General features: G+C 62.7%; 36 protein-coding genes and 3 pseudogenes (2 of these 39 cut by a window edge). 24 read left to right on the forward strand and 15 right to left on the reverse strand.

The window, feature by feature from the left end; all coding sequences use genetic code 11:
- The 3 genes from ACN22W_RS33460 to ACN22W_RS33470 all read right to left on the reverse strand — a co-directional run.
- Positions 1-2,138, reverse strand: partial view of an efflux RND transporter permease subunit gene (locus tag ACN22W_RS33460; protein WP_419690367.1) — the 5' portion only. Its footprint begins 961 nt before the window's first position; 2,138 of the gene's 3,099 nt are visible here — the first part of the coding sequence; its start codon is at positions 2,136-2,138; its stop codon lies beyond the left edge, outside the window.
- A complete protein-coding gene (locus tag ACN22W_RS33465; RefSeq protein WP_419690368.1) occupies positions 2,135-3,250 on the reverse strand; it encodes an efflux RND transporter periplasmic adaptor subunit in 1,116 nt (371 codons plus the stop codon). The genes ACN22W_RS33460 and ACN22W_RS33465 overlap by 4 nt, the downstream gene beginning before the upstream one ends.
- 76 nt (positions 3,251-3,326) lie before the next feature.
- Positions 3,327-3,944 carry a TetR/AcrR family transcriptional regulator gene (locus tag ACN22W_RS33470; RefSeq protein WP_175906376.1) on the reverse strand — a complete coding sequence of 206 codons (618 nt, stop codon included), beginning with the start codon at positions 3,942-3,944 and terminating at the stop codon, positions 3,327-3,329.
- 97 nt (positions 3,945-4,041) lie between these two features.
- Between ACN22W_RS33470 and ACN22W_RS33475 the strand changes: the two genes are divergently transcribed.
- From ACN22W_RS33475 to ACN22W_RS33525, 11 genes and pseudogenes are all read left to right on the forward strand, one after another.
- Entirely contained in the window at positions 4,042-5,508 is a 1,467-nt protein-coding gene (locus ACN22W_RS33475; protein ID WP_419690369.1) for an efflux transporter outer membrane subunit, read from the forward strand.
- A 236-nt stretch (positions 5,509-5,744) separates the two neighbouring features.
- The gene (locus ACN22W_RS33480; protein ID WP_419690370.1) at positions 5,745-6,677 is read left to right on the forward strand and encodes a helix-turn-helix domain-containing protein; all 933 of its coding nucleotides are present in this window, start codon (positions 5,745-5,747) and stop codon (positions 6,675-6,677) included.
- Positions 6,678-7,053: 376 nt separating this feature from the next.
- Positions 7,054-8,523 (forward strand): catalase, encoded by a 1,470-nt coding sequence (locus ACN22W_RS33485; protein ID WP_419690371.1) that lies wholly within the window; start codon positions 7,054-7,056, stop codon positions 8,521-8,523.
- 66 nt (positions 8,524-8,589) lie between these two features.
- A complete protein-coding gene (locus ACN22W_RS33490) occupies positions 8,590-9,231 on the forward strand; it encodes an HD domain-containing protein (protein WP_419690372.1) in 642 nt (213 codons plus the stop codon).
- Between the two features lie 159 nt (positions 9,232-9,390).
- A complete protein-coding gene (locus ACN22W_RS33495; RefSeq protein ID WP_419690759.1) occupies positions 9,391-10,137 on the forward strand; it encodes an SDR family NAD(P)-dependent oxidoreductase in 747 nt (248 codons plus the stop codon).
- Between the two features lie 314 nt (positions 10,138-10,451).
- Positions 10,452-11,273, forward strand: a complete 822-nt coding sequence (locus ACN22W_RS33500; protein ID WP_419690373.1) for an alpha/beta fold hydrolase — start codon at positions 10,452-10,454, stop codon at positions 11,271-11,273.
- Between the two features lie 116 nt (positions 11,274-11,389).
- Complete coding sequence (locus ACN22W_RS33505) at positions 11,390-11,926, forward strand: DUF3331 domain-containing protein (RefSeq protein WP_419690374.1); 537 nt, start codon at positions 11,390-11,392, stop codon at positions 11,924-11,926.
- A 36-nt stretch (positions 11,927-11,962) separates the two neighbouring features.
- Positions 11,963-12,886 (forward strand): MBL fold metallo-hydrolase, encoded by a 924-nt coding sequence (locus ACN22W_RS33510; protein WP_419690375.1) that lies wholly within the window; start codon positions 11,963-11,965, stop codon positions 12,884-12,886.
- An 821-nt stretch (positions 12,887-13,707) separates the two neighbouring features.
- A pseudogene (locus ACN22W_RS33515) lies at positions 13,708-13,879 on the forward strand (transposase); the annotation flags it as partial.
- Positions 13,837-14,079: an integrase core domain-containing protein gene (locus ACN22W_RS33520; RefSeq protein ID WP_419690760.1), complete on the forward strand. Its 243-nt coding sequence runs from the start codon at positions 13,837-13,839 to the stop codon at positions 14,077-14,079. The pseudogene ACN22W_RS33515 and the gene ACN22W_RS33520, both read left to right, overlap by 43 nt.
- Positions 13,997-14,410: pseudogene (locus tag ACN22W_RS33525) on the forward strand (ATP-binding protein); the annotation flags it as partial. The gene ACN22W_RS33520 and the pseudogene ACN22W_RS33525, both read left to right, overlap by 83 nt.
- A 258-nt stretch (positions 14,411-14,668) precedes the next feature.
- On the opposite strand, the gene ACN22W_RS33530 reads toward ACN22W_RS33525, so the two are convergent.
- On the reverse strand, positions 14,669-15,196 hold the full coding sequence (locus ACN22W_RS33530) for a gamma carbonic anhydrase family protein (RefSeq protein ID WP_048244854.1): 528 nt from the start codon (positions 15,194-15,196) through the stop codon (positions 14,669-14,671).
- Between the two features lie 15 nt (positions 15,197-15,211).
- Complete coding sequence (locus ACN22W_RS33535; RefSeq protein ID WP_419690376.1) at positions 15,212-16,819, reverse strand: 3-keto-5-aminohexanoate cleavage protein; 1,608 nt, start codon at positions 16,817-16,819, stop codon at positions 15,212-15,214.
- Between the two features lie 971 nt (positions 16,820-17,790).
- Here ACN22W_RS33535 and ACN22W_RS33540 point away from each other — a divergent pair.
- From ACN22W_RS33540 to ACN22W_RS33560, 5 genes and pseudogenes are all read left to right on the forward strand, one after another.
- Positions 17,791-18,099: a hypothetical protein gene (locus ACN22W_RS33540; RefSeq protein ID WP_419690377.1), complete on the forward strand. Its 309-nt coding sequence runs from the start codon at positions 17,791-17,793 to the stop codon at positions 18,097-18,099.
- A 44-nt stretch (positions 18,100-18,143) separates the two neighbouring features.
- Positions 18,144-18,500 (forward strand): hypothetical protein, encoded by a 357-nt coding sequence (locus tag ACN22W_RS33545; protein WP_419690378.1) that lies wholly within the window; start codon positions 18,144-18,146, stop codon positions 18,498-18,500.
- A 168-nt stretch (positions 18,501-18,668) separates the two neighbouring features.
- Positions 18,669-19,046: a hypothetical protein gene (locus ACN22W_RS33550; protein WP_419690379.1), complete on the forward strand. Its 378-nt coding sequence runs from the start codon at positions 18,669-18,671 to the stop codon at positions 19,044-19,046.
- A gap of 1,200 nt (positions 19,047-20,246) precedes the next feature.
- A complete protein-coding gene (locus tag ACN22W_RS33555) occupies positions 20,247-21,995 on the forward strand; it encodes a cholesterol oxidase substrate-binding domain-containing protein (RefSeq protein ID WP_419690380.1) in 1,749 nt (582 codons plus the stop codon).
- A 30-nt stretch (positions 21,996-22,025) separates the two neighbouring features.
- Positions 22,026-22,214 (forward strand): annotated as a pseudogene (locus tag ACN22W_RS33560) (cold-shock protein); the annotation flags it as partial.
- Positions 22,215-22,310: 96 nt separating this feature from the next.
- On the opposite strand, the gene rpoD reads toward ACN22W_RS33560, so the two are convergent.
- From rpoD to ACN22W_RS33585, 5 genes are all read right to left on the reverse strand, one after another.
- Positions 22,311-24,338, reverse strand: coding sequence for an RNA polymerase sigma factor RpoD (gene rpoD, locus ACN22W_RS33565; RefSeq protein WP_129518113.1), 2,028 nt, complete (start codon positions 24,336-24,338; stop codon positions 22,311-22,313).
- Positions 24,339-24,650: 312 nt separating this feature from the next.
- Positions 24,651-25,553, reverse strand: a complete 903-nt coding sequence (locus ACN22W_RS33570) for a DUF6817 domain-containing protein (protein WP_419690381.1) — start codon at positions 25,551-25,553, stop codon at positions 24,651-24,653.
- A 14-nt stretch (positions 25,554-25,567) separates the two neighbouring features.
- Positions 25,568-26,455: a JmjC domain-containing protein gene (locus ACN22W_RS33575; RefSeq protein WP_419690382.1), complete on the reverse strand. Its 888-nt coding sequence runs from the start codon at positions 26,453-26,455 to the stop codon at positions 25,568-25,570.
- The gene (locus tag ACN22W_RS33580; protein ID WP_419690383.1) at positions 26,452-27,360 is read right to left on the reverse strand and encodes a transketolase; all 909 of its coding nucleotides are present in this window, start codon (positions 27,358-27,360) and stop codon (positions 26,452-26,454) included. The genes ACN22W_RS33575 and ACN22W_RS33580 overlap by 4 nt, the downstream gene beginning before the upstream one ends.
- A 12-nt stretch (positions 27,361-27,372) precedes the next feature.
- Positions 27,373-28,230: a 1-deoxy-D-xylulose-5-phosphate synthase N-terminal domain-containing protein gene (locus ACN22W_RS33585; RefSeq protein WP_419690384.1), complete on the reverse strand. Its 858-nt coding sequence runs from the start codon at positions 28,228-28,230 to the stop codon at positions 27,373-27,375.
- Positions 28,231-28,302: 72 nt separating this feature from the next.
- Between ACN22W_RS33585 and ACN22W_RS33590 the strand changes: the two genes are divergently transcribed.
- Positions 28,303-29,145 (forward strand): galactosyltransferase-related protein, encoded by an 843-nt coding sequence (locus ACN22W_RS33590; protein ID WP_419690385.1) that lies wholly within the window; start codon positions 28,303-28,305, stop codon positions 29,143-29,145.
- On the opposite strand, the gene ACN22W_RS33595 is transcribed toward ACN22W_RS33590, so the two are convergent.
- From ACN22W_RS33595 to ACN22W_RS33605, 3 genes are read right to left on the reverse strand one after another with little or no spacing between them, the layout of a single operon-like run.
- Positions 29,134-30,222 (reverse strand): hypothetical protein, encoded by a 1,089-nt coding sequence (locus ACN22W_RS33595; protein ID WP_419690386.1) that lies wholly within the window; start codon positions 30,220-30,222, stop codon positions 29,134-29,136. The two genes, ACN22W_RS33590 and ACN22W_RS33595, sit on opposite strands and share 12 nt — an antisense overlap.
- Before the next feature lie 15 nt (positions 30,223-30,237).
- Complete coding sequence (locus ACN22W_RS33600) at positions 30,238-31,893, reverse strand: DUF7411 family protein (RefSeq protein ID WP_419690387.1); 1,656 nt, start codon at positions 31,891-31,893, stop codon at positions 30,238-30,240.
- A 29-nt stretch (positions 31,894-31,922) separates the two neighbouring features.
- The gene (locus tag ACN22W_RS33605; RefSeq protein WP_048244900.1) at positions 31,923-32,213 is read right to left on the reverse strand and encodes a hypothetical protein; all 291 of its coding nucleotides are present in this window, start codon (positions 32,211-32,213) and stop codon (positions 31,923-31,925) included.
- A gap of 145 nt (positions 32,214-32,358) precedes the next feature.
- Here ACN22W_RS33605 and ACN22W_RS33610 point away from each other — a divergent pair, with 145 nt between their 5' ends.
- The 5 genes from ACN22W_RS33610 (at position 32,359) to ACN22W_RS33630 (ending at position 54,501) form a co-directional block, all read left to right on the forward strand.
- Positions 32,359-33,333 (forward strand): glycosyltransferase, encoded by a 975-nt coding sequence (locus tag ACN22W_RS33610; RefSeq protein WP_419690388.1) that lies wholly within the window; start codon positions 32,359-32,361, stop codon positions 33,331-33,333.
- Positions 33,334-33,620: 287 nt separating this feature from the next.
- Positions 33,621-41,579 (forward strand): SpvB/TcaC N-terminal domain-containing protein, encoded by a 7,959-nt coding sequence (locus tag ACN22W_RS33615; RefSeq protein ID WP_419690389.1) that lies wholly within the window; start codon positions 33,621-33,623, stop codon positions 41,577-41,579.
- A 108-nt stretch (positions 41,580-41,687) separates the two neighbouring features.
- The gene (locus ACN22W_RS33620) at positions 41,688-52,109 is read left to right on the forward strand and encodes a neuraminidase-like domain-containing protein (protein ID WP_419690390.1); all 10,422 of its coding nucleotides are present in this window, start codon (positions 41,688-41,690) and stop codon (positions 52,107-52,109) included.
- Complete coding sequence (locus ACN22W_RS33625) at positions 52,096-52,335, forward strand: hypothetical protein (RefSeq protein WP_193102731.1); 240 nt, start codon at positions 52,096-52,098, stop codon at positions 52,333-52,335. The genes ACN22W_RS33620 and ACN22W_RS33625 overlap by 14 nt, the downstream gene beginning before the upstream one ends.
- A 723-nt stretch (positions 52,336-53,058) precedes the next feature.
- Positions 53,059-54,501 (forward strand): ATP-binding protein, encoded by a 1,443-nt coding sequence (locus ACN22W_RS33630; RefSeq protein WP_419690391.1) that lies wholly within the window; start codon positions 53,059-53,061, stop codon positions 54,499-54,501.
- 13 nt (positions 54,502-54,514) lie between these two features.
- Here ACN22W_RS33630 and ACN22W_RS33635 read toward each other — a convergent pair whose 3' ends face one another.
- Positions 54,515-54,988 (reverse strand): acyl-CoA thioesterase, encoded by a 474-nt coding sequence (locus ACN22W_RS33635; RefSeq protein ID WP_343491948.1) that lies wholly within the window; start codon positions 54,986-54,988, stop codon positions 54,515-54,517.
- 243 nt (positions 54,989-55,231) lie between these two features.
- On the opposite strand from ACN22W_RS33635, the gene ACN22W_RS33640 reads away from it, so the two are divergent.
- Both ACN22W_RS33640 and ACN22W_RS33645 read left to right on the forward strand, forming a co-directional pair.
- Positions 55,232-56,170, forward strand: a complete 939-nt coding sequence (locus tag ACN22W_RS33640; protein ID WP_343491947.1) for a response regulator — start codon at positions 55,232-55,234, stop codon at positions 56,168-56,170.
- Between the two features lie 543 nt (positions 56,171-56,713).
- Positions 56,714-57,028, forward strand: a complete 315-nt coding sequence (locus ACN22W_RS33645; protein WP_412026314.1) for a helicase — start codon at positions 56,714-56,716, stop codon at positions 57,026-57,028.
- A 137-nt stretch (positions 57,029-57,165) separates the two neighbouring features.
- Here the strand turns inward: ACN22W_RS33645 and ACN22W_RS33650 are convergent, their stop codons facing one another.
- Positions 57,166-57,671, reverse strand: the 3' portion of a protein-coding gene (locus ACN22W_RS33650) for an IclR family transcriptional regulator (RefSeq protein WP_419690392.1). 304 nt of this gene lie beyond the right edge of the window; the window shows 506 of its 810 coding nt (coding positions 305-810); its start codon lies beyond the right edge, outside the window — the gene reads right to left on this strand; it ends in the stop codon at positions 57,166-57,168.

Consider the following 57,671-nt stretch of genomic DNA (forward strand, 5'->3'; position numbering starts at 1 on the left):
GTGAAATGCACGGTGGGAACGCGCGGCCCCCAGTCGGCGTTCACCGTTCGCATCATCGGGCTGGCGTTCATGGTCCGCTCGACCTGCGCGGCGATGGTGCGCAACGTCCCCGCGTCCGGGCCCATGACCCTGAACGCAACGGGGTAAGGCGAGTAAGGGCCGAACACCAGCTGCGTGACGCGAACCTGCGCCCCGGGCACCAGTCCTTCGGCGATGACCTTGCGCAGACGGAATTTGAGCGCTTCCCGCTGACGCTCATCGTTCGTGCGGATCACGATCTTCGAGAAGGACGAATCCGGCAGCTCCGGGGACATGGCCAGATAGAAGCGCGGAGCGCCCTGCCCGATGTACGAGGTCACGATCTGCGCTTCCGGCTGCTTCGCGAGCCATGCCTCGACCTTTTCCGTTGCCGACGCGGTCTGCTCGATCGAAGTCCCATAGGGCATCTGCACTTCGACGAGCACTTCCGGGCGATCGGACGTCGGGAAGAACTGCTTCTTCACCAGTCCCATGCCCATCACGGCGACGACGAACGACGCCACCACGATCCCGGCGACCATCCACTTGCGGCCGATCACGCGCCCGAGGAAACAGCGAAAACGCTGGTAGTTCCGCGTGTTGTAGATCGCCTCGTGGCCGCCTTCGATCACGGCAATGTCGGGTAACAGCTTGACGCCGAGGTACGGTGTGAAGACGACGGCCACGACCCACGAGGTGATCAACGCGATGCCGACGATCCAGAACATGTTGCTCGTGTATTCGCCGGCCGTCGAGCGCGCGAAGCCGTTCGGCATGAAGCCGACCGCCGTGACCAGCGTGCCCGACAGCATCGGCGCGGCCGTGTGGCTCCAGGCGTAAGCCGACGCCTGGACGCGGTTATAGCCCTCCTCCATTTTCACGACCATCATTTCGATCGCGATGATCGCGTCGTCGACGAGCAGGCCCAGCGCGAGAATCAGCGAACCCAGCGTGATGCGGTCGAAGCTCTTGCCCGTGGCGGCCATCACGACGAAGACCCCCGCGAGCGTCAGCGGCACCGCCGCCGACACGACGATGCCGACGCGCCATCCCATGCTCGCGAAGCTCACGACCATCACCACGAGCAGCGCGACGAAGAACTTGACCATGAATTCGTCGACGGCCGAATGGATATTGACGGCCTGGTCGGTCACCTTCGTGAGGCTCATGCCCAGCGGCATCCCGCCGTTGATCGACGCGACCTCCGCGTCGAGCGCCTTGCCGAGGTTGAGCCCGTTCCAGCCGTCCCGCATCACGACGCCGAGCAGCAACGCCGGTTCGCCGTTGTTGCGAATCTCGAACGTGGCCGGGTCTTCGTAACCGCGCTCGACGGTCGCCACATCGGAGAGCTTCAACGTGCGGCCCTGAACGACGATCGGCGTGTCACGAATGGTCTGCAGCTTGTCGAACGCGCCTTCGACGCGAATGAACACCTGCGCGCCCGCCGTATCGATCGAACCGGCCGGCGTCAGAACGTTCTGGTTGTTCAACGCGGCGAAGATCTCCTGCGGCGTCACGCCGAGCGTCGCGAGCCGGTCGTGCGAAAACGAGACATAGATCCGTTCCGCCTGCTCGCCGATGATGTTCACCTTCTTGACGCCCGGCACATGCAGGAGCCGCTGGCGCAATCCCTCGGCGTCGCGCACCAGCACTCGTTGCGGCTCGCCTTTCGCCTTGAGCGCGAACAGCGCGAACGTTACGTCGGAGTACTCATCGTTGACGAGCGGGCCGATCACGCCGGGCGGCAGGTTGTCCGCCTCGTCATGCAGCTTCTTGCGCGCCTGGTAGAACTCCTCGGGCACGTCCGCGGGCGGCGTACTGTCGAGCAAGGTCACGGTGGTGAAGGCCAGCCCCGGCCGCGTATAGGTCTCGGTCCGGTCGTACCAGCGCAGTTCCTGCATGCGCTTTTCGAGCGGCTCGGCCACCTGGTCCTGCATTTCCTGAGCGGTCGCGCCGGGCCACGCCGTAATGACCGTCATCGACTTGACGGTAAAGGGCGGATCTTCGGCCCGCCCCAGTTTCAGGAAAGCGATCACGCCGGCGATCGAGATCAGGATGATCAGAAACAGCGTGACCGAGCGCTCCCGCACCGCGAGCGCCGACAAGTTGAAGCCGCTCATTGCGCCGCTCCTTGCGCGGAGACGGATGCCGCGATCATCTTGTCGAGACGCACCTGCTCTCCGTCGTGCAACAACTGGGCACCGAGCGCGACGACCTGGTCGCCCTCGCGAAGGTCGCCTGTCACCGTCGCACTGTCGTCGCTCAATGCGGTGACACGCACCTTGCGCCAGGTCACACGCGACTGGGCCCGGTCGACCGTCCAGACCCCGGTGCCCGAGCCCGGATCGAACACGGCGCCGACCGGCACCACCATGCCGGCGGTTGCGTGGCCGGCATCGCCGGCGAGATCGAGCGTCACGGTCGCGCCGAGCGGCGCATTCGACAGCGCGCCCTGGAGGACGTACCGCGCCTCGTAGGTTCGCGTCAGCCGATCCGCGGAATCGGAGAGCTGGCGCAGGACGGCGGGAACGGGCTTCCGGGCCGCGCCGTACAGCGTCGCCTCGGCAATCGAGCCGGATGCGGGACGCAGCGTCTCGGGAAGCTGGACGACGGCCTCGCGGGGGCCGGCATGCGCGAGCCGCACGACGATTTGCCCCGGCGCGACGACCTGGCCAGGCTCCGCCAGCGTCTCGACCACCACGCCGTCGGCGTCCGCCATGACGACGGCGTATCCGGACGCGTTGTTCGCGAGCACCGCCTGCGCCTGCGCCGCGACGAGCTGGGCCTTCGCGGAATCCGCGGCCGCCTTGAGCTGGTCATAGGTCGATGCCGAAACCGCGCCTGCCGCGACGAGATCCCGATAGCGCGCCTCGTCGGCGGCCGTCTGCGTCGCCCGCGCCTGCGCGGCATCCACGAGCTTCTGCTGCGCACGGGCCTGCAGCCCCAGATCGATCGGATCGATGCGCATCAGCGGCTGGCCGCGCTTGACCGCCTGGCCCGCGTCGACCAGCCGCTCGATGACCTTGCCCTGAACCCGGAAACCGAGATCGCTCTGAACGCGGGCGCCCACGACACCCGAAAACGACCGGCTCGCCCCCGCCGCGCCGTGAACGGCGCTCGTACGTACAAGTGGCGCCTCGGTGCGCGGATCGGCAGCCGGATGCTCGCCGCATGCCGCGAGCGCAAGCGAAGCCACGCCCAGTGTGTAGACAAAATGATGGCGCCGGAACATGAGGTCCCCTCTCGCAAAGAACAGGAGCCCTCATTCTGATACCAGTGACCAATTTAGTCAATAGTCACAACAAGATTCATGGTGCGAGACTTCTGAGGACCAGGTTCGCGAGTTGGGTCGTCGCCTGTTCCGCACCGTCGAGGTTGTACTGGAGCAGCAGCGGATTGAAATAGGGCTTCATCACCAGAAAGATCCCGTTCACTGCCTCGTCCTGCGGGGTCTTGCGTTCGAATTCGCCGGTTTCGCGCCCGAGCCGCAGGATCTCGGCGACGAGTTGCCGGATCTGGTCCTCATAACCCTGGACCGATGGCCAGGGCGATGCGGCCGACACGGCGGCGATGTCGTAGAGCTTGCGATCCTGGAAGAAGAGCTCGCTTCCGGATGCCAGCAAGGTCTTGAACATGCAGCGAAATTTTTCCGTCGCGCTGTGCGCTCCTTCGATGTTTTCCTTGACCGCGGCGATCATCGCGGCGAGACGATTCGCGCAGATGACTTGACCGATCGCCTGTTTGGAATCGAAGAATTTGTAGATGTAGGCTTTCGAAAACCCGATTTCCTTCGCGAGGTCGGAAACGGTGGTCTTTTCGAAGCCGTAGCGGCTGAAGTATTCCGTTGCGGCGTCGACGATCTGCGCGCGAACTTCGTGGTCCGAGGGGCCGCGGGACGGGGAGGCGGAGGGAGTCGGTTTGTTCATGTCTCAAGCTTAGCCGCTCAGCCGTGAGTTGACAACTTGTGACCATATTGTATATTGGTCACACCATCCGCTCTCCCTTTGCGCTCCCGAGATGATCATGCCCCTGCACCGTCCACTTGTTCTCCTGGCCAGCGTCGCCGCCCTTTCAGCGTGCGCCGTGGGTCCCGACTACCACCGCCCGGATGCGCCGCTGGCGCAGCACTACATGACCAAGCCGCCCGCCGGCACGGCACAGGCTCCGGTTGCCGATCTGTCCGCCTGGTGGGAAAGCTTCAACGACCCGCTGCTCACGCGCTACGTTTCGCTGGCGCTGGCGCAGAACCTGGATCTGGCCCAGGCCGTCGCGCAAATCACTCAGGCGCGCGCACGCCTCGGCACGGCCAACGCGGCGCTCCTCCCGTCGGCCTCGGTTTCCGCGTCGGCGGCCCGCGCCTATCAGTCCGTCGACACGCCGTTGGGGCAATTGCTCAATGCCACGCCGGGTTACGCGCGCTGGGGCACCGAGTACGAAACCAACCTGGAGGCCGGTTGGGAGATCGACATCTTTGGCGGTCTGCGCCGCCAGCGTGAAGCCGCGCTCGCCGATTACTCGGCGACGCAGGCGGCGGCGGTCGCCACCCGCCTTGCCGTCGCGGCCCAGACCGCGGACATTTACGTCACGATCCGGGGGCTCCAGGCCCGTCTGGACATCGCGACCCGACAGGTGCAGACGCAGCAGGCACTGCTCGCGGACGTGAAACTCCTGTATTCGAAGGGTGCGGCGGCCGACTATCAGGTTCAGCAGGCGCAAGGCGCGCTCGATCAGGTTCAGGCCGGCGTGCCCGTCCTGCTCGCGGCGCTCGATGCAGCGTCGAACGCCCTCGACGTGATGCTCGGCACGCCTCCCGGCACGCACCGCGCGGAGCTGAGCCCGCCCGCCGGGATCCCCGTTGCGCCGTCGCTCGCGGAAATGGGCACGCCGGCCGATCTGCTGCAAAGACGTCCCGACCTGATCGCCGCCGAACGTCACCTCGCCGCGGCCAATGCAAGCATTGGCGCCGCGATCGGCGAGTACTACCCGACGGTTTCGCTGAACGCCTTCCTCGGCAGCGCGACCTCCGCCGCTGCCGGCACGTTGTTCTCGGGCGGCGCCAACCAGGCGGCCGGCCTCGTCGGGCTGCGCTGGCGCCTGTTCGATTTCGTGCGTATCGGCGCCGACGTCGAAGCGGCGAAAGGCGCCGACGCGCAAGCGCTCGCGGCATATCGGCAGGCCGTACTCCGCGCGTCCGAGGACGTCGAAAACTCGCTCTCTTCATTGGTGAATCGACAGGCGCAGGCTGTCACGCTGTCGCATGCCGAGTCGTCGTTTTCCCGCGCCAAGGATGCCTCGATGACCGCGTACCGCAGCGGTGCCGCGAGCTTCATCGACGTATTGCACGCGAACGAGACGCTGCTGCAGGCCGCCGACGCGCGCGCGCAAGCACAGACGGAATCCGCGCGGGCAGCGATCTCGACGTTCAAGGCGCTCGGCGGCGGCTGGGACCCGGCATCGCACGTCGGTCAGACGTCATTGAGTTCACGCTGACGAAGCCGCCCTGCGTTGGCGCGCGCAACGAAGCCCGCGCACCTTCCGGTTCCGCGCGAGTGCGACGCGCACCATTGGCGTGCGCGTCGCACCCGCGATCGGACAGCGTCGCGCGCGTGACTGCACGCATCGCGCGGCCGTCATCGAATTGCGCTAAATTGGGCCTGATTTCATTTGAACCCGCCGTCGGGTAAAGGCACGCCACACCCGAACGGGCGCACTCCAGGGCGCGATGAATGAACGACAAGGATCCTGTCGATTTCGGGCAACCCGTTGCGGACGACACACTCGCCAAACGGTTTCTCCTGCGAGATGCACCGACCGTGCGGGCCGGCGTTTTCTCCCAGGGGCAACCGATTTCGTTCACACGGTTGATCAACCCGCGGCCCCAGCCGGGGCGCTCGCTCACGCCGCAACCGGAGGAAGCCTTCGTCTTCCAGATGCCGCTGATACTGGGCCCCGATCCCGGCCTCCGTTATTCAAGCGGCAATCTCGACGCGTCCGCGTCGTGCAGTCCCGGCAGCTGCTTTCTGCTCGACCTGCGCTCGAGCCCGACGCGCCGTCTCGACATGCCGTTCGATACCATGCGGCTCTATCTGGCCCAGGGCGCGATCGAGGAATTCACCGATCAAAAGCGGCGCCGGCGCATAGGAGGACTCGTGCAGCCGCATCTCGGCGCCAGCGACCCGGTGCTGTTCAGTCTGTCGCATACGCTGCAGACGGTCCTGCGGCAGCCCGACCTGACGAGTGCGCTGTTCATCGATTACCTCGCACTGGCGTTCTGCGAACACGTCGTCACACGCTACGGCCGAGCCGATCCGGCGCTCCGGCCGCGCCGCTCCGGACTCGCTCCCTGGCAGATGCGGCGCATCGAGGATTATTTCGCGTCCCACCTGCACGACAATCCGTCGATCGCCGATCTCGCGCGCGAGTGCAATCTCTCCACCAGCTACTTCGGCGAAGCCTTCAAGCAGACCACCGGCAGCACACCCCATCAGTGGCTGCTCAAGCGCCGTATCGAGCGCGCGAAATCGCTGTTGCGGGAAACCGATGCGAGCCTGGCCAGCATCGCATCGGATTGCGGATTTTTCGACCAGAGCCATTTCTCGCGCGTGTTCTCGCGTCTCGAGGGGTGCGGGCCGAAAGACTGGGCGCAGCGCAACCGATAGCCCCGGACCGGCGCAAACGTCACGGGCGGCGCATGTGTGCCCGCTCGATATGCGCCGACGCACCCCGCACCACCGCCCCCTGATCCGGATTCAGCCCCTGCCCCCGATATTCGACGGTCGTCCGCGAATCGTCCAACGAACCGGTGTTTTATACAAGATCGCGCGGGCACCCCGCGGGTACGCTTCTCTCACATCGACTCGTCGATGCCTCCGTGGCGCGTCACTCGTCGAACGGGTGGCCATCGCGGTCCGGCCGTTTCATGTCGGCGCACCTGCCGAAATAGCACGTTGATTTTCCCGTAAAGCCTCGCGCGGCCGCCCGCCCCGAAACGGCATGGCGCTGCGCCGGTTCGCCCACCCCTCCTGGAGTCGACGCATGAAAACTCGCGATACGTCTACGCGTCTCGATCACGCAACGGGTGCGCCCGTCGCCGACAATCTGAACATCGAAACGGCCGGCCCGCGCGGTCCCGCGCTGCTGCAGGATATCTGGCTGATCGAGAAACTCGCGCACTTCGACCGAGAGGTCATTCCCGAACGACGCATGCACGCCAAAGGATCGGGCGCGCACGGCGTATTCACGGTGACGCACGACATCACGCGCTACACCAAGGCGAAACTCTTTTCGGAAATCGGCAAGGCCACGCCGGTATTCATGCGCTTTTCGACAGTCGCCGGCGAGCGCGGCGCCGCCGATGCCGAACGCGATATCCGGGGCTTCGCGGTGAAGTTCTATACGGAAGAAGGGAACTGGGACATCGTGGGCAACAACACGCCCGTGTTCTTTTTCCGTGACCCGCTGCGTTTTCCCGATCTCAACCACGCGATCAAGCGCGACCCGCGCACCGGACTGCGCAGCGCAAACAACAACTGGGACTTCTGGACGCTGCTGCCGGAGGCGCTTCATCAGGTCACGATCGTCATGAGCGACAGGGGCATCCCGCGCAGCTACCGCCACATGCATGGATTCGGCAGCCATACGTTCAGCCTCGTCGATGCCGACAATCGGCGGACGTGGGTGAAATTCCACTTCCGTACGCAGCAAGGCATCGAGAATCTGACCGACGGCGAAGCCGAACAACTCGTGGGCAAGGACCGCGAAACGCATGGCCGCGATCTTTACGAGAGCATCGAACGGGGCGAGTTCCCGCGCTGGACCCTCTTCATTCAGGTGATGAACGACGACGAGGCCAGGGCGCTCCCGTTCAACCCGTTCGACCTGACCAAGGTCTGGCCGAAAAGCGATTTCCCGCTGATCGAGGTCGGCGTACTCGAATTGAACCGCAACCCGGCCAACTACTTCGCCGAGGTCGAGCAGGCCGCGTTCTCGCCCGCGAACGTCGTGCCCGGCATCGGCTTTTCGCCGGACAAGATGCTGCAGGCGCGGCTCTTCTCTTATGGCGACACGCAACGTTATCGACTGGGCGTGAACTTCAATCACATTCCCGTCAATGCGCCGAAGTGCCCCTTCCACAGCTACCACCGCGATGGCGCCATGCGCACAGACGACAACCTCGGCGGCACGCCGTCCTACTACCCGAACAGTGCCGGCGAGTGGGAAGTGCGGCCCGATCTTCACGAGCCGCCGCTGCGGATCGAGGGCGACGCCGCACATTGGGACCACCGCGTGGACGTCGATCACTTCGCGCAGCCCGGAAATCTGTTTCGCCTGATGAGTCAGGCGCAGCAACAGTTGCTGTTCGATAACACCGCCCGGCAGATGGCCTCCGTCCACGCGCATATCCAGGAACGCCACATCCTCAATTGCGCGAAGGCGGACCCCGAGTATGGCGCGGGCGTTCGCGAGGCCCTCGCAAGAATCGGGGCGACGACTGCGACGAAGTAACCGGCCATTCGCGTGCGGCGTCCACCAGGGCGCCAGCATCCGCTCACATTTCGATGGAGAACCGTCATGTCCCAGGTCATTCAGGATGTCGCCGTGCCCGACAGTCAGCTTGCACGGGAAATTACCGAGTTCGTGCGCGACACGTCCACCCCGCTACTCTTTCATCATTCGAGCCGCGTATATTTGTTCGGCGCCCTGGAGGGCGTACGCCGCGGCCTGAAATTCGATCCGGAACTGTTGTACGCGGGCGCCATGTTTCATGACGTCGGCCTCTCCGGGGCGTACAGCAGCGCCACCGAGCGCTTCGAAGTCGACGGGGCCAATGCGGCCCGCGAATTTCTATCGAGCCGGGGCATCACCGCGGCCGATATCGACCTCGTCTGGACGGCCATTGCGCTGCATACCACGCCCGGCATTCCGCGCCATATGCCCCCGATCGTTGCGCTGGTGACCGCCGGTGTCGAGATGGATGTGCTCGGACTTTCGTACCACGCGTTCTCGCACGAGGAACGCGAAGCCGTGACGCATGCACATCCGCGCCCGCCGCACTTCGAGGAAGAGATCATTCAGGCGTTCTACGACGGCATCAAGCACAAACCGGAAACCACGTTCGGCAACGTGAAAGCCGACGTGATCGCCGACAAGGAGCCTCACTTCCATCGGGGGAATTTCTGTTCCGTCATCCGCAATTCGGCATGGCCGGGTTGAAGATGCCATGTCCCGCGCATCGACGGCCGGCCAGTCGCGCCGCGCCAAGCGATCGCGACCGCATGCAGGTCCGCATTGGCAGAAAACACCGGCGATCGCATCGTGCGAGACGGCAGGCCGGTGTCCATCAACGGAATCATTCACACTGAGGTGAACATCATGGGCAAGCTTGCAGGGAAAGTGGCCGTTGTAACCGGTGCGTCGAAGGGTATCGGCGCCGCCATCGCCAAGGCGCTCGCGGCTGAGGGTGCGTCGGTCGTCGTGAACTACGCCAGCAGCAAGGCCGGCGCGGACGACGTCGTGTCCGCCATCACCACGGCCGGGGGGAAAGCGGTTGCCGTGGGCGGCGACGTGTCGAAGGCCGCCGACGCGAAAGGCATCGTCGACGCGGCGATCGAAACGTATGGGCGCCTCGACGTTCTCGTCAACAACTCGGGCGTCTACGAGTTCGCGCCGATCGAGGCGTTCACGGAAGCGCAATACCGCAGGCAGTTCGACATCAACGTGCTCGGGGTCCTGCTCACGACACAGGCCGCCGTCCAGCACCTGGGCGAAGGCGCCAGCATCATCAATGTCAGCTCGGTCGTCTCGACGCTCACACCGGCGACGACCGCCGTCTACAGCGGCACGAAAGGCGCGGTGGATTCCATCACCGGCGCGCTCGCGCGCGAACTCGGGCCGCGCGGCATTCGCGTGAATACGATCAACCCCGGTGTGATCGTGACCGAAGGCGCGCAAAGCGCCGGCGTGATCGGATCGGAGTTCGAGCATTCGGCGGTCAGCCAGACGCCGCTCGGGCGCGTGGGCAGACCGGACGACGTCGCATCGATTGCGGTTTTCCTCGCTTCCGACGACGCAAAGTGGCTGACGGGCGAGCACATCGTCGCCAGTGGCGGCATGCGCTGACGCAGGTTCGCGAAACCGCGGGCGTACCGTCGGCCTCGACATCGACAAACAGAAACGTGACGGTCGTTCCGGATCGATCGTGGTTCAGTGGGTTGCCGCGTGAAATCGACGCGTGACGACTGCAGCCGCTGAAACGAAACGACGATGCCCGCGCTTCGTGAGTGTGACCCGCATGCGCGGGTCGCTGCTCGCCGCCACGCCGGAAACCAACGGGCGCCGGTGCGACGAGCCGTTCGCGATCGCAAACTCGACTCGATGCTTCGTATTGCCCTGCCAGAGACTTCCCTTCAAATCATCCTGATCAGGAACGTGCCATGAGCTACTTCAATTCCACGGACGGTACCGAAATTTTCTACAAGGACTGGGGGACAGGCACGCCAGTTGTCTTCTCCCATGGGTGGCCGCTCTGTGCCGACGCCTGGGATGCACAAATGCTGTTCCTCGGCACCAAAGGCTATCGTGTCATTGCACACGATCGTCGCGGCCACGGCCGTTCCGGTCAAACATGGGAAGGGAACCACATGGATCAGTATGCCGACGATCTCGCGGCACTCCTGAACCATCTCGATCTGCGGGGCGCGGTGCTGGTTGGGCATTCGACCGGTGGTGGCGAGGTCGCACGCTACATCGGCCGTCACGGAACCGGGCGCGTCGCAAAGGCGGTGCTGATCGGCGCAGTTCCGCCGATCATGCTCAAGACAGCCGAAAACCCTGACGGTTTGCCGATCGACGTATTCGATGGTCTTCGCGCCGGAGTGGTCAACAATCGTTCGCAACTCTACAAGGATCTCGCCGTACCGTTTTACAACTTCAACCGCTCGGGTGCCGACGTGTCACAGGGCACGATCGACGCCTTTCAGGCGCAAGGCCTGATGGGTTCGATAAAGGGGCAATTTGATTGTATTCGTGAATTCTCCGAGGTCGACTATACGGAAGATCTGAAAAGAATCGACGTACCGCTCCTCATTCTGCACGGCGATGACGACCAGATCGTGCCGATCGACGCATCGGCACGACGGTCGGTTGAAATCGCCCCGAATGCACGGCTCAAGATCTATCCCAGCGGCTCGCATGGCATGGCCACGATAAACGCGAGCGCAGTCAACCTCGATCTACTCGATTTCCTTCAAAGCTGAATCGTCTGTCTGTGATGAGCCTGTGCAGCGCTTTGCACAGGCCTCGTGCAAAAACCGTACGCCTGGCAGCACCGTTTCTCCCGCTGCATCCAGCATCCGATGGCGATAATCAAGCTATGGAAAACACTCCAGGTATCGAACATGCCGCAAACGGCATAAGCGACGGGTATCGCTGGGACAGGATCCTCGACGCCCTCCGATGGCCTTCGGCTGCACCGATTTCCCCGGCAATAGACGAGCGTGCGTGCAGAACCGATTCGAACCTCGAGGCGGTCCGCATCGTGATTCTCGAGCGCCCGTCCGCCGATACCGTTCTCGTCTCGTGGAGCAGTTCAACGGCGTGTCGATATGGAGAACAGACCTGGCAGAGAGTGATTGCCCGAAAGGACGGCGTTTGCATTCTGACGGGCGACTTGATTGCACGGGGGGATTCGGTTTTTCGTCCAAAGCGCGCGCGGAACGCGATGTGCAGCAACGCGACGGCGATGATCAAGGCGTCGTCCATCGACCCGCCACCTTGCCGGGGCGGTCAGACATCAGTCGGGTCGGTCGCTGATCCAGGGGCCTCGACGCCAAACCGGCCTGCTGATCGGCACGCAGATGCTTTCCCCGAACTCGAACCGCACTTTGCGCAATTCTTCTCCGAGGCTTGAGTCGGAGACGGACGTGGCAGAAATAGGAGACGTCGCGTGGATCAATCGCTCGAACACGCTATCGCGAGCATCGTTCAAACTCGCGCTGGAAAACATCCGATGCCGGTTGTCCATTCATTTTTTGACGAGGCGACATCAACCGCCAGCTATGTCGTTCATGATCCGATCTCGCTTGCGGCAGCGGTCATCGACCCTGTCCTCGACTTCGACGCACCGACGTGCCGATGTTCGGAGACGTCGGCCCAGGCTATCGTCGCCTATATCGAATCGGAAGGCCTCTCGATCGTATGGTTGCTCGAAACCCATGTACATGCAGACCACCTGACCGCCGCGTCTTTTCTGCAGGCGCGTGTCGGCGGTACGCTCGCAATCGGACGCGCCATAACGACGGTACAGCGAATCTTCGGCGGCTTGTTTAACGCCGGACCGGAGTTTCTGCGAGACGGCTCGCAGTTCGATCACCTGTTCGATGACGGAGAGGGATTCAAGATCGGGGCGATCGAGTGCCGGGTTCTTGACGTTCCCGGACATACGCCGGACGGTGTCGCCTACGTCATTGGCGACTCGGTGTTCTGCGGCAACACGATGCTCATGCCGGACTACGGTACGGCAAGAGCCGACTTGCCGGGCGGAGACGCCAGGCGGCTTTTCCGCTCCATTCGGCGGCTGCTTTGCCTTCCCGACGAAGCAAGACTATTCGTGAGTCACGACTACAAGGCCCCCGGCAGGGACGCATACGCTTGGGAAACAACAATCGGGGTCGAACGCACCACGAACGTACACGCTCGCGACGGGATCACTGAAGACGCGTTTGTCGCGGCACGCACCGCGCGAGATGCGACGCTGACCTTACCGAAGCTGCTTCTTCAAGCGACGCAGGTGAACATGCAGGCCGGTGCCCTTCCACCAGTGGAAAACAACGGTAAACGCTACCTCAGAATCCCGCTGAACACGATCTGAAGCGGTCGACCTCGAACTGCATATTCCGCATATCAAAGTCCTCATATCTCCCGACGCGCTGGAGTTCGATCAATCTGGAAGCACGGTTGACCTGAACCCTGAAGCCGACATGCGAGGACAGAAAGTCATCGATTTTGCTGATTACTGGTTTGGGGATGGACCGCTAAGTCTTGTCGCATCTAGATCGGTGTACTCAGGTAAAACGCAGCAAAATCAAGGAGCCCCCTAGCACAGCCCTCTCGTTTCATGAGAACTTCGCCGACCACAGCCCGTCGGCTACCGTCTCCGGTGGCCGTGACCGAACTTCATTCAATCGGGAGTATCGGGATGACACTACTGCATGCCGATTCCCGCATCATCGGCGATCAATCGGTAAGCCGACTGCTCACGGCTTCGATCGTGCGCATCGCACAAGAAGGTCAATCCTTCAATTGAAATTGTCTGCCATGACCTTGCTGCCGAGCCGCTCGACCATCTCAACAGTCCCGAGTTCGCCGTGGTACGAGGCTCGGAGCCGCTCGCTGGCTCTACTGTATCGCATAGTCAGCGAGTTTATGATTACTTTGACTATTGAATTGGGGCCTTGACGCAAAGCACCGCCAAGCTGAGGTGGGTCTAACCGGGAAATTGCACAGAAATCAAAGGGGCCCCGGTGAGCTGCGAAACGATCCGGCGCTGATGCGAAAAATTTGGCGGGCCCAACGGGTTCATTGCGTTTCTGCGCCATCGAGGATAGAAGTGGCCTCGCAAATTCGGACAGCCAGATAAGTGGATCGGCCGGGGCCTGAGCCGGCGATAATGCTGGCAAAGGAACCGAGGAAATGACGAAGAGAACCCGACGCACGCACTCAGCGGCGTTCAAAGCGAAGGTGGCGCTGGCAGCGGTCAAGGGCGAGCGCACGCTGGCCGAGCTGGCGCAGCAGTTCGATGTGCACCCGAACCAGAACCGAATGGAAGCGGCAATCGCAGGAGCGTGCGGCGGACGTGTTTGGCGCGGCATCAAGTACGAAGAGATTTACCTGCGGGCCTACGAGTCGGTCAGCCATGCCCGGCGCTCCATCGGCGACTACATCGAGTTGTACAACCGGAAAAGGCCCCATTCGAGCCTGGCGGATCAGACTCTCGACCGTCGAGCTGACCAACGCACTGGAGCAGGAGAAGTCCACCGGCAAACAAGGCCAGATCGCCCATAAGCTGATGTACGTCGACCTGGTGATCCTCGACGAACTGGGCTACCTGCCGTTCAGCCAGACCGGTGGCGCATTGCTGTTCCACTTGCTCTCGAAGCTGTATGAACACACGAGTGTCGCGATCACCACCAACCTCAGCTTCGGCGAGCGGGCGACCGTGTTCGGGGACGCAAAGATGACGACGGCGCTGCTGGACCGCGTCACCCATCGCTGCCACATCGTCGAAACGGGCAATGAATCCTGGCGCTTCAAGTCCAGTTCTGCCAAGGCGAAGGCAACGAGAAAGAGAGCAGCAAAAGCAACAGGCAGTGAGGAGCTATCCACATCGGAATAGATGCACTACGCTGTCTCGGGGTGGGTCAGGTTTAGATGAATACGGAGGGTCACGATTCGGTGGAAATCAACAGAGACGGAACAGCTTCTAAAATATTTCGGAGATAAAGCAGGCAGCGGCATTCGTGACCGCCGCCTGCAGTACTACCCTCCGCTGTCGATTTATCGGCATAGCCACGAGTTCTGCTCTGATGGTATGCCTTGCCTACAAATTGACGAACAAGCCAGAATGCCCGAGCTGCCTATTGACGCCCCGAAGTTAGTCGATCCTTAGGAGCTTTTCCCGGAAGTGCGGGCGTCGTTGCTCAGCGTAGAAGTATATATTCGTCTGCAGCTTGATCACTTCTTCGTCCGACAACATTCGCACCACCTTAGCGGGCGAACCGAGAATCAGCGCACGATCCGGAAATTCCTTGCCAGATGTCACGATTGCGCCCGCACCAACCAGAGACTGACGTCCAATCCTGGCTCCGTCCAGGACTACGGCCTGGATGCCAATCAGAGAGCCTCCACCGATTGAGCAACCATGCAGTACGGCTTGATGACCGACCGTGATGTGCGAATCAAGCTCCAACGGGAATCCCTTCTCGGTGTGTAGCACGGCGCCGTCCTGGATGTTGCACCCTTCGCCGATGCTGAGCGGCTCGGTATCACCGCGCAGTACAGCACCGAACCACACGCTCGAATGGGCTGCCAAGTGGACATTGCCGATGACCGCTGCCGTGTCCGCGACAAATACACTGTCGTGAATCGTGGGTGTGCGATCGCTGAGTCGATAGATGGCCATTTCGTCCTCAACACGTCATTGGTGAGCCAGCTTCTGCGACCCCACCGCACCGATCGGCATGCTCAGCATATCCCGTACCTGCGCGGAGGTTTGTACAGCAATGCCCTTTGCATGGAGCGCCTCGCGCAACATTCGGACCTGTTCCCACGTGCCTCGAGCTTTCCGTACGCCACCTGGGGCGCGGCTGTCATATACGTTCAAGCCGTCCTCGAGCCCAACTCGAACCCCATCGAGCCCCAAGCTGAGTGCCACATCGGCCAGCATCACCTGCATCGGCCCGGGCAAGAGGATTGAAATCTTGCCCGTCGGGAAAATATTTCTAAGTCTCTCGACTACCGGTTGCAACTGTTCGGCCGCGATCGAAACGGCCCGCTCCCTGTGGGCGAGGTCGCCGATCGACAAGAGTTTGCCGATTTCCTGGCGACAGGCAGGCTCGATCAGCGAGTCGTCCTCCACTTCTCCGGTAATGGGGTCGCGACGGTACTGATCCACGCCTGCCACCAGCATGAATAGGACCGGCTTGCCCGCGGCATCGAGGTGCTCTCGGTACAATGTCGTCGCGTTGTCAACGATCGTGTGGTTGAATACCTCAACTTCCGGGCGGGTACCGGTACGCCAAAAATGCGTGAACTGTGCGGCCAGGAAATCTGGCGCATTATCGTAACCACCACCACCCTGAAAGATAACCGCCGCTGGGCTGAGCGACGCCATTTCCGGAACATCCGCGTCGCCGTACGATTTCAAATGTGCGCGGCGCAAATCACTGCGAGCACTTTGGCGATCACCGCGTACACTCGTTGACAAATTCAAAATTGCCGATGCGTCACGCGCCTTGACTGCAGGCACGATTTGGTCGTAATGCTCCAGCACGATCTGATTGCGTTGCGAACCCACCGTGATCTGGCCGAGTCCGGGAATCTCGATTTGTCGACGGTCAGCGAGTTCGCGTGTATGCAGGTGAACGACTGCCGCACCTTCTTCCAACGATCGTATGGATTCCTCAATAATATCCATCGGAGAAATTGGCAGAAATGGCGAACGCGCCTTACCCGGTTGCCAGTATCCGGCCCCGCAGACCTGCCAGCCACATCCCTCCATTTTTCTCAACAAGGGCTGACAATTTTCGCGGATTGAATCGATTAAAGCAGGAGGGAAATAGCTATGAAGCTTTGCATGCTCCCAAATGAGATCGCCTCGTTCCGAGACCACCCAGCCATACGTGGTCAATTGCAAAACGATTTGTCGCACCAATGGCATCGACTTAACATCCATCAGCCATTCGCGTGGCAACGTCGTTGCTTCGGCAGCGGAAGTCTGCGGAGCATGCCACGCTTGATCCCGACGCAGCCATCCTTCCGATTCCAACGTCTGTCCGGCAGTGCCCGCATCGGCATGTTGCTCGAGCCAACTATCTGCGATGAAACTGTCGTGTCCGCGTGTAAGCAGCATCCCTCCGTGCGGAACAGCCTCCCAGCCATCAGCCTGCAATTGCGCAAGAATGCGGGCCGACTCCGAACCATCGATCAATTGGAGCAAATAGGACGGAATAAAGGTTGGCTCCAATGGATTGATCCATTTTGGAACGGCCCCGATCGGCGCAGCGGTAATGTACATTGAAGTCATGAATATCCTCCAGAGAATTGGACATTAATGCTTGTAGCGGGTACCACAGGCCAAATTCTACGCGACATAATTTTTAATGCAAGTAAACTGAAAGCATATCATCATGTTGATGAAAGAATTTAGGCTTAAGCGGAATTTTCGTAAATAATCTCGACATCTGTTTCGATAATATGAAACTTTCACCCTATCCTTTGCAGTAATTTCTCGAATTTTTTGGAGGATTATCAGATGAGTACGTGACGCACGTGATTTTTGATAATATAAATTTGTTGAAATTGCATCAAATCCGCGACTCGACGCGCTCATTTCCATATTCACGCGTGTGGTCGCATGATGTGAGAGCGTGTGGAACTCCGTGAGGACCACGTGAGATCACGCGCAAGATCTGTCAGGATCCGTGAACCAGTCTGGCAGTTTAGTGGTCAACCAATCCCGGACACTGTGTTAAGTTTTTCTTCCTCAACAGCCGGCGCCAGCCCATCGGCGAACTGATGCGGCCGCATCCAGTTGTTCCGGTGCATCAGGTGACGGCTGATATCCCAGTGTGCTCCCTGAGCCGACGCATACCACACTGGCGGCAGCCATTCCCTCTTTCCGCTGCGGAATAGTCTGTCGCAAATAAATAGATTCGATCAACCTCACGATCGAGCATTGCGACTACGAACTGGAAAGAGTCCGCGTATTGAGAAAAAGTGTCGACAATGTCAGGCGAGCCTACTTTTTATTTAACATCAGAGTACAAACCAAATGCAGGCGAAAAATCACCCACAAGAGAAAGGCGATAACTGATTCGCAGAGCGTCCGTCTTCTGAATTAGGCCAGATATTGACCTGCTTGGAGATGCCTGCGGAAATTTTCTGTCGATACTCGGGATATAGGTTTTTTCGTAGCGTTCGCTGTCCGCGTTCTTCGCCGCCGATTTCGCCGCGCGCTTCCCCGACTTCATCGCGCAGGTGCCGGATGACTGGCACATGCTGTTTCTCGGTGCGTATCACTTCGCGCCGCCCATTCCCGTCGCGCCGAACGTCGTCAAGACCGTGGAGACGCTGACCGCGCATGCGTACGTCGTCAGGGACTCGCTTTACGACGCGTTCATCGCGATCAACGAACACCCGCCGGCCATCAACGACCGCAACAACCTCGTCCTGCAGAAGACGTTCAACTGCTACTGCTTCGAGCCCAATCTGGTCGGCCAGGAGTCCGGCTACTCCGACATCATGGACGAAGTCATGTCGGAAAAGCCGCTGACCTATTCCATGCCCATTCCGGATGGCTGGTAACGCCTGCGGTCCACGCTCGCCGCAATCCATCACTCGACAGGCCATTGAATCTCATGCAAATCACTACCGTCGACCATGAAGCGGCGTTCGTACAGGCCGCGCTGGATGCGCTTCACCGGGACCGCAAGCTCGGCGAGGCGATTTCGCTGGCTTACGGGAAATGCGAATCGACCGCCGGCGTGATCGACCTGATTTTTCCGTTGATCACGAAGAAACTGCGGATCGATTACATCCTCATGTACAGCATCGAAAGCAATCCCCGCACCCTCCTGAAATTTCTTCGGCTGATCGAGTCGCAGCTGATCCGGAACGACGGCTGGACGGCCGCGTCGGTCGAGGCCGCGCTGCAGGGTGTGGCCGATTCCATGAACGTCGCTGGGACCGTGCGCAGCGCCTGCTGAAGTGCTGCATCCTGTTTTCCGATTCGTCGTTGGAAATCGTCGAAAGCATCACGTTTCTCGGAAGGCACGAGGCCTCGTCGAGATTGAGATCAGCGGCACACGCCATCGAACTCAGTCACCTGGTCAACTGAGCCCTTCCCGTTTTCACGCCTTTCCGAATAGCGACTCATGGACTCCGAGCAAAGCAAATCGCCGCCGTGGCACTCAGCCGTCACCCTGATGTGGCGCAGTCATCCCTGGTTGACCCTGGGCACGGTCCTGACGGGCCTCATCAGCGGCGTGGCGTCGATCGCGGGCGTCGGCCTGATCAGCCGGGTGCTTCGCGACCAGGACGATCGACCGATGCTGTTGATGATCTTCATCGCGGTGAACGTCGTCACGGTGATCTCCCGGAGCGGCGCTGCCGCGATGCCGTCCTACGCGTGCATGAAGATCATGACGCGATTGCGCGTCAACCTGTGCAAGCGCATCCTGGCGACGCCGCTGGAAGACATCGACAGGCGCGGCGCGGCGCGCCGCGCCGCATCAGCGGATCGACGTGAATGAGCTGCCGGTCGCAAGCGGCCACGATCCGGTTCCGCAGTGGATGCGTCTCAGGTTCCCGCTCGCCGTGCACGACCGGTGCGCCTCCGCGTCCGTCGTCGCGCGTCGCGTCGAACGCACCGAGCGATTCCACGTGGACCACTTCGCCCGCCGGCTCGTCGAGCGTCCATTCCGTCATCCTGGTGGTTGCGACCGGAATCGATCCAACCAGCAATGCATGCATGTCGGATGCGAACCGCTCACTGCCGGCACTCGAAATCACCTTTCCGAGCTTCGCGAAGATCGCGACCATCTGACTCTCCTTGTCGTGCGTGCTTGAGGACGGCGGCGCAGGGATTGACGATTGCTGGCGAACCCTGCCATAAGCTGAAACATTTATTTCGATCATTGAGTGTCGCGGGATAAAAGCACTCTTGGCGTGTTTGCCGAAGAAAACGAAACAAAAAATCGAAACGATCCCGTTCATTGATTTGATGCACGAATACCCTAGCTGCGTATGATATCTACGATTTAAGATATTTTGCAGTTAATTGGATATTTTCCTCAGACGCCTCGTCCAACAAAACGGAAATCGATTGATGTACCAGTTTCGAATGAATAGATTCGCCATTATTTGGCACGATATTTTGCAACAATCCAGCCATGCATTGCGCGCGGGATTTTTAGTTTCTATTTCCGTTTTTGTTTCCGTTTGCGAAACATCGTTCGAGAGAAGGCGAGGCGGATTTAATCCAGGATTATTCGTTCTCCACCGTGCTTTTTTGCATTGATCACCGCTTGTCACACATCGAACAGATTGATACCATTTCGGCGATGCAACGAGTAAATCATCAACCGATCATGAATTGCGAGTGATTTTATTTAAAAATGTGAAAAATGAGAATAAATATTCACGCGCAATCGTCCTTTATTGATCGTCGCGGCTAGCGCTTCGTCACGCGATATTCAGTCGAATTCCCCTACTCGCCTGCCGGCAGGACAGGCCGGCGCCAGTTGAATAAGAAACCGGGCGACTTCTGGATTTCCTTCCAGAGGTCCGCGGTGATGCGCGTCCGCGAATCGCGGAACCGGTCGTCTTTTCAATCCTGACCGGCCAACGCTTTAGCTCGCATCGCTGCTGTTCGAATTGCCGCATCCCGGTACCAACGCGTCATCTGTCGTCTTTCCGATCGTCAAAACCATTCCAAAAAACTGGAGCACACCATGAGTCAAGACTTCCAAGACGAACCTGCGTCGCGCCGCGCTTTCCTCGCCGATATGGCGAAGCTCGCGGCCGCGGGCGTCGTCACCGGCTGGACGCCGCTCTACCAGATTGCGGCCAACGCGCGGACCGCTGACGCGACGCCGCCCGGCTTCCCGGCCGATATCCCGCTTTACAAGCAGGCGTTCCAGAACTGGAGCGGCGAAATCGCAGTGCAGGACGTGTGGACCGCCGCGCCGCGCTCTGCCGACGACGTCGTCGCGGCGGTCAACTGGGCGCGCGCGAACGGTTACCGGATCCGCCCGCGCGGGTACATGCACAACTGGTCGCCGCTGACGCTGGATCCGGGCGCCGGTGCCGCGAACCTGGTGCTGCTCGATACGACGAAGTCGCTGATTGCCGTCTCCGTCGACACGTCGGCACGCCCGGCGCGCGTCACCGCCCAAACGGGCATCTCGCTGGAGTCGTTGCTCGCGACGCTCGAGCAGTATGGCCTCGGTGTGATTGCCGCGCCTGCGCCAGGCGACATCACGCTCGGCGGTGCGCTCGCGATCGATGCACATGGCACTGCCGTGCCGGCGGCCGGTGAAACCGTGCAACCGGGCCACACCTACGGCTCGCTGAGCAACCTCGTGGTCGCGCTCACCGCGGTCGTGTACGATCCGGCCCGGCAGCAATACGTGCTGCGCCGGTTCGAGCGCAGCGATCCCGAGATCGGCGCGTTCCTCACGCACATCGGGCGGGCGTTCGTCGTCGAAGTCACGCTGACGGCGGGCCCGAACCAGCGGCTACGCTGCCAGAGCTACGTTGACATTCCGGCATCCGAACTGTTTGCGCCGGCCGGCACATCGGGCCGCACGATCGCGTCGTTTCTCGATCGTGCGGGCCGGGTGGAAGCCATCTGGTTCCCGTTCACGTCCAGCCCGTGGCTTAAGGTCTGGACGCCGACGCCCAGCAAACCGTTCCTGTCGCGCGCCGTCACGCAGCCGTACAACTATCCGTTCTCCGATTCGATCCCGCAGTCCATCTCGGATCTCGTCAAACGGATCGTGATCGGTGGCGAAGGCGCATTGACGCCGCTGTTCGGCCAGACGCAATTGGCCATCACGGCCGCCGGTCTCGCGCTCACGTTCAGCGGGGATATCTGGGGCTGGTCGCGCACCGTGCTGCAGTACATTCGACCGACGACGCTGCGCGTCACCGCGAACGGCTACGCGGTACTGGCGCGGCGCGCCGACGTGCAGCGCGTGATCAGCGAATTCGTGCAGTTCTATCAGAACCGCGTCGACACGTACAAGGCGCGCGGCGAGTATCCGATGAACGGTCCCGTCGAAATCCGTATCACCGGTCTCGACAAGCCGGCCGATGTCGGCGCCGGCGCAGCCGTGCCCACCCTGTCCGCACTCAAGCCGCGCCCCGACCGGCCGGATTGGGACGTCGCCGTGTGGTTCGATATTCTGACGTTACCGGGCACGCCGTCTGCCGATCGCTTCTATCGCGAGATCGAGCAATGGATGCTCTCGAACTACACCGGTTCGTATGCGACGCTTCGCCCCGAATGGTCGAAGGGTTGGGGCTACACCGATACGGCTCCCTGGCAAGACGACACGATGCTCACCCGCACGATTCCGAACCTGCATCGTGAAGGACAGCCGGCGTCGAGCACGTGGGATGCGGCGCGCGCGACCCTCGAACGCTACGACCCGAACCGGATCTTCCGGTCGCCGCTGCTGGATCGGTTGATGCCGTAGCAATCCCGGCGGACGCCGGAGTCGAAATTCGTGGATATTGCCGATGGCGTTCGCTTGAACGCCAATCTTGGCACGCCGGATGACGGTGGCGAAGACCTGCTTGCGCACTTCTCCGAGGTTCAGGGAAGTGGCTTCAGATCGCTTCGGGAGGGCCGGAAGGTCAGCTTCGAGATCAAGCAGGCCCCCAGGGGGAAGCAGGCTGCCTGCATCGAGCCGCTGCAAGTATTCCCCGCAGCGAATACGCCCGTTCAGGACAACGATCAGGCCGACGCCTGATCGCTGCAAGTCTGGAGCCGGGCGCACGCCCGGCTTGCCCTAGCGCTCGAGAAAGGGCCTGAGCTTGTCCGCCCGGCTGGGATGCATCAGTTTGCGCATCGCCTTGCTCTCGATCTGACGGATCCGCTCGCGGGTCACGTCGAACTGCTTGCCGACCTCTTCAAGCGTGTGATCGGAGTTGGTGTCGAGACCGAATCGCATCCGCAGAACCTTGGCCTCGCGCGGCGACAACGCGCTGAGCGCCTCGTCGATCGCCGCGCGCATGTTCGCCTGAATCGCGGCCTCAGCCGGCGAACTCGCCGAGACATCCTCGATCATGTCGCCGAGCGTTGCATCGGCGTCGTCACCCACCGGGGTTTCGAGCGAGACAGGTTGCTTGGCGATCTTGAGGATACCGAGCACTTTTTCCTCGGACATCTCCATGCGCTTTGCCAACACGGCGGGATGCGCTTCCTGCCCTGTCTGTTGCAGGATTTCGCGCGATATCCGGTTCAGCTTGTTGATCGTCTCGATCATGTGGACCGGCACGCGAATGGTCCGCGCCTGATCGGCGAGCGCACGCGTGACAGCCTGCCGGACCCACCAGGTCGCGTAAGTCGAGAACTTCCAGCCGCGCCGGTATTCGAACTTGTCCACGGCCTTCATCAAGCCGATATTGCCCTCCTGGATCAAATCCAGGAACTGCATGCCGCGGTTCACGTACTTCTTTGCGATTGAAATGACAAGACGAAGGTTCGCCTCGATCATCTCGCGCTTGGCCTGCCGCATTTTCAGTTCCGCGGCACTCATCTGGCGGTTGATCTGCTTGAGCTGCTGGAGTGGCAACGAGACCCGGGACTCGATGTCGACGAGTTTCTGCTGCGCCGCCTGAATCGCCGGCTGATGTCGCTCGAGCGCCGCGCCAAACTGCTGCGAGGTCGCCGCCGCGCGGTTCGTCCATTCGAGGTCGGTCTCGTGACCCGGGAACGACTCGACAAACGCGTCGCGCGGCATGCCGCAACGGTCGACAGCAATCGCCAGGATGCTGCGCTCGATCGCGCGGACCTCAGTCACCTGCCCATGCACAATGGCGCACAGGCGGTCGATGGTCTTGGCCGTAAAGCGGATCGGCGCGAGTTCCCGCTGGATCGCCGTGCGCACTTGCGCAACTGCTGCGGAACGTGCATCTCCTGTGACAGGCAGATCCGGCAACTGTTCGAACAGTGCACGCACACGCGCAAAAATCACGAGACTGTCGTTCGTGAGTTCTTCGAGGCGTGCCGCGTTCACCTTCTCCGAATCCCCGGCGTCCGTTTCAATGCCGTCTTCGTCCGACTCATCGTCGGCAGCGAGTGCTTCCGCATCCTCTTCCTGGGACTCCGGCGTCATTTCGCTTTCATCGGCGTCGACACGGATGCCATCGACCAGTTCGTCGATGCGCAGTTCGCCGGCAACGATGCGGTCGACATCGGCAAGAATCGTGGACACGATCGACGGACACGCGGCAATCGCTTGAATCATGTCCTGCAGACCATCTTCGATCCGTTTCGCGACCTCGATTTCACCGGCGCGGGTCAGCAGTTCGCTGGCCCCCATCTCACGCATGTACATCCGAACCGGATCCGTGGTGCGGCCAAATTCGGAATCGACGGTCGACAACGCAGCTTCCGCTTCCTCGTCCGCCTGATCGTCCGATGCCACGGCCGGCGCAGCGTCAGTCAACAGGAGCGCTTCGGCGTCCGGCGCTTGTTCGTATACGGCCACGCCCATGTCGCTGAACGTGCTGACGATGGTGTCCATCGCCGCCGTTTGGGCAAAGTTGTCGGGCAGGTGATCGTTGATGTCCGCGTGGGTGAGATAGCCGCGCTCGCGACCGAGCGCGATCAACGCGCGCATCTGGTGCTGGCGCTCCTCATTCTGGCGTGCCAGGGACGCGATGTCCGTCGGTGTCAGGGCCTGGACCTTTCCCTTTGACACACGGCGGCCGACTTTTGCCGTGGCGGTGATTTCAGGGGATATAGAATCGTTCCGATCAGGAATTGCCAATACATGCTCCTCGACAGATGAGCCGACGATCGTCGTGCACATGACACCAGAAGAATGGGTTGCCTGCCGGGATGCGAACGGAATCGTGTACGCACGGATAGTCGAGGGCGGGACGCCTCGCGCGAAATCCGTGTGTGCAGCTTGTGGGGGGCGTGAATGATACCGGAATGTATTGTGCGGCACAACCTTGACGGCGGACATTCGCAGCCGTGGCGCATCGGATGTCTGGAAAACCGCCTGTAGCGGCCTCAACAAGTGGCTTCCCCGAACGTCCGCCAAGGCCGGCGGATTCAACCGGTCGATGCAACGGCTTGATGGAATCGTTCAGCCGGTGTATCGAAGGCATGCGCTGGCTTATTGACGGATACGGCTCAGGATCTGCTGATAGATCCCGGGCGCATTCCGATGAGTTGCACGTGCAGCCATAGCGAGTTGCTCCCCCAGGAACCGCCACCCTTGACCGGGAATCCGTGCATCCCATGGCGCGCCCCAGCCATCGAGATTGGCGATTCCCGTCGACGCCTCCACATACGCGGCGTGAAAATCGCCGGCCTGCAGCCGCAAGGCGGCCAGCAGGAACCTCGGCTCCGCACATTGGGGCGCGAGCTGGATGCAGGCCCTGAGCGCTTGCGCGGCATGGCTGGAGGGCGCGGCGAGTGCATGCTCATACAACGTGGACAACCGACGTTCCTGTACGTCGCTGATGCTGGGAGCACGGATGAACGACCGCGGCACGAAGCCAATGCTTCGGAATCCTTTGCACATACCGGACAACCACGGCCCGTCGATCCTGAACAGGGTTCTGCGTTGCTCGGCTTCGTTGGCGAGATCGAGCAGTCGCAATGCCCTGCACTGAGCGGCCGTCACATGCAGTTCACCGTCGCCCGCGTGCGTCCGTATGCGCAAAGGCCTGCGCACCGGCGCGAGGTCAAGGCGCTCGGACGCCCGACGAAGGCTGTCCCGATCGACGGCGCAAAATGCATGGGCGAGCGCTTCGATCCGTTGGCCGACCATCATCGCAACCCGCTCGCGTTCGCCCGGCGCCACGACGCGATGGCGGAAGTACTGGGTCGAGTAGATGCTGTGAATCAGGCCTGCGAGACGGGTGTCGGGATCGGCACCCCACCCCGACAGCACCTCGTAGGTCCCCAGCAGGTGATCCCAGAGCGTCGAACCGGAATGCGCGATGCGCATCGCATCCGCGACGAGGGCCAGCGTGGCGTTCAGACGATCCGCGTCGATGGGGGCGTCACGCATCGCAGGCCACGCGCTCAGGTACGTCCGGCCTTGCCCGCGACGCTTGCGAGGCGCGGCGCGATGCGCTTGCCGTCGAACGATGCGAGCGTGTCTCGCAGCGCGGCGATACAGGTTGCGATATGGGGTTCCAGCTCGGCAACGCCGGTAGGGCCCGCGCCGGTCACGAACGGCCGCATGGCGTCCGGCATGCCGGCCAGCGACGCTTTCAGCGCGTCGAGCAGGACGTCGCCGACCGTCGCGCCGCTGTGATTGAATGCCATGTTCAGCGCGAGCGATCCGCCGTCACCCGCCCTCGCCTTGTGCCACAAGCCGGGCGGCAGGCAGAGCAGGTCGCCCGGATAAAGCGTGACCTTGCGGATCGTCTGCCGCGCGACGGCTCGATGCACGGCGGCCATGTCGGTGCGCGTCGAATTCTCGGTCGGAAACAACGTATGAGGCGACATGGCGTACCACCAGGTCTTCTCGCCATCGAGTTGTAACGTGGTGGCGGTCCTCGCGTCATAATGAAAATCGAAGCCCGAGGATGGCGGCGAAAGATACGCGCGGAAATCGACCCGCCCGGCAAAGCCGATTTCCCGCCGGACGTTGCGGGCCGCCGTCCACAGCGAACGGTGCGCAAGCTGCATGTCCGTCACGCAGATCGTGGCCCCGGCTTCGTACATCTCCCGGATATCGGCGGGACCGATGGTCGCCTGCTTCAAGCCGCCGAACACGCAGCGAATCTCGGTGACCTTGTCCAATCCGAAGATCATGCGCGACGGTTTCATCAGGAAATCGAATTTCCCCGGTTGCCCGCGAATCAGGAGCGGGCGCTTGCCGAAAGACTCGCGCAGGAACGCATCGATCGATATCGGATCGAGAATTTTCGCGAGGGTCGCGCGTGGGTTCGCTTGGGCTTTCACGTCATGTTTTCCTTGATGCGGCGCACGAGGGCATCGGTGTCGAGGCCATGCGCGCGTCTGAGGTCGGCGATGGCACCCGATTCGCCATGCCAACCCGACGGCCACGACAGAGCGCGCACGGTGACGCCAGGCGGGGCGATCCTGCGAACGGTGTCGGCCAGGCCGCCGACCGGTCCATGGTCTTCGAGGACCACGATGCCGCGCAGGCGTGGCTGGCTCGTGATCCACCGAGCGAGCACGGTTTCGCCGAGATGCGCGATGTGCCGCCACGGAATCGGCACGCCGTCGGCTGCCAGCGCCTGCACGGCCTCCTGTGCCCAGTGCGATGCGTATCCGCACGACAGCAGCACGGTCTCGCCGGCCACGCCGTTGCCGCGCACGACGCCCGGCGGCAGCCGCAGGTCGCCGACCGGTTCCCGGCTCGTTCTCACGTAGGCCGGCCGCGGCGAAGCGGCCAACGACCCGACGGCCAGTTCGACGTCGGCGGCGTCCGCGGGCGCCCAGAGATCCACGCCGCCGATGGAGGCGAGGACACCGAGGTCCGACAGGCTGGCATGGCTCGCGCCATTGGTGCCGCTCGCCGCGCCCGCATGCGAGCCGATCATCACGACGGGCAGCCCCTGCGACGCGACGCAGGTGCGGATCTGATCCGCACCCCGATGGCACAGGAATGCGCTGAACGAGAACACCCAGGGCCATTGCCCGCTCACGGCCAGCCCGGCCGCGACGCCGATGAGCGCCTGTTCCGCGATGCCGGCCTGAACGAAGCGCGAGAACACGGGCCGCCCCTGCGCGTCGTACAAGCCGTAGGAATCGCCCAGGTCGCCGTCGAGCACCCAGATACGGTCGCTCTGTTCTGCCCTCCTTCGCAACTCGTCGACAATCGATAGCGCCAGTCTTTTCATGCGGCAAACCTCTCATCGATCAGGCGCGTGGCCGGAGCCCGCGATGCGCGCCCACTCGTCGCCGGACAATTGGGTGCAGTGACGTCGAAACCGATCGAGCTGGAGCCCGAGGCCGTGACCCTTGACGGTTCGCGCCAGCAGGACGGTCGGCCCATGCCGGGGCCCTTCGGCATGCGCATGCGCGAAGCCGGTCAATGCGTCGATGTCGTGTCCGTCCACTTCATCCGCGTGCCAGCCGAATGCACGCCACTTGGCGAGGGCGTCGGGCAAGGGCGTGGAATCCAGCCGCGCGTCGTGCGCCCAGCCGCATTCCTGTTCCCCATTGAGATCCACGATCACGTGCAGATTCGGCACGCCGTGGCGGGCCGCCAGCATCGCGGCTTCCCACACCATGCCTTCCTGGCATTCCCCATCACCCAGCACCACCCACACGTGGCGCGCCTCGCGCGCGAGCGCCATGCCCAGCCCGATGGCGACGCCCTGCCCGAGCGCACCCGACGAGAAATCCATGCAGGCCAGCCGGGTGCGATCGGGGTGCCCCTGCAGCGGGGAGCCGGCGGTACCGAACGTGCCGAGCGGCCCCAGGTCGACGCCGGCCTGCTGCAACACCGCATAGAGCGCCATGCTTGCATGGCCTTTCGACAGCAACAGGGCGTCGCCTGTCGCGTCGAGCGCGGACATCGCACGCGCGGCGAACAGCGCGAGCAGGATGTCGACGCAGCTCAAGGTGCCGCCCAGATGGCCGCCGCCGTTGGCGCGCAATCCTGCCAATATCGCATGCCGCACCCGCAGTGCTACACTGGGATCGGCCAGTTCTGGCCGCACCAGCTGTCTGTCGGACGTCGCGCGCTTGCCGGTAGTGTTATTCATCTCGGATGCGATTCCCTTTGCAGGACGGGGATCGATACTGCCCTGACACTAGGATTCTCAAGGAAAGCCAACATGTCAACTCTCGAGCCGCTCAGCCTGGATATCGTCGTCACCTGGAGAGGGCGGCACGAGCTGAAACAGGCGCTTCCCTCCTTGTGGCAACTCGCCGCCCGGCATGACGGCGGCGTTACCGTGGTCAATTACGGCGGCGATGCCGATCAACTTCGCGACCTGATGGCCGGCCACGCGGCGAACGTCAAGGTGGTGCACGTCGACGAATCCGGCTGGTTCAACAAGGCCCGCGCTCAGAATATCGGCGCCGCGCACACGCGTCGTCCGCTCCTTTTCTTCTGCGATTGCGACATCATCATTCCGGACGGGCAACTCGACGCGCTGGTCCGGCAGTTGCAAGCCGAACCCGACGCCTTCGGAACCGTCGCGGGCGTGACGGAGACCGTGCGCAACGCGCGCAAGGCCGGCCAGGTCGCGATGTTCGGCTATCACCTGAAGCTGCGGCTTGCCAACGGACGCGCGCTCGAGATCATCGACAACGAGGAAGACGCGGCGGACGGCACACGCCAGGCGCCCGGCTTGCTGATGGTGCGTCGCGTCGGCTTCGAATGCATCGGCGGCTACAACGGATGCCTGTTGGGCTGGGGCTGGGAGGACCAGGACATGATCGCGCGGCTGACGCTGAGCGCCGGGCTCATGCGGCGCCAGAGCGGCACCGTGCTGCATGTGTCCCACGACGACGACGCGCGCATTCGTCATTATCCACCCGTGCAAGATCGTTGGGAAAGCCGCGACCGCATGTTCCGGCAAGCCCTGGCCAACTACGATCGCGGGGATTGGCTCGGGACCTATGAGGAGGACGCCTTGCGCGCAACGACGCGCCGCCCGGTTTCAGCGAGCTGAGGCGTCCGTCGCATCGATGGTCGCGCGCAAGCGCACCAGCAACGCGATTTGTTCGTCGAGCGCGTCGGCCCGCCACGCGGCAAGCGCCGCCGGCAAGCGGATATCCAGCGCGCGTTCCGCATCGTCAAGCGAGCGGGTCAATACATAGCGCCCGTCCTCGACGGTCACGCCGTCGTGCAACGCATACGATCTGTTCAGTTGCTCGGCCTGCTCCGGCGTCATGCCGCGCGGCAGCGCGAGATGGAGGCCGGCGGCATCCGCGCGCACCGGATAGCCGCCGGGCCGGCCGTGCAGGCCCGGCGCATGACCCTGCCATGCGTCCGCACGGCCCGACAGGGCGCGCAGCATCGGCGCGGCGAGCGCGCCCGTGAGGCTGTTGAGCGTGGCGTCGGCGGGCAGGCGCACGGGCGCGGTCAACGCGGCGGCTTCATGTTCCGGCAGGCGGCGGCCGTCCAGCCACACGGCCGGCGCGGGCAGTCCGTCCCAAGCGCCGCGTATCATCGCGCCGACGTGCGCGTGATGCGCGAGCAACGACAGGGGCACGCAATCGGTGCGACCGTGCAACATCGACGCGACGATGGCGATATTGCCGATCCCTCCCGCGACCGGAATGCCGCGCCCGGCCAGCACGTGGTTGGTCAGGTCCGGATAGCAGCCGTTGACGAGATGGGCGCCGGGATGGACAGCTGTCGCCGCCCGCATGACCCGGTCGGCGAGCGCGGCCTGCAAGGGTAGCGTGCAGCCGTAGCCCAGCCCCGCGATGAGTTTTTGCCACCCGCGCGTCATCGCCCACGGCGACTGCATCGACGCCAGGGTCAACACGATGCGCGGCCGATATGCGTCGAACAAGCGTGCCAACGATGCGGGCGAGTAGTCGCACGCCACGGGGGTCACGGCAATGCGGCCCGCGCTTCCGCCGCCGAGTGCATTGGCGAGCGTCGCCATGTGATGCACGGCCGTCTCGTTGCGCGCCGCGGCAATCACGTCCATCGGCGCGTCGCCGCATCCGGCGAGACCCATCAGCACCGCGTGAGCCAGCGAGCCGGAGCCCACCACGATCAGATCGACGTCGCGCATGACGGATTCACTCCCCTACCTCGACGCAGAATGGCGATTGATCCAGCTACACAGAACCAGGATCACCCATAGCTGTTCGTGCCACCGGCCGTCGTCTTCGACATGGTCATAAGCGCGCAGCCTCGACAACAGAGCGGTCCGGAATCGCGTGGTCAGCGGCGCGATTCTCCACAGGTCGGAATCGGCGACCTCATCGATGACCCGCTTGCGAAACCGTGAGTCCAGCAGCCAATGCGCGATCGGTGCGAGCAGGATTTGCCGCTTGCGCATCACGATCTCCGGCGGCAGGTAACGACCGGCGACCTGACGCAGCAGGCGCTTGGCCCACCATGCATCCGCCTCGTACCAATAGCTCAGGCCGGGATCGATCGCCGACGCCCAGCCGTAGACATCCTGACGCAGGAACGGGAAATCGAGGCGGGCGCCGTGCATGAGCGCATTGTCGGCGAGCGCCGGCAGCAGCAGCTCGCCGATCCGGAACACATACTCGTGCGCGGACATCGCCTCCGTCGGCAGCGCTTTGGGCTTGACCGCGAGCAACTGCCGATAGAACGCGACGTCATCCGCGAGCAACGCGTCGACGGCCTGCGGATCCCGGTTCAGACGCCGCATCTCGTCGACGGAAAAGAATTCCGCGATGCCGAGGAACAGCACGTCGTCGAGACCCAGCAGACGCGCGGCCGGCAGGTCGTACAAGCCGGGAAGGTCGACGCCGAGCCGGCGCTGATGATGCATCTGGGCTGCGAGACACGTCAGGGGCTTGTGGTAGCCACCGAAACATTCGTCCGCGCCCAGGCCGGAGACCGCGATGGCGTGTCCGTCCGCGACGGTCGCCTCGATCAGGGCGGCATGGGTCACGGCGGCGGGCGCCGTGAGCGGAAACGGAGCGTCCAGGATGCGGTCCAGCAGTTGCCGCGCGTGGTCGACGTCGAGGTGGACGATCCGGTGGCGGATGCCGGTGATGCGCGCCACGGTGGCCGCGTAGTCGGTTTCGTTGAGACCGTAGTCGTCGTCGAAGGCGATCGTATAGCCGGTGACGGCGTGGCGCTCGCGCAGGAGCGCGGCCAGCAATCCCGAGTCGACGCCGCCGGAGAGGAACAGGGCGATGTCGCGCGCCGCGTCGGCGACGTGATCGACGGACGCCCGAAGGCGCGACAGCGCCTCTTCCTGAAGGCAGGACGCATCGTGCGATACCGAAGCGGCTTGAAGGGGCCAGGCGAAACGCCGGACGACGGGCGGCGCACCCGGCTCGCATATCAGCGCCTCGCCGACCTGCAGCGACTGGATGCCTTGCAGAAGTGCATGCGCCGCCCGCGGCCGGCCTCGCCACAGCAGATGCAGCAGCGAGCCGACATCGAGTTCGCACTTGATGCCGAGCGTCCGGACCAGCCGCTGCGGATCCTGATCCCATTCGATGCTGTCGCGCCCGATGCGGAAATAAAGCGGACGACGCGCATGCAACCCGCGCCGGATGATCAGCGCATCTTGCTCGTCACGCGAGACGTCGAGGTCGTCGTCATCGTCGTCCGGCGATGTCGCGCCCCAGGCGATGCGTTCGTCGCGCGGGTCGAGACACCAGTCGGTCTGTCCGTGGTCGATCGGCGCGGCGTCCCGCGCACGCTCACGCAGTGCGGCACAGCCCGCGTCGGTTAACGCCGCCGCGCCTTGCATCGACAAGGTCTGCTTGCGCGCGCGGTGGGTCAGGCCTTGGCTTTCGTCGCGCGTTTCTTCGCGGCGGGCTTTTTCGCGGCTGTCCTGGTGCGTCGCTCGGCGGGCCGGATGATGATGCCGCCTTTCGTGTCACCTTCGGCGCGCCGGATCGATCCGCCTTTCGTGTCGCCGCCATCCAGCGTGATTTCATAGCGCCGCTTGTAGAGCTGTTCGAGCGCGTCGAGATCGATGGAAATGGTCAGTGCCTTTTTGCCGCGCTTGGCGGCGGGCTTGGTGGATTTAACGGCGGAAACTTTATTGGATTTCTTTGTGGTTGCCACGTCTGCTCCTTTCCATGACGATGTGAAGGGAACCCCCGTCAACACACGACGCGCCGCAATATCACGGTAATCGTTGCGTGATGACTGCGTGGAACGATTATAGGAGATATAAATTGAAGTTCCGTTATTTCGCATAACTCAAGCAATGCTGACCGCCTGCCTGATCGTCCACAACGAAGCGAGCGTATTGGCGAGATGCCTGACGTCCTTGATGCCGTGGGTCGATGCATGCTGCGTCGTCGATAGCGGCTCCACCGACGGGACCGTCGATCTCGCGCGGCAATTCGGCGCCCGGGTGCAGGTGATGCCGACGCTCGCGGACGCGCGCGGCAGATTGATCGACTTTGCCGCAGCGCGCAATGCGGCGCTGGCGATGGTGCCCGATGGCTGGGTCCTGTCGATCGATGCGGACGAGGTGCTGGCGATACGCGATCGCGCCGAGTGGCGGCGCCTGATCCGCCGGCGCGATTTGCAGGCGATCGAACTGGTGATCCTGTCGGGCGGCACGCGCTGGTATGTGCCGAGAGTGTTCCGGAAGCAGCCGTGGTCGACGTGGCACGGGCGCGTGCACGAATGGATCGCGCTGCGGGAGCCGACGTGCCGGACGGACTGCGCCACGCTCACCAACCAGCCGGACAAGACGGGCAAGGAATCGGCGGTCGAGCGCGATCTGCGTCTTTGCGCGGTGGCATTGCGCGACGATCCCGACGATTTGCGGGCAGTGTTCTATCATGCGCGCGCCCTGAGGCTCGCAAAGCGCCATGCCGAGGCCATTCCCCTCTATCTGCGCTATTGGCGGCAAGCGGAGTTCCAGGCGGGCCGCTACACCGCCATGCTGGGTGCCGCCACCTGCGCGCTGTTGATGCACGACCTCGAGGCGTCCCGCCGCTATGCGATGGTCGCGTATCGCCTCGATCCCGCGCTTGCCGAGGCATGCTGCGTGCTGGGCGACGTCGCGCTCGGCATGGGGCGTGCCGACCTCGCCATCGGCTGGTTCGAAAAAGCGCTGCACAAGCGCCTGCCCGGGATCGCGCAGGCGCTGTTCGTCGACGAGAGCTGTTACGGGCCCTATCCGCGCGAGCGTCTGCGCTGGATTCGCGAACGGATCCAGGCACGGTAGCGTGCGTTCACGCCATCGCGATATCGAGTCGCCCGGCACATTCGATAATGCGGCGGAAAGAAAAATCATGACACACAGGTAAATCTTTCATGTCGCGGTTTCACCCACCCGGATTGCGAGTGCCGGCTCCTTGCTAGAAGCGGTATTCCTCGCCTATAAATGGACAACATTCCTCGAGCACTTTCCGTTGCATATCTGCTTTTGAAAGGTCATAAGCAGGGCGCACGTATCGTTGAAGTCGATGGCCTTGGCGCCATCAAAACGGAGACGACTGAAAGGGTGGGATCTTGGCCAATCTTCAGCGAAGACGTGAAGACGACGAGCATGCGGCGGCCGCCCCACCCGGTGTCAGCGCGCCTGCGCTAACGCTTCCCAAAGGCGGCGGTGCCATTCGCGGTATCGGCGAGAAATTCGCCGCCAATCCGGTGACCGGGACGGGATCGATGACGGTGCCGATCGCTACCAGCCCGGGCCGTTCCGGTTTCGGTCCTCAACTATCACTCTCGTACGACTCCGGCGCCGGGAATGGCCCGTTCGGCTTCGGCTGGAGTCTTTCCCTGCCGTCGGTCACGCGCAAGACCGACAAGGGGTTGCCGCAGTATTGCGACACGGTCGATTCGGACGTTTTCATCGTTTCTGGCGCGGAAGACCTGGTGCCTGTCCTGGTGCAGGATGCCGCCGGCAATTGGGTGCGGGAAGCGCTGCCACCCAGAACGGTAAATGGCCGGATCTTCCGTATCCGTCGCTACCGACCGCGCATCGAGGGCCTGTTTGCGCACATCGAGCGATGGACAAACACGACCGACGCGACCGAGGTGTTCTGGCGGTCCATCACGCATGACAACGTCACCGCCTGGTACGGGAAGACGGCCGATAGCCGTATTGCGGATCCGGCAGACCCAAGCCGCATCTTCAGTTGGCTGATCTGCCAAAGCAATGATGACAAGGGCAACGTCGCCGTTTACGGCTACAAGGCGGAGGACTCGGCAAAAGTTTTCGAGGATTCGGCCGGGACCAACCTGCCCAGGGCCCGCGAACGTAACCGCACCCATCGGTCCCGTTCAGCGCAGCGTTATCTGAAGCGCATTCGTTACGGCAATCGCTCGCCCTACTTTCCGGAATTGAAGGCCGACGCGGCCTGGCCGGAACCTCCCGACGCCCACGCGCCTGACGGCAGCGATGCGTGGCACTTCGAGGTTGTCTTCGACTACGGCGAACACGACGCCAAAGCGCCGGCCCCCCACGACGCCGAGCCCTGGCCCTCACGACCGGATCCGTTCTCGTCCTACCGCGCAGGGTTTGAGGTGCGCACCTATCGGCTCTGCCAGCGCGTCCTGATGTTCCACCATTTTCCAGGCGAAGTCGGCGTCGAGCGGAATTGCCTCGTGCGCTCGACCGACTTCACTTACCCGGACGAAGTCAACCCCACCGATGCCCTCAATCCCGTCTACACTTTTCTGGAAGCCGTCGCGCAGACCGGCTACCGCCGCGACAATGGCGGCTACGACAGTCGCAGCCTGCCTCCGGTACAGTTCGAATACAGCAAGCCCACCGTGCAGGAGACCGTCGAGGAAGTCGATCCGTCGAGTCTCGACAATCTCCCCGTTGGCGTAAACGGCAGCGCCTACCGATGGACTGATCTGCATGGCGAAGGGATCCCCGGCATCCTCACCGAGCAGGCCGATGCCTGGTTTTACAAGCGCAACCTGAGCCCGCTGACCAGCACGGCGGCGTTCGCGCCGCTCGAAAACGTCGCGCTCAAGCCCGATGTGGCCCTGAGCAGCGGGGCGGACTTCATGGATCTCGCGGGCGACGGCCAGCTCGACGTCGTTGTCATGGACGATCCCGTCCCCGGCTCGTACGAGCATGACGACGCAGAGGGCTGGCAGCCCTTCCGCCCGTTCACCTCGCGCGTGAACCTCGACCCGCGCGACCCGAACCTCAAATTCGTCGATCTGGACGGCGATGGCCGCGCCGACGTGCTCATCACCGAAGACGACGCCTTCGTCTGGCATGCGTCACTCGCCGACGAGGGCTTCGGTCCCGCCCGCCGCGTTGCACAGGAACTGGACGAGGAAAGAGGCCCGCGCGTCGTCTTCTCCGATGGTACCGAGTCCATCTACCTGGCCGACCTCTCCGGCGACGGCCTCACCGACATCTGCCGCATTCGCAACGGCGAAACCTGCTACTGGCCCAACCTGGGTTATGGCCGTTTCGGCGCCAAGGTCACGATGGACAACGCGCCCTGTTTCGACAACCCGGACCAGTTCGACCATGCGCGTATCCACCTGGCCGACATCGACGGCAGCGGCACCACCGACCTCATCTATCTCCACCGCGACGGCGTGCGCCTGTACTTCAACCAGTCCGGCAACGGCTGGAGCCAGCCGCACACGCTGAAGGTGTTTCCACGCATCGATGACCTCGCAAGCATCGTCCCGACCGACCTGCTCGGCAACGGCACCGCCTGCCTGGTCTGGTCCTCCCCGTTGCCGGGTGATGCGCGCCGGCCGATGCGCTATGTCAACCTGATGGGGGGCCTCAAAGCCCATCTGCTGGTCAGGACCGTCAACAACCTTGGCGCGGAAACGCGCGTCGCTTACGCCCCCTCGACCAGGTTCTACCTGCAGGACAAGCGCGACGGCAAACCGTGGATCACCCGGCTGCCCTTCCCGGTGCACGTGGTCGAGCGCGTGGAAACCTACGACCACATCAGCCGTAACCGCTTCACCAGCCGCTACGCCTACCACCATGGCTATTTCGACGGCGAGGAGCGCGAGTTCCGCGGCTTCGGCATGGTGGAGCAATGGGACACGGAACAGTTCGCAGCCGTCGCCGACGGCAGCGTCCCGGCAGATAACGTCGCCGCTGCATCGCATGTGCCGCCCGTGCACACCAGGACCTGGTTCCACACGGGCGTCTACCTCGGTTGGGAACGCCTCTCGCGCCACTTCGAAAGCGAGTATTTCCGTGAGCCGGGACTGACCGTCGAAACCGCGCGGCCGCTCTTGCTCGATGACTCCACTGTCCCGGCGGACCTGACGCCGGACGAAGCGCGCGAGGCTTGCCGTGCCCTCAAAGGCGCCATGCTGCGCCAGGAGGTCTATGCCGACGACGCGGATCACCCGGGCGCGACGCCGCAGCAGATCCAGCGCGCCCGCACGCCCTATACCGTCACCGAGCAGAATTTCACCATCCGCGCCCTGCAGAAACGCGGCGCGAACCTCCACGCGGTCTTTTTCAGCCACGTGAACGAGGCACTGAGTTATCACTACGAGCGCAATCCGGCAGATCCGCGCATCCAGCACACGCTGACCCTGGAAGTCGATGACTTCGGCAACGTACTCAAGCAGGCCGCAATCGGCTACGGGCGCCGGCTCTCGTCGCTGTGGACGCAATGGGATCGCGACCGCCAGACAACGGCGCTGCTCACCTATACGGAGAACCGCGTCACCAACGCGATCGGATCGTCCGACGCCCATCGCAATCCGTTGTCCTGCGAGGCGACGACTTTCGAGCTGACGGGCTACACGGCCACGGGCCCGGCCGGTCGCTATCGGGCCTCCGATTTCGTCGAGCCCGATCCCGCCGCTCCCGGCCGCCTGCGTCACAAGTTCTCGGCCCCGGAAGTCGGTTACGAGGCCACTGCCGCCGGGAGCCTGCGCCGTCGCCCCGTCGAAGCGCTACGCACGCTTTATCGGCGCGACGACCTTTGCGACCTCCTCCCGCTTGGTGAGCTGCAACCGCGCGCCTTGCCCGGCGAAAGCTACAAGCTCGCCTTCACTGACGGCTTGCTCGACCAGGTCTTCCAGCGTCCACGCCAGGGGCAGGCCGACGAGCCTCTGCTTCCAGATCCCGACGCGGTGCTGGGTGGCCAGGCCGGCAACCGGGGCGGTTACCTGCGAAGCCGGATTCTCAAGGCGGATGGCCGCTTTCCGGCGAGCGATGCGGATGATCGCTGGTGGGTGCCCTCGGGGCAATCCTTCTACAGCGCGAATCCCGCCGACAGCGCCTCTGCCGAACTGGCGCAGGCCCGGCACCACTTCTTCGTGTCGCGCCGCTACCGCGACCCGTTCGGCCAGCACGCCTTCGTCGACTTCGACGCCCACGACCTGCTGATGACGGAGACCCGCGATGCCCTTGGCAACCGCGTGACCGTCCACGCCAACGACTATCGCGTGCTGCAGCCGCGTCTGGTCGGCGACCCGAACCGGAACCGGACCGAAGTCGCGTTCGATACGCTGGGCATGGTGGTGGGCACCGCGGTCATGGGCAAACCGCTGCCCGCGCCGGTGGAAGGCGACACGCTCGCCGGCTTCGTTGCAGACCTCACGCAAGCTCGGCTCGACGGCTTCTTCGATGCGGACGATCCGCATGCCGCCGCTGTGGGGCTACTGAAAGATGCGACCACGCGCATCGTCTACGACCTGAACCGCTTCCGCCGTACTCGCCAGGCCAACCCCGACCATCCGGACAAGTGGCAGCCGGCCTGTGCCGCCACGCTCGCGCGCGAAACGCATGTCAGCGCGCCGCTGCCACCGCAGGGCCTGAAGATCCAGCTCAGCTTTTCGTACTCCGACGGTTTCGGCCGCGAGATCCAGAAGAAGATCCAGGCCGAACCCGGTCCGGTGCCCCAGCGCGACACGACCGGCAGGATCGTCATCGGCGCGGATGGTCAGCCCGTGACGACACCGGATGACGCGAGCCCGCGCTGGGTCGGCAGTGGCTGGACGATTTTCAACAACAAGGGCAAGCCGGTTCGCGAGTTCGAGCCCTTCTTTACCGACACCCACCGCTTCGAGTTCGCGGTCAGCATCGGCGTCAGCCCGGTGCTGTTCTACGACCCGGCCGAGCGCGTCGTCGCCACGCTGCACCCGAACCACACCTATGAGAAGGTGGTGTTCGACCCGTGGCAGCAGACCACCTACGACGTCAACGACACGTGCGCGCCGCGCAACGCGCAGACCGGCGACCCGCGCACCGACGCCGACATTGACGGCTACGTCGCCGAATACTTCAGGACCCAACCGGCCACTTGGCAGACCTGGCGCGCGCAGCGAATGGGCGGTGCCATGGGCGTGGACGAACGCAACGCCGCCCTGCGCGCCGAAGCGCATGCCGACACACCTGCCACCGCCCATTTCGATGTGCTGGGCCGCCCCTTCCTGACCGTGGCGCGCAACCGCGTCGTTTGCCCCGGCCATGACCTCGACGGCAGCGAAGAAAGTTTCGCCACCCGCATCGAGCTCGACATCGAAGGCAACCAGCGCGCCGTGCGCGATGCCATCCAGCAGGCCGGCGACGCGCTCGGCCGCATCGTCGTGCGCTACGCCTTCGACATGCTGAGCCACCGCATCCACCAGCTCGGCATGGAGGCCGGCGCACGCTGGATGCTCAACGACGTGACCGGCAAACCCATCCGCGCCTGGGACAGCCGCGGCCATGGCTTCACCACCCGCTACGACGCGCTGCGCCGCCCGACCGAACAAACCGTGCACGGCACGACCAGCGAGTCCGACCCACGTACGCTCGACCTCGACATCCTGGTCGACAAGATCGAGTACGGCGAGACACTGCCGAACGCCGAAGTGCTCAACCTGCGCACCCGCATCTATCGGCACTCAGATTCCGCGGGCGTGGCAATCAACGCGCGGCTCGATGCCACAGGCAACCCGACCGAGGCTTTCGACTTCAAGGGCAACCTGCTGCGCAGCACGCGGCAACTGGTCAGCGATTACATCGCCATCCCCAACTGGCTGCTGAATCCCAGGCTGGACGATGAATGCTTCGAGAGCAGCACCCGCTACGACGCACTTGAACGCCCGGTCCAGTCCATCCCGCCGCACAGCAGTCTGGGACGCGGCCAGTTCAACGTCATCCAGCCGGTGTTCAACGAGGCCAACCTGCTGGAACGGGTGGACGTGTGGCTGGAGCGCGCGGCAGAACCCGTCGAGCTGCTGGACACCGCCAACGAAGCCCCATCGCCGGTCGGCGTCGCCAACATCGACTACGACGCCAAAGGCCAGCGCCTGCGCATCGACTACAAGAACGGCGCCAGCACCTTCTATCGCTACGACCCGCTCACCTTCCGACTTGATCGACTGCTGACCAGGCGCAAGGCGGCGGACTTCCCCGCCGACGATCCGCGGCCGCCCGTTGCCGGCTGGCCGGGCAAGCAATTGCAGAAGCTGCACTACACCTACGACCCGGTCGGCAACATCACCCACATCCAGGACGACGCGCAGCAGACGATCTACTTCAGGAACAAGCGCGTCGAACCGAGCAACGACTACGTCTATGACGCCCTGTACCGGCTGATCCAGGCCACTGGCCGCGAACACCTGGGCCGGGGCGGCACGCCCATCGCCCATTCGCCCAATGACGCCGGCCGCGTGGGCCTGGTCAGCGCCGACGCGGCTGGGCGCTTCGCCCCCAACGACGGCAACGCCATGGGTACGTACATCGAGCGCTACGTATACGACGCCGTCGGCAACTTCCTGCAGATGCAGCATCGCGGCAGCGGTCCGGCACATGCGGGCTGGACGCGCGCGTACGACTACCTCGATCCGAGCCTGATCGAAGACGGTAACGGCGGTGCGCTGCTCAAGGCCGGCAACCGCCTGACCCGCACGACGCTGAACCCGGCAGGCACCACGCCGCAGCCGGAAAGTTACATGCACGATGCCCACGGCAACATGCTGCGCATGCCGCACCTGGGCGGTGGCCTGCCCGGGCCGAATATGCACTGGGACTACAAGGACCAGTTGCGGCAGGCCGATCTGGGAGGGGGCGGCACGGCCTGCTACGTGCATGACGCCTCAGGCCAGCGCGTGCGCAAGGTGTGGGCGAAGGCGCCGGGTCTCACCGAGGAGCGCATCTACCTCGGCGGCTTCGAGATCTTCCGCAGGCACGGCGGCTCCATCGGTACCTACTCCGCCAAGCTGGAGCGCACGACGCTGCACGTGATGGACGACAAGCAGCGCATTGCGTTGGTGGAGACGCGCACGCTCGACACGGCGGGCGACGACCCGGCGCCACGACAACTCATCCGCTACCAGTTCGGCAATCACCTTGGGTCGAGTTGCGTGGAACTGGACGAGCAGGCGCAAATCATCTCTTACGAGGAATACGCGCCCTACGGCAGCTCGACTTATCAGGCGGTGCGCAGCCAGATGGAGACGGCGAAGCGGTATCGGTACACGGGGAAGGAGCGGGATGAGGAGAGCGGGTTGTATTACCACGGGACGAGGTACTACGCGCCGTGGCTCGGGCGATGGACGGCCTGCGATCCGGCCGGCGAGGAGGAAGGTCCCAACCTCTACCAATACTGCTTCGACAATCCGGCGGGCTTCGTCGATCCTGACGGCCAGAGCGGCAAGAAACTCGCCATCGTCATGCACAACGAAACCAGGCCGGCTGGAACGGAACTCCCCAAACCCGAGAAGCCCGTCAAGCCTGATAAGACGAAGGTCAAAGCTCCCGGAAAGAATGCTTCAGATAAAGAGAAGGCGGAATACGAGAAGGACAAGAGTAAAGCCGATAAAAAATTCTCGGAAGGCATGAAAAAGTATGAAGCGGAAAAAAAGAAATACGATCAAGATTTGAAAGAATACAAGGCAAACCAGAAGAAATGGAGTGCCTATCATAAGTCGCAAAATGAGTTTGAAGCGTCTGAGAAGGCGCTGAAAGCCGCAGGTTATGACGTCGTGAAAGTCGATTCCGGCAAAGCGTTGCTCGAGGCGCTCCAGAACGCTGGAACGATCAAGGAACTCGTGATCGTGCACCATGGCACGCCCTTTGGCGTGGGCGGTGAAGGGGCTGGCGCCGGTCTGTACACCGACAAGCCGGCCCCCGGCACCCCGCTCGACGCCACGCGCGGGGCCAAACTGTCGGACCTGAAAAAATTGATCGACGAGAAGAAGATCGTGTTCGATGAGGCCGCGACGATTGTCCTGGCAGGGTGCAGAACTGCTGGCGGTAAAGAAGGTTCGCATCCCGGGTCCACGTGGACCGGACCGATCGAGGACACCTTCGCTTATCGGCTCGCAAAAATGACTGGCCTCGAAGTCTTCGGCAGCAAGGGTGTCACATCATACGGCAAGGACCAGCGAAGCTCGACGCCGTTGCGCTATAGCGCCATTAGATGGCATCGATTTACGCAACAGGGAAACTCGATCAAAACAGAAGAGCTGAAAGGGAAATATTTGAATGTCGTGACGCGACAAACAAGCAAGTCCCCGCCTTGATGCGGCGCCGGGAAGGTCAAGGCATGTGAGCCGCTACTGCTGAGCAACGTCGACTTCAACGAAACAAAACGCCGGGCGACAGCTCGATTTGTGCCGAGGAGATAGACCATGCCGCAAATACTCGTGATCCGGCTCCACCCGGACACACCCATCGGTGGCACGCGTTTCAGCGATTTTCTGACCGGCCTGAAAATCTCGGCCTTCGATCTGAGCGTCGGCGATCCCAACGTGGGCCAGCATATCGGTGATGCCGCATTCGTGGCACCGGCCGCGCCACCGATCCCCGACCCGGGCACGACCATCGTCCAGCATTACACGCCGCCGATTCCACCGCTGCCGCTCACGATTTACGCCGAATCCGAAGCAACGGCGGTGATCCCGATCACGCTGCCCGCCGGATACAAGGAATACGTGACGCCCGACGTCCGGCTCGAAATCAGCCGCGGTGGCGCGAAGATCGCGAGCAAACTCGTCTACTATGACGTCAACGTCGTGACCGTCGGCGCGTTGCCCGCGCCGGCAACGTATCCCGCCATTCCGGCCAGCGAGGTCGGGATCTATCTGCCGCTCCCTCGCCCGCTGTCGCCCGGTCTCGCCCAAATCGACTTGAGCCAGGGGCAGGCGCCCGATTTCGAATCGCTCAAAACCGCCGTGCAAACGGTGTTGGCCGCGGATCAGGGGCCGGTGCCCGCCATCACCGACATCACGCCCGTCCAGGCGACGCATATCGCCAATGAAATCATCTGGGGCCCGCAAGATCCGCTACCGGCGGCGCCTGCGAGCGGTACGACCGGGTTCGACGATCTGGGCGCGTTATATACCAATCCCCCGAACGACGGCACGATCGGCAACCAGCTCGAACAGAACCGGCAGCAGTTCGAAGGCAACCTGAACAGCTATTACGCGACGCATAACGCCAACGTCGATCGGCTGGCCCGCTACACGTTTGCACTCGGTTGCGCGATGGCCTGTGAAAAGATGAGCATCGACGCCGAGATGGCGTTGTTGGTCTTTCCGGTCAACCCCGGTGTACCGAGTCCAACCACAACGATCAGCAGCGCCGATGTCGTGCTGGTCCAAAGCGGCGGCGGTACCCTTGCGCCCGCATTCAAGGTGCCTGCCGAGTATTTCTATGCGCTCGGCGTCATGCTGCCCATGCAGATGCCGGCGAAGCAGCGATATCAACTCGCATGCCGCGACAACGAGGAACGTACGCTGCCTGCGCTGACGTCGGCAGTCGATGCCGGCACGATCAGCGATTCGCTTGCCGTCAATCCGGCACAGGCGGCTCGGCGGATTGCGGCACTCGTGCCCGGCGTGCAATACGACGCGACCGCGCCGCACTGCGAAGTCGATGCCACGCTCACGCCGCTCGTCAATGATTGGCTTGCGTATCCGTCTGCCGCCAACTGGCGCGACTATCACCCTGGCGACGATACCGTCGGGTTCTGGACACCGGAAATCGCCGCGCAGCCGAACGCCTATCTCTCGCTCGACCTCGCGGCGGTGACGAACGACCACCAGCCGTTGATTGCTGCGATTCGTGCCATTCCCGTGACGAGCGTGGGCCAACTGTCGCTGATGTCGGTCACGGATTGGAACAATCTGTTTGGCACGCCGCCCAACATCGTGCTGCTGCCGCCCTTCACTGCGCCGGGAACGGCTCAAGCGCGCGTGGCGGCATTCATTCGCCGCGTCCAGAAATTCTTCGCGGTCGGTTTCGGGATCGCGACACTGCCGTCCGCCGCCGCGCCCGCCGCACCGGTACTCGATTTGCCCACGGCCGACGTCATTGCCGACTGGGTCAGCGCTTATCAGGCGCTGGTAGGCGGCACTTTTTCCTTCGGCGCGGGCGCGCTCGTGGATGCAAACGCGACCGCTGCCGCGCAGACGGCGTTGCCCGGCGACCCATCGGCGCAGGCGTGGCTCGTTCAGCGCGTCACGGTGTTGAATGCCTTGTGTCAACTGGCCGGCGTTGCATCGAATGTGATGCCGCCCGTGCCGAGCTTGGCGTTTTCCATCGCCGAAGCGTTGTATGCGCGCGGCTTCACCAGCGCGATGGACATCAACCGGCTGAACCAGGCGGATTTTGCCGATGCGATGCGCGGGACCGTCGCGTTCGATCAGGCCAATGCAATCTGGAGCGCGGCAGGCGGCGTCAATCCTCCCGCGCCGCCGCCACCCGGCCCGTTCCAGCCGGTGAACCCCGGCGGATTGGAGAACTGCGTGCCGCCGTGCTACCTGTCGCCCACGGGCACGGTCGAGTATTTGCATGAACTGCTGCGGCTTTCGGAGAATTCGACCTGCGCGACGCCCGCTGCGCCGCCCGATCAAGGCAGGCCGACGCTCGAAGAGGCAATGGCCGCCCGCCGCAGCGACCCAGGCTTGCTGGACGCGAGCGCGGCAAACGCAATGACGCCGCTGCCGCTCGTCGACATCGTCATCGAGCAACTCGAAAACCTGGTCGCGCCACCGGCTTCCGGCAGCGTCTACAACACGGCCGAACATCACCTGAACGATCACAAGCTGTGCTCCGCGGACGAGTGCGCCGACGTGGTCGAGAATACGGACAAATGCCAACCGCCAGCCAGTGTGTTTCGCGCGTTGTCCGAATTCAATTCGCCGGCCACGCCGGTTGCAAACCGCGCGGCGTATGACGCGCTGAAAGCCGATTTTTCGTCACCCGCGCTACCGTATTCGCAGCCTCTCGACGTCAACCGTGCGTACCTCGACGCGCTTTCATCGTGCCGTTTTGCGGCGATGCGCGGCTTCAGAAAGGAGATCGCCGAATTCGCACTCGACCCGACAGTCGTTGCGCCGACGTTTCAAAGCCATTTGTGGCGATACCCGGTAAAGATCGATATCGGCATCGAGTATCTCGGCATCAATCCCGAAGAGTATGCGCTGCTGTTCACCCACGACATTGCGCTCGTACCGACGCCGGGCCAACTGGTGCTGTATGAGTTGTATGGCTTTCCCGTAGCGAACCCGGGGGGCTTCAATTGGGTCGACGTCGTACTGCGGTTGCCTGAATTCCTGAAGCGCACGGGCCTGACTTATTGCGAACTCGTCGAGCTGCAAAAGTCGAACTGCTTCCGGTTCGCCGTTGTGCAGCAGCAAAGGCAGCGCGATACCAACACGCCCGCCGGCATGGATGCGACGAGTGGAGGCGAGAACTCGGGATTGCTGCCCGTTTGCGAGCCTTGCTGCCCCGAGCATTACCGGATCGTTTTCCAGGACCCCAAGAATCCTCTCGATGCGTTGAGGTTTCTCGCGGTATATCTGCGACTGTGGCGCAAGCTTGGGGCCGTATGCGGAGCGCGCTACACGTTCACCGAGCTTTGCGATATCTGCGAGGTGCTTCAGCTTTTCATCGGCGGCAGTATCAACCCCGATTTCATCCGTCAACTGGCATCGTTCCAGATTCTGCGCGACCAGTTCAGCTTGCGTCTGACCGATGGCACGGCACCGAAAGGTGCACATGGCGCGGACCGGACGCATCTGCTCGCGCTATGGGCGGCGGCCCCACCGGCGGCGAAGTGGAATTGGGCTGTGCGCCAGCTGGTCGATCGAGTCATGCGCTATTCCCAGACACGCATCGACCATTGCCCGAAACGGCCGCCCCATTTCATCAAGCTGCTGGTCGAAAACCTCGATTCACTGTCGGCACTGGCCGGATTCTCGACGACCGTCGCGAAGGACAGTTGGCATGCCGTCCCGACCCATACGCTGCGGTTTGCCGAAGTCCTCGCGAAAATCACCGCCTCGCGTTTCGGCATCGGCGAACTGCTGTACTTGTTTTCGGTAGAGCCGCATCTTGACGGCGACGATCCGTTCCCGCTGCAGGATGCCAACGAATCGCTCGACCATCCCTTCGATCTGCCCGAGGAAGAATCGCGACAGACCCACGCGCGTAACGAAGAAGGTGCGCAGGGCCACAGCCTGGATGCGTTGCGCAAGAAGCTGCTGGCAGTCGCCGTTGACGAAAGCGAGATTCATGACTGGACTTGGCACCGGATCGAAAGCGCATTGAAGATGGAGTTCGGTTATGCCGTGCCGCCCGGCGGCACCGACTACCTGACGTCGCTCGGCAAGCACTTCTTCCCCCGCACGCTGGAGCGCGCCGGTGTTGCCGTTGGGGCGACGGATCGGCAATACCGCACGCCGTTGACGACGGCATCGCCCGACATGTGGAATACGCCGGCGGAAGGTCCGTTCAGATTCGATGCGGCGACCAACGAGCTCTACACGCAGCTTCCGCTGAGCGATCGCGCCGTGATCGAAAAGCTCGTGCACGTCCGCGACCTCACGCTGGACGAGCAACACGCCGTGCAGAACCTGCTTGCGATGCCGCGCGTCGATCTCGCGCCGTTTGCGATGTTGTTCCCCGACTTCGCAGCGGCGGAACAAAATCTGATTGCCGAGCACGACGAAGAAAGGCGCTGGCACTGGTTTCGCGAGCGGTTTGCACTGATGGTCAAGCGCTGCCACGTGATTGCCGCGCATCTGGTCGGCCATGTCAGTGCCGTCGCGAGCGCGTCGCTATGCGGTTGCACCGACGCGCCGTTGCCGCACGAAACGCAAACGGCATGGCTGATTCTGCGGCACCTCTTCGGCGACGAGAACCGCGGTTTGACTTCGTGGGAAAGCGATTCGGGTGCGATACCCGATGTCATGTGGAAGCCGTTGCCGTCTGGCGGGGCGTTTGCGGCGCTGCTAGGACTCGTCGGAACAGGATTGATGGGCGAGTTCCACACCAGCGGCGGTGAGCTCGTCTGGCGCGAGCTCCGCGCGAACATGCGGGCGTTCGATACGGAGAAGAACGAGAAGAACGCGCCATTGCCTACGATCCTGCCGGCGCTCGAGTTGAGCCTTTCTCCCGAGCAACTGAAGCTCTTCGGCGTGCGCAACGGTTTCGCGATTCAGAACCGCCGCGGCACCGAGCTCGGTGGTGCCGCCGGCTTTCATATCAAGTGGCGTGGCGTTCTGATGGTCGACGAGGAAGGCCGCTACCACTTCGAAGCCGACGTACCGCGCGGGAACGCAGGCAAGGAGAACGGCGAAGACGAGCGCGAGTGCAATCCGGAGCGCCGCTGGCGAGTCACCTTGAGCCGCGGGCAGAAGACGTGGGCGGTGCTGTCACATCATTGGAAAGATGAACCCGGCGAAAGCGGTTCGACACTGAATTTGAAGTCGGGCGCATACAACCTCGAAGTCGAATTTTTCCAGAACGAACCGCAGTTTGCGGGCGAAGACGATGTGCGTCCGTTGCATACCGGCTTCGAAGTCAGGTATTCGGGCGCCGATACGCACGGGCAGCTCGTGGTGCTGCCGCTCGACAAGCTCTTTTGCACGAGCAAGGACGAACAGCTCATCGGCAAAATGAGCTTTCCGAAGGGCAGCAGCGTTGCCGAGTACCTGTACCTGAGATACACGAGTACACTGCGCGACATACGTCGTACTTACCAACGCGCGTTCAAGGCGCTGCTTTTCGCGCATCGTTTCGCGCTCACGGGCCATCCGGCGAAGCCGTTCGGGCAGTCCGAGCTGGGTTATATGTTCGCGCATGCGGACTTGTTCGCGGGCGTCAGCTATTACCGCAATCCGGGTTTTGTCAGGCACGCCGCCAATTTCGACATGAACCTGCTGCCACTCCTCGACTACTATCAACCACCGGCAGCGAGTCAGGATCAACGCACCCTTCCGAGCAGCCAGCGCAGGCAGGCGCTGTTCGATTGGTGGGAGCGGATGTTCGATTACTCGCGAATGCGCGGGTCCACGGACGAAAGGGAAGACGAGAGCGGAAAGACGGCGTGGGCGCGCGCAAGACCCGTCTGGCTGTTGTTCGAAGAAGCGGCTGAGAAGCAGCCCGACAACCCGGCTCAACTGCTGCGCCATCTCGACGTCGACCTGGATCACGCGCCCTGCGTGCTGTCGTATTTCTCGACGCAGACGACCCCCGTCTACAAGATCGACAGCGACGACCTGAAGGACGATCGATGGGCCGTCAGGGTCTGGCATGCCGATCACTGGATCGATGAACTTGTCGAACGTTGCCCGCCGAACGACATTCGTCTCGCGCGGCCGGACTTATGGGCGTCGGACGACCCGGGCGCGCTGGTGCCCGGTGAAGCGCAAACCGGCAATGTCAATCTGGTGCGGCTTTTCGAAAACGCGATGATCGAGCCCGACGAACCCGATCTGCGCCGCTACGACGATCTGCAAAAGATCAACGATTGCCTGCGCGTGCATGCACGCGCGCATTTGCTCGCGTATCTGTGCGGAATGAATCGGGTACCGCTGCCGTGGGGTGGCTACGCGAAGTCGCCTGAAGCGTTGAGCGCCCTCCTCCTCATCGACGTCGAAGCCGGCTTCTGCGAAAGGGCCAGCCGGATCGAAGAAGGCATCACGGCGGTGCAGACGTTCGTGCAGCGCGCGCGGCTGGGGTTGGAGGACTGGGCGATCGGACCGTCGTTCCTGAGTCTGTGGAAGAACGTGTTTGCCAGCTACAGGGTCTGGGAGAGCTGCCGCTGCAGGACGCTCTACCGAGAGAACTGGATCGCGTGGGACGAGCTGAGAAAGGCGCGCAGAATCGAAGCATTCCAGTTCCTCGAAGATCAATTGCGCCACTCGACGCTGACGTTGGCCGCACCCGGCGGCCTGGAATACTGGGCGGCGTCGCTGCCGCCAGCGCATCCGGCGGTCGAACTGCTGCAGCAGCGCACGCCTTCCTCGCTGCGCTTGCTGACGCCGCCGAGGGAAGGGCTCGGCGTGCTGGGGACACCCGAGCGCGATGCCCGGCCCTCGTGGCTCGCGCCTGACTCCGGTACGCCTCAAGGGACACCCCAAGGCTCGAACAGTCCCTCATCGCCCACCATCGCCCGCGTCGCGGACACGCGTGCCGCGGGCGCGGTCGTCGCGACGTCGGCCTCGAGCGCGTCACCCGCAGCCGCGTCCGACAAGCCGCCGTTCTGGATCGAGGCGGCCATCCGTCTTGGCGTGCGCTTCATCCGCGTTGCCGCCGGTGGCGTGCCGCCTGCCGCGGCGGCGTTCGTTCCGAGCGACTTTCATGCCGAACCGGGTTGCTGCACCGAATGTGGCTGCGCGCATCCGCCACTCGTCGACGAATACTATTTCTGGCTCGTGCCGGCGCAGACATTCGACGAGCCGTTCCAGGACGAGTATTACGACCCGTCGGAACAGATCTCCCTTTACTGGCACGACCCGCAGCAGATCCCGACGCTTCTCGACTGGAAGCCGGAATCGGCCGTGCGGCTTGCGTGGTGCCGAGTGCATAACGGCGAATTCAAGCAGCCGCGCCATTCCGCTGGACTGGTCAAGCTGTCTACCGGCGCGACGCCTGACCTGACCTACGTCGGGAGGCTGGACGACTCGCTGACTTTCGCAGTGACCGGCGGTATTGCGCCCACGCCCGTCGGTTACAACGGCACGGACGCCCCGGGCTTCCGCTACGACATGGCCGTGGATAGGTGCGTGACGCTGCCGCTCGTGGCGGATCCGACGCCCGTCGCGAGTTCCTGCCCCGCCGGGTTGCCGGCCTACCCGTATTTTGTTTTCGTCGAGCCCGGCGAGCGGCTTTTCGTCGAATCGATGTTCAGCCCGTCGATCGAAATTGCCGATGCGCTGCGCTGCCATTGTCATTTCGAACCGGCACTGAAGTGGTACGAGCTCGTGCGCAATCCTCTGCAATCCGACAATATGTGGGTGCATTGCAGCACGGGCAACCGGCCGGGCGGCGGCACCCTGGGAACGGTCGATGTGGCCGGGCAACCGGCCGACGTTGCGGTGGCGGAGCAGCCGTCGGCGACGCATGGGTCCTCGACCGACGGCGTGGATGTGCCTGGCCCTGGACGTGCGCCGCTCGACATGTGCTGCGATAGCACGAACATCTCGGCACAGACTGCTCGCGATCGTGCGATCGTGCTCGCTTATGCCGAAACGCTCGTCGAGTGGGCGCGCGCGCTGATGCGGAAGAACTCGCGCGAGTCGGCGCAAGAGGCCCGGCTGATTCTCGACACCGCTTCGGCCATTCTCGGTCCCTGTCCACCGACCGTGCACAATCCGTCAAGGCCGCACAAGCAGACCGTCGCGACGTTCGTGCCATTGAACCCGCCGCTCAATCCGCGGCTGATGCAGTTGTATTGCCATGTTCGGGACGGCCTTTCGCTCGTGCATCGTTGCCTGAGCGACAAGCGGCTGCGCAACCCGGATGTGGCGGGTGCGTGCGGCTCGCCGTACTGGGGGCAGGATCCATGCTGCTGCGATCCGGCATCCCACCGGCCGTGCGACGAACCCGTTTGTTGCGAGGATGACGCCTGGTGTCACCCGCTCACGCAGTATCGCTTCGTCGTGTTGATGCAGAAAGCACGAGAAAGCGTGGGGCACCTGCGCGAAATGGGCACGGCGCTCCTGGGTGCATTCGAACGCGGCGACGGCGAGTATCTGGCGCAGATGCACGCGCGGCACGAGACAGAGCTGGCCGACATGACGGTCGATATCCGGCAGCAGCAATGGCGCGAGGCGGACTGGCAGGTGCAGGCGCTGCGCAAGGGCAAGGAGGTGCAGCAGACGAACCGCCGGTACACCAAGCGACTGATCGATGTCGGCCTGATCAATGGTGAGCTCGACTATCAGGACAATATGAACAACGAGATCGGGCTGCGCACCACGGCAACCGATATCGAGGCCGTGGCGGAGGCAATGGAGCTGATTCCAGACCTCTTCGTCGGCTTCCCGTGCGAAGAAACCTGGCTTCCGCTCGGCACCAAGCTCGCCGGTATGTTCAAGACGATCGCTCGCATTACAAACGAGATCGGCGAGATCGCCGGCCTCAATGCGCAGCTCGATCTGACGCAAGCAGGCTGGCAGCGCAGGCTTGACGAGTGGGTGCATCAGGTCGAGGTCCTTGATCTGGAAATCGAACAGATGGAGATCCAGATCCTCGCCGCGGAGAGAAAGGCCCACGAGACCTTGCTCGAATTGAATCTGCACCAGCAGTCGCTCGAGCAATCGCGCGAAAGGCTGAACCTCTTGCGCGACAAGTTTACGAGTCACGAGCTATGGCTATACCTGCAGAAGGAAGGCATGGCCATGTACTGGCAAATGTACGAGCTGGCGCAGCATGTCGTGCGGCAGGCACAACGGGCGTTCAATTTCGAGCTCGGTTTTACCGGTCGCAATTTCCTGCCGTGCGAAAGCTGGAACGGCCTGCAAGAGGGCTTGCTCGCGGGAGACAAGCTGCAACTCGCGCTCGACCGGATGGAAAAGGAATATCTGCAATGCCATCAGCGCGAGTACGAACTCACGAAGCACGTGTCGCTCGCGTTGCATTTTCCATTGCAGTTCCTGCAACTCAGATTGACCGGCTACTGCGAAATCGAAATACCCGAGTGGATGTTCGACATGGACTATCCGGGGCAGTATATGCGGCGCCTCAAAAGTGTCAGCGTGACGATACCGTGTGTAACCGGACCCTATACGGGCGTGCATTGCAAGCTGACGCTCCTGCATAGCTGGACGCGTATCGACCCGTGTCTGCCCTGCCCCGTGACGCATTGCTGCAATGACAAGCCGAAGGGTGCCTGCGGCTGCCGTCATCCCTTGCACGAGCATTACGAGGCGGGATGCTGCGATCCACGCGGCGTGAAGCTGTATGGTGCGCGCGAAGCGATTGCGACGTCGAGCGGCCGCAACGATGCGGGGTTGTTCGAACTGAATTTCCACGACGATCGGCATTTGCCATTCGAATATGCCGGCGCCGTCAGCTGCTGGCGCATCGAACTGCCGCAGGAGAGCAACTACTTCGATCTCGATACGTTGGCCGACACGGTACTGCACCTGAACTATACGTCGCGCGAAGGCGGCACGGCATTGCGCGATGCGGCTCGCGCGGCCATTCGGGAAAGGCTGCCCGGCAATGGATGGATCTATCTCGACGTGCATCGCGACTTTCCCGATGTGTGGGAGCAGCTGCGTCGCTCGCGCAGCGCGATGCAGGACGGCGTGCGGAGGCGCAGCGTCGATGACGCGCATCCGGGAGGCGTCATGACGCTTCCTGTCTCAAGGAGGCTGTTTCCGTACTTGCCAGGTGATCCGTCGATCAAAGTCACCAAGGTGGCCGTGCTCTTCGACAGCAGTCATTGCTGCGAGCAGGAATGTCCGCACATCGACGCGTGCCCTTGCGCGCATGAAGTGAAGCGCGGCAGCCACCTCGTCGAAGTGACCGTCGACCACCCGGACAGCGAATGTTCGCCGGACGAGTTCGAAATCGAATGCAGGAGCAGCGTCGATTGGCCGGGGCTGTATCACGGCAGCGGAGAGCTTCGCATCGCTCCGCTCGACAACTGCCATCCGGGCCATACGATGACGTTGAACTTTGCCGATCGCATTTGCGGGCTGGAGCGGGTTTTCGTGCTGTGCCGTTACGAAGTCATCGAACGTTGTTGCGAGACCGTGCGGCCGGGTTCGTCTTTCGACGTTCATGAGGGAGGCTGCCATGACTGCGCGTAAGCCGACAGTGCAAATCCGGGAGGGGAAGGTGGAGCACCCCGCCCGCGACTCCGCCGAAACGGACCGTCAGAAGAAAGTGAAGTACCAATTTGTCACGGGCGTGACGTTGGTGGCGCTTGAGGACCGGGTCAATCAGCTGATTGACGAACATCCGGATTTGACGCTGAAGCAAGTATTGTTTGCGCAGGGAACCGGGTTCGTGGCCGTGCTCGAGCGGTCGGCGTGAGATCCGCGTCGTACCGCTCCTGTACGCCGTAACCGGTCGAAAAACCAAGCGTCCGATCGGCCTGCGAGCTGTCGCCTTATCCATTCGCGCAGGCTCCGAGGCGCAAGCCAGCGCACGCCGACGGCGGCCGGGGCTCGGCGAAGCGCATTTCATTAATAATCCGTGCAATTCTCGAGTGGCGCGAAGTATTCACGAAGCTCCGTGATAAAGCGTAGTACGCGGTGCTTGACGAAAACATGCATCTGCTATCCGTCCGGCGTCGCTTTTTATGACAGGAAACGCAGGTTCCCGGATAGGTGTATCGGGTCGGTCGATTATTCGAGATTCCGCGCTCTATCGACGTGATTGATTCAAAAATTAATTTTCAAATCGATAACGATTCCCCTCGCCGTCGAGCAATTCGCCGTGGCAGACTGATGTCCCGCTCGAGTTCCCGCTTCACACGATCGACCGAAGCTTGTGTTGCGGCGCGGCTCTTGGCAATCGTGAAGGCAAAACTTGTAGCAGCCAAGTTGCCATCCATGGCCCGTTCCTGATTATGATGTCGTTCGACTATCCTGTTCGGCACCCGTCACCCGCGTAATCGACCATTGTGATGCGCGGACGCATCGTGGACAAACCCGCCGCGCTCGCTCGCCTACCGCTGCGTGCTACTCTCGCAAATGGCACCAGCCAAGACAGTTCCGTGGTGCGCGCCCAGTGAACATTGTGGATTCACGCATCATGTACTCGATCTTGCCCGCGTTTGTATCTGCGTTGTTTCTCGGGTTTGGCCTCTACGTGCTGGCCACCAAGGGTCTCACGCGCGTGTCCGTCCCGTTCGCCTTGATGTGCGCGGCGACCTTCGTCTGGCAGGGAACGTGGGCCTTCCTGTTCCAGACGACCGATGCGAACGTCGCCAACCTGCTGGTCAAGGCAGGCTATCTGTTCATCCTTTTTCTGCCGACGACCTTCTATCATTTCGTGACGGAGATCGTGTCGCGTCGGGACGAGCGGCCGATCATGTTTGCTTCCTACGGACTCTGCGTCCTGCTGGCTGGGCTGCTGGTCACGAGCAATGCGGTCGTCGATGGATTCCGCCTGCATTTCTTCGGCCCGTATCCGAAGGCGGGCCCACTGCATCCGCTGCACGTCGTGCAAACGGTATTGCTGGTCGGCCGCAGCGCTTGGCTCCTGATCGACGCAAGACGACAGGAGCGAGCCCGAGACGTCCGGCAACTGCTCGCGCAATGTCTCGTCAGCCTGGGCCTCTACTCGCTCGCGGCGACCGACTATGCGGTGAACTACGGCGTCGAGTTCTATCCGGTCGGGGTGCTGTTTATCGCGGTCAGTCTCGGGATTCTCGCGACGTCGATCGTCCGTTATGGCCTCATGGGCCCCTACCTTCTGGCCGCGACGGTCGCGCACGAAGTGGCCACGCCGCTGGCGGCGATCGGCCTGCACGCGGACGAGCTGCGCAACGTCCTGCCGGTGCTGCTGCGCGGGTATCGGCTGGCGGTGGAGCACCGGTTGTGCGCCGACGGTTTGTATCCCGGACAGCTGGAGCGGCTGCCGACGCTCGCGTCGTCGATCCGGCGCCAGGTCGACACCACGAGTACGGTGGTCGAAATGTCCCTGGCGTCCTTTACGCTGGACCGACTCGATCGCCGCGGCTTCGCGGCCCATCCGATACGGGCCTGTGTCGACGCCGCGGTGGATCGCTTTCCCTTCCGACCGGGTGAGCGCGACCGTGTATCGGTCGACGCGATCGATCCGGACCTTCGGTTCTCCGGATCCGACTCGCTCGTGATCTTCGTCATCTTCAATCTGCTGAAAAACGCCCTGTACGCGATCCACTCGAACGGCCGTGGGCAGATCGAGATCGACGCCCATCGCAGCAACGGTTACTGCGTGGTGCGTTTCAGCGATACGGGCCCAGGCATCGCCCCCGATGTGCTCCCGCGAATCTTCGACGCCTTCTTCTCGACCAAATCGCACGGTCGCGGCGCCGGCATGGGCTTGAGTTTTTGCCGCCGCGTATGCGAAGCGCTCGGCGGCACCATTGTGTGTGAATCCATCCCTGGCGTCCGGACCACATTCACGATTCGGCTGCCGGAGCCCGGTTCGCCGGCGGACCAGGTATTGCGCGATCCGCCGGCACCCACCCGGCGCTATCGCATCGGGTAAGGCGGTCTCACATTCAGTTCGCGGTGGACGGCAGGATCAGTTCATACGCCTTGACCCGCTCGATGATGCCCGCCGGAAACCGGCGGATCCGCTTGTCGGAACCGGCAAACACGATCTGCTGATACCCCAGCGACACCTGTCGTCCGTCAACGTAGAAGCGAAACAGCAGATAGGCCGAACACTGCCGGACCTCGAACGTATTGAGATAGCAATCGACCCGCTGGAACGGGAACGTCTCGTGGACGTATTCCTGATGCGCGCGCTTCGTCACGAACGACCCGCCAGCCGCCAGCAGGTTGTTGTGGATGCATTCGTGAAACCAGCGTTCACGGCACACGCCCTGCCATTCGAAGTAGCGTGCGAAATAGGTATTCATGAAGGCATTGGAATCCTTGAGGTAAATGTCGATCACGTGGTGGAAGGTTTTCTCGGACAGATGTGCCGTTTCGTTGGAAAGGACGTGAAGAATTGCGTCTCGCGTCAACATGGATAACTCCTTGAATCGCTACTGGCGGTAGCGGCGCATTCCTTCAACGAGAAGGAATGGCCCGATTCTCCCCGTGCAATTCCGTTGAGCCGCGTGGTAAAAAACGCCGAATTCGCAAATAACGAGCAGTTGATATGCGTCCCACTTTCGCCGGATAATTGGCGCGGTCGTGCAACGCGACCGTCATTCGCGGTAACGTGTCTCCGGTACCGCATCTTCTTTTGCTGATTTATCGAGACTCGTATGCAACCCTTCGTTAGCCAGCCGGTGCTCTATCCCGTGTCCGTGGTGTTTGTCGACGACAATCCGGATTTCCTGCAGGCGCTGCGGGGCGCATTTCCGGACGAACACCTGAACCGCTTTTTTACGCAACCGCAGGCGGCGCTCGACTTCGTGTCGTCGCGTGACGCGGAGCTGCCACCAACGGCCGCGGACTATTTCGGTGCGGAGAAAAAAGGCGGAAATGCGGTCGGCCAGGATGCGCTCACCGATCCCGCCCGCTTCGAGGCGGTGGGCGCGGTGGTCGTCGACTATTCCATGCCGGAGGTTGACGGCGTCCAGTTTCTGTCCTCCATCCGCAACGCGAACTGCATGAAAATCCTGCTCACCGGCATCGCCGACGAGCGCGTGGCGGTGGACGCGTTCAACGCGGGACTGATCGATTGCTATCTGAAGAAAACCGACGTCGAGATGGCGCGCAAGCTGGCAACCGTGCTGGACAACGCGAAACGCAAGTACTGCGCGGCCCGCGGGCACATCAGCCTGCATGAAGCAGGGTCGACCTACCGGGATCCGCGGATCGTCAAACTGATCGATGAGGTGGCCGCGCGGGAAGGCATCGTCGAATACTACTGGCGCCCCAATCAGGACGCGGTGCTGATGTTCGACGCGGCCGGCGCGCCAAGCGTATTTCTCGCCTGGAACGAAGAGGACTGGTCGTTCCACTGCGATATCGTGGCCGACGCGGACGGGCCGGCCGAATTGTGCCGCGGCATGGAAGCGCGCCGCATCATGCCGCTGTTCTGGCCATCTCAGGCCTATCGGCCGGGTCTCGCGGACGTTCACTGCGCGGCCCCGCTCCCCGTTCCGGGATGGGACGGCACGTTTTATAGCTGGACCCGTCTGGATGATTCGGCCACCGAGCGCGAGCTGCCGACGTTGGCAAAATGGCGTCACGCGTAAGCGATCATCTGCCTGTCTCCAAACGGAAAGGATAGGCGAGGCGGTGTTGTCGCCGACTCGGTAGCAACTCAAATGGGAGTAATCCCTGTCAATATTGACAGTTATCAGCGGCGCGGACTTTTGTTCTAATAGCACCCTATTCCGAGGGCCACCCACTATTCCAATCAGGTGGCACATCCGTTCAGGGCATGCCGTTGACCAACGGTCTGCATCGCCTCCCGATATCGATCGATTCTCGATCCGATGTTGTCTCACGCTTCCAAAAGCTGCAGCGACACGCATCCGTAAATTTCCGACCGGCGCATCGAGGCTCGTTTTCACGGCGCGTCGACGTCACCGCACGGGCGCGGGTCGCGTCTATGGATGACGCGAAAACGGGCTCACGGTCGTGTGCGAGGGAACGCTTCCGGCGCCGGCCCGCCTCGTCAGAAATCACCCCTGTCAGACCGCCTCGCGGCGACCGCGGCCATCGCACAACATGGCCGATTTTCGGTGGATCCTCGCGCGGCGTTAGAATAGCGCCCCTTCTGATGGGAGACGAAAATGTCCTGGTTCGTTTACGAAGTACCTGAATACCATGAAGACGCTGCGCGCATCGAGCCTTTCAGCGACCTGCGTAGCCGCGTGCTGCAAGTCGGTGGCCCGGCCATGGCCGATGAACTGGAAAGCGTTCGCGAGAACGCCGCGGCGACAGCGGACACGTCCGAGCGCCCCCTGCGGACTCCGGAGAATCCGCATGTCTTTCCGATTCCTTACGCCGACTCCATGATCCTGGTCGGATTCATCTTCGATCTGAAACGCGAATTCCGGCAACTGGTCGTGTCGCCCGTGGAAATGCCCTGGCTGAAAGACGCGTAAAAGGTGGTCGGAACGGAAGCCGACGGGAGCGTTGCTCCTGTTCCGGAGCCCCGGCCGAATGTCCAGCGCACGCTTTCGGATACACGCGCCTCGAGTTGAACCCGCGCGTCGGACTGAATCGGGCTTCCCCGTTCGCTTCAGCGCATGACGCGGTTCGAGATCGCGTGAGAAATCGCAAGCAAGTGTACGCACACAGCATCCGCGCTTGGGCGATCTACCGGCGTCCCGGCTTCCAGAAACGGGCATGTAATGACCGCGATGGCGTTCCCTGCCCTATCCAGCAACGGGAACGACATGTTTTCCAACCCGCTGAAGCTCAAGCTCGATATGCGTGCGTATCCCATTCGACAAATGGCGTCGAGCTGTCCGTGCGGGATTTCCGCGAGCCCGCCTTCGTCAAGCGTCGCACGCTGCGTGGCGCGCAGCATCGCAATCCGGGCCTGGACACCCTGAAAAGCCAGCAGGGCCAAGCCCGGCGCGGTGTCGATCACGCCAAGTTCTGCGCCGATCCTGGGTGTAATCGTGAGTCGGTCCGGCGGCTCATACGTTGCGACGACGCGCACCTGGCCGTCGTGAAAGACGCCCAGGAAAGCGGATTGAGATACTGCCCGGACGAAATTCGTCATCTCCGGATACAGGGTGT

This window comes from Burkholderia theae (assembly GCF_048565265.1).
GTDB classification, from domain to species: Bacteria; Pseudomonadota; Gammaproteobacteria; order Burkholderiales; family Burkholderiaceae; genus Burkholderia; species Burkholderia theae.

Bases quoted from the DNA above. Each gene is read 5' to 3' on its own strand.
- ACN22W_RS33520 (WP_419690760.1), top strand. From the start codon at position 13,837: ATGGAAGCGGCAATCGCAGGAGCGTGCGGCGGACGTGTTTGGCGCGGC.
- ACN22W_RS33590 (WP_419690385.1), top strand. From the start codon at position 28,303: ATGTCAACTCTCGAGCCGCTCAGCCTGGATATCGTCGTCACCTGGAGA.
- ACN22W_RS33580 (WP_419690383.1), bottom strand. From the start codon at position 27,360: ATGAAAAGACTGGCGCTATCGATTGTCGACGAGTTGCGAAGGAGGGCA.
- ACN22W_RS33600 (WP_419690387.1), bottom strand. From the start codon at position 31,893: ATGCAAGGCGCGGCGGCGTTAACCGACGCGGGCTGTGCCGCACTGCGT.
- ACN22W_RS33610 (WP_419690388.1), top strand. From the start codon at position 32,359: ATGCTGACCGCCTGCCTGATCGTCCACAACGAAGCGAGCGTATTGGCG.
- ACN22W_RS33555 (WP_419690380.1), top strand. From the start codon at position 20,247: ATGAGTCAAGACTTCCAAGACGAACCTGCGTCGCGCCGCGCTTTCCTC.
- rpoD (WP_129518113.1), bottom strand. From the start codon at position 24,338: ATGTGCACGACGATCGTCGGCTCATCTGTCGAGGAGCATGTATTGGCA.
- ACN22W_RS33505 (WP_419690374.1), top strand. From the start codon at position 11,390: ATGGAAAACACTCCAGGTATCGAACATGCCGCAAACGGCATAAGCGAC.
- ACN22W_RS33480 (WP_419690370.1), top strand. From the start codon at position 5,745: ATGAACGACAAGGATCCTGTCGATTTCGGGCAACCCGTTGCGGACGAC.
- ACN22W_RS33640 (WP_343491947.1), top strand. From the start codon at position 55,232: ATGCAACCCTTCGTTAGCCAGCCGGTGCTCTATCCCGTGTCCGTGGTG.
- ACN22W_RS33470 (WP_175906376.1), bottom strand. From the start codon at position 3,944: ATGAACAAACCGACTCCCTCCGCCTCCCCGTCCCGCGGCCCCTCGGAC.
- ACN22W_RS33490 (WP_419690372.1), top strand. From the start codon at position 8,590: ATGTCCCAGGTCATTCAGGATGTCGCCGTGCCCGACAGTCAGCTTGCA.
- ACN22W_RS33635 (WP_343491948.1), bottom strand. From the start codon at position 54,988: ATGTTGACGCGAGACGCAATTCTTCACGTCCTTTCCAACGAAACGGCA.
- ACN22W_RS33465 (WP_419690368.1), bottom strand. From the start codon at position 3,250: ATGTTCCGGCGCCATCATTTTGTCTACACACTGGGCGTGGCTTCGCTT.
- ACN22W_RS33625 (WP_193102731.1), top strand. From the start codon at position 52,096: ATGACTGCGCGTAAGCCGACAGTGCAAATCCGGGAGGGGAAGGTGGAG.
- ACN22W_RS33645 (WP_412026314.1), top strand. From the start codon at position 56,714: ATGTCCTGGTTCGTTTACGAAGTACCTGAATACCATGAAGACGCTGCG.
- ACN22W_RS33535 (WP_419690376.1), bottom strand. From the start codon at position 16,819: ATGACTTCAATGTACATTACCGCTGCGCCGATCGGGGCCGTTCCAAAA.
- ACN22W_RS33500 (WP_419690373.1), top strand. From the start codon at position 10,452: ATGAGCTACTTCAATTCCACGGACGGTACCGAAATTTTCTACAAGGAC.
- ACN22W_RS33540 (WP_419690377.1), top strand. From the start codon at position 17,791: ATGCTGTTTCTCGGTGCGTATCACTTCGCGCCGCCCATTCCCGTCGCG.
- ACN22W_RS33530 (WP_048244854.1), bottom strand. From the start codon at position 15,196: ATGGCCATCTATCGACTCAGCGATCGCACACCCACGATTCACGACAGT.
- ACN22W_RS33475 (WP_419690369.1), top strand. From the start codon at position 4,042: ATGCCCCTGCACCGTCCACTTGTTCTCCTGGCCAGCGTCGCCGCCCTT.
- ACN22W_RS33550 (WP_419690379.1), top strand. From the start codon at position 18,669: ATGGACTCCGAGCAAAGCAAATCGCCGCCGTGGCACTCAGCCGTCACC.
- ACN22W_RS33620 (WP_419690390.1), top strand. From the start codon at position 41,688: ATGCCGCAAATACTCGTGATCCGGCTCCACCCGGACACACCCATCGGT.
- ACN22W_RS33570 (WP_419690381.1), bottom strand. From the start codon at position 25,553: ATGCGTGACGCCCCCATCGACGCGGATCGTCTGAACGCCACGCTGGCC.
- ACN22W_RS33585 (WP_419690384.1), bottom strand. From the start codon at position 28,230: ATGAATAACACTACCGGCAAGCGCGCGACGTCCGACAGACAGCTGGTG.
- ACN22W_RS33595 (WP_419690386.1), bottom strand. From the start codon at position 30,222: ATGCGCGACGTCGATCTGATCGTGGTGGGCTCCGGCTCGCTGGCTCAC.
- ACN22W_RS33485 (WP_419690371.1), top strand. From the start codon at position 7,054: ATGAAAACTCGCGATACGTCTACGCGTCTCGATCACGCAACGGGTGCG.
- ACN22W_RS33630 (WP_419690391.1), top strand. From the start codon at position 53,059: ATGTACTCGATCTTGCCCGCGTTTGTATCTGCGTTGTTTCTCGGGTTT.
- ACN22W_RS33495 (WP_419690759.1), top strand. From the start codon at position 9,391: ATGGGCAAGCTTGCAGGGAAAGTGGCCGTTGTAACCGGTGCGTCGAAG.